The sequence below is a fragment of the Mesorhizobium sp. M8A.F.Ca.ET.181.01.1.1 genome (assembly GCF_004792025.1).
Taxonomy (GTDB): domain Bacteria; phylum Pseudomonadota; class Alphaproteobacteria; order Rhizobiales; family Rhizobiaceae; genus Mesorhizobium.
The window spans coordinates 442,078-498,334 of the sequence record NZ_SRTV01000005.1; the positions used below are offsets into that span (position 1 = coordinate 442,078).

Sequence of the window (56,257 nt, forward strand, 5' to 3'; positions counted from 1 at the left end):
GGGCGCAGGTTTGAAGACAGTCGCATTCGGGCTTTTCGGCGGCGAACGGTTACCTCAGCGAATTATCCGCGGCGGAACAGCGCCTCGGCCGCCGACTTGGTGTTGTCCTTGGTCTTGAGTTCGGCCTCCAGCCGGGCGATCTCGTCGCGCAGGATGCCGATGCGCTCGGACAGTTCACCGACGGAAAGCAGCGACAGGTCTTGCCCGATCTCGTGCGGGCGTGCCTTCTTCTTGGGTTCGTCGTCGAAGATCGCCATCGTCGCTCCTCCTACGCCAGACCAGATTGGCCATTTGCCTGATTTGGCAATCAGCATACATAGGGCAGGGGCATCGATGCAAACAGCCGGTAAAAGCCGGCTAGGAAAGACGGGAAACTTCATGGCGAGCGGACAGAAAATTCCGGCACGGATGACGGCGATCGCGATTTCGGAGCCGGGCGGTCCCCGGGTGCTGAAGCCGGAAACGCGCGACGTGCCGCTGCCCGGCCCCGGAGAAATCCTGATCAAGGTCCATGCCGCAGGCGTCAACCGGCCCGACGTCCAGCAACGCAAGGGTGCCTATCCGCCACCCCCCGGCGCATCGGACCTCCCCGGCCTCGAAGCATCGGGTGAGGTGGCGGCCCTTGGCGACGAGATATCGCGCTGGCGCATCGGCGACCGGGTCTGCGCACTCACGCCCGGCGGCGCCTACGCCGAATATGTAAGGGTTCACGCAGGCAGCGTTTTGCCGCTGCCGGCGGGCTTCACCCATACCGAAGCGGCGGCGGTGCCGGAGAACTACTTCACCGTCTGGCACAATGTCTTCGAGCGCGGCGGACTGAAGAAGGGTGAGACGCTGCTCGTCCATGGCGGCTCGTCCGGCATCGGCACCACGGCGATCCAACTCGCCTCGGCCTTCGGCGCCTATGTCATCACCACCGCTGGATCGAAGGAGAAATGCGACGCGTGCCTGAAGATTGGCGCCGACCGCGCGATCAATTACCGCGAGCAGGATTTCGTCGCCGCGGTCAAGGAGGCGACCGAAGGCCGAGGCGCCAACGTCATCCTCGACATGGTCGGCGGCGACTATGTCCAGCGCAACTACGAGGCCGCCGCGATCGAGGGCCGCATCGTGCAGATCGCCGTCCAGGCAGGTGCTGTGGCGAGCGCCGACTTTTCCAAGATCATGGTCAAGCGGCTGACCCATACGGGTTCGACGCTGAGGCCCCGCACCGTGGAATTCAAGGCAGCGATCGCGGCCGCGTTGGAGGCGCAGGTGTGGCCGCTGCTGGGCACGCGCAAGGTGGCGCCGGTCATGGACATGATCTACCCGCTCACCGATGCCTGGCGCGCGCATGAGCGGATGGAGGAAGGGGATCATATCGGCAAGATCGTGCTCGACGTAGGCTAGGCCCGTATCCCCTAAATCTCGACACCGTCCCCGGGCGCCCGCCTTGCCTGCAAGATGAACAGAATCTTAATGGTGCAATGCAGCATTTGCATCATTGCTATGCAAAATCAGCCGTTCAAGTCCTCATCGATGATCACTATTTGAGCATCATCGAAACGAACCCAATTCAGGAGGACTACCATGAACCCGATCCGCGCTTTCCGTAACTGGCGCATGTACAACGAGACCGTTCGCGAATTGAACCGCCTCAACGCACGTCAGCTCAGCGACCTCGGCATCAACCGCGCCGACATCGAAAGGATCGCCCGTCAGGCGATCTGATTGCAAGCGCGACCTCGCCGGAAGGCAGGGTCGCAATGTAGAGCCGACGCAGACGCCTTGTTCGTCGCCGGTTCCGAACCCGCTGGACCCTGTCCGGCGGGTTTTGTCTTTTGGGGTGCCAGTCGGCGTGAGCCGCCGTCACCCGTGTCAAGCACCAGGCGGCTTGACCTCTGTTTTCAGCATGGCATCTTGACGGATGGGGACCGGTTGCCGCGTGAGCGCGTGGCTGGCAGGGCAGGCATCGACGAAGGCTTCCACGCCCATGTTGGATGATCTTACCGACAAGATCTACGAGGCTGCTTTCGTTCCGGACCTGTGGCCGGAGGTGCTGGATGGCATAAATAGAGCCTCCGCCTCAGTGGGCGGCGCCGTGTTCCTGTTTGCCGATGAGCAGCCGGTGCGCGGAAGGACGGTCCCGCTGCTGCAGGACTTGCTGAATGAATTCCTCCTGGGCGATACGCTGCAGTTCTCCACGGCGGTCTCGCGCATGTGCGCGGTGCAGCCGGCCAGTTTCGTCGATGTCGAGAGTTTCCTGACAGCCGAGGAAATCGAGAACGATCCCATCCGGGTCCGCCTGCGCGCGCTTGGGATTGGCGCGCATACCTGCACCGCCATCCCGATGCCGAGCGGCGAACTGGCCATCTTCGTCTTCCAGCGAAGGCTTGGCGAGGGCCGCTACGACGCCGGCAGCTTCGACATTCTCGACGGTTTGCGGCCGGCCATGGCGCGCGCCAGCTTGATCGCCGCGCGGCTTGGCCTGGAGCGGGCCAAGGGAACCGTTGCCGCCATGACGGCCATGGGGCTGCCGGCGGCCATCCTCTCATCGAGGGGGCATGTGCTCGCCGCCAATCTGCTGTTCGAGAGCATGGGCTCGATCTTCCTGCCGGTCGCCTTTGGCGGCATGGCAATCGTCGATGCGGATGCCAATCGCCTGTTTCAGCAGGCCGTCGTCGCCGCACGCGGGGCCGCCGAACCCTCGGTCCGGTCCATCCCGGTTTCGGCCGCCGCCGACAGGTCGCCACTGATCCTTCATGTCCTGCCGCTGCGCCGTTCCGCCCACGAGATATTCTCGGGCGCCGACATCCTGGTCGCGGCGACGGCGGTGAACGCCAGTTCCATGGTGCCATCGCCAACGCTGCTTGCCGGACTGTTCGACCTGACGCCAGCCGAGGCGCGCCTGGCCTCGGCACTTTCGCAAGGGCGAACACTGGCGGAGGCGGCGGCAAGTGCCAACATCACCGTGAAGACCGGGCGAACCTACCTCGAACGGATATTCGCCAAGACAGGAACACGCCAACAGAGCCAGCTTGTCGCTCTGCTCAAGGGCACGGAGCCGTTCCGGTAACCGCCGGTTCGCGGTTTTCTGCGGGCTTTTCCAAAAACATTGCGAAGCGGGCAGGGAACGGCTATACAGGCCCCGAATTTCCCATTTTGGTGGCTCTAAACCACCGCCCGCGCGGGAACGCGGGCGAACGAGAAGGATTTTTGCGATGGCCAATACGCTGCTGATGCCCAAGGCGACCGCCGTCTGGCTGGTCGACAACACCGCGCTTTCCTTCGAGCAGATCGCGCAGTTCTGCGGGCTGCATCCGCTCGAGGTCAAGGCGATCGCCGACGGCGAATCGGCGCAAGGCATCAAGGGCATGGATCCGATCATGACCGGCCAGCTGACCCGCGACGAGATCGCGCGCGCCGAGAAGGACCCGAACCAGCGCCTGAAACTTTCCGACCCCAAGGTGCGGGTGCCGGAATCCAAGCGCAAGGGTCCGCGCTACACGCCGCTGTCGAAGCGCCAGGATCGGCCGAACGCCATTCTGTGGCTGGTGCGCAACCATCCCGAACTCAAGGACGCGCAGATTTCGCGCCTTGTCGGCACCACCAAGTCGACGATCGAGCAGATCCGCGAACGCAAGCACTGGAACTCGGCCAATCTGCAGCCAATGGACCCGGTGACGCTGGGTCTCGCCTCGCAGATCGACCTCGACATGGAGGTCAACCGCGCCTCGCGTGGCCGCGAACAGGCGCAGCCGGTCGGCGACACGCTGTTGCCGGCGGCATTGACCGAGCGGCTGGTGCCGGCGCCGGAGAAGCCGAAGGACGAGGACGCGGAGCTCGACGCCAACGCCGTCTTCGCCAAGCTGTCAGCGCTGAAGTCGAAGGACACCGATAAGGACGACGAGGAATAGGCTTTTCGCCAATTCGACAAAAAAGCCCGCTTCGAGCGGGCTTTTTTGTGCGGTCGGGCAAATCTCAGCTTCGCGCCGCGCGGTCGGGCGCCATGCCATAGTCCTCGCTGCGCTCCACCGCCCGGTAGAAATCGGCGAGCTGCTTGCCGCGTTCCGGCTTGAAGATGCGGCCGGCGATGACCACCGAGGCGATGCGGTCGATGCGGAAAGCGCGAAAATCATCACGCATCTCGCACCAGGCGACCAGCGTCCAAACCTTGCCCCAGAACCATAGGCCGAGCGGCCTGATATCGCGCGCGGTACCGCGACCGGCTTCGTCCGAGTAGTCGATGGTCAGCACCTGGCGTTTTTCGACCGCGCGCTCGATCAGGTCGATCGCCTCGCGGGCGGCGTCGCTGACCACCCACATCGGCGTGTGGATCTCGGTGCGGGCGATGCGATCCTTTTCGGCATCGGGCAGTACGGCACCGATCTTGACCAGCGCCTCGTCGGCGGCGCGCGCCATGGCAGCGCCGCCAAAGGCGCGCACCATGCGGGCGCCGGCAACCAGCGCCACGATCTCGTCACGCGTGAACATCAGCGGCGGAAGGTCGAAACCCTCCCTCATCATGTAGCCAACGCCAGCCTCGCCGTCGATCGGCACCCCAGTCGACTGCAGGTCGGCTATGTCGCGATAGATGGTTCGCTCGGAAACCTCGAGCCATGTGCCGAGCTTCTGTGCGGTGACCAGGCGGCCGCCACGCAGATGCTGCACGATCTGAAAGAGCCTGTCGGCGCGGCGCATCGTTTGCTTCCCCAGTGTCTTTCCCATGCATGCCGTGGCTCCCGGACCGGGTCCACTTCCACATGACATGCATTACGGTTTCAGCCCTTCGCGCTTACGCTGCGCGGCAACGAATTCCGCGCCGAAGGACAGTTTCCTCGTTGTCGGCGTCCTCGAATCAAGCACGCGCCAGAAGGGAGCGATGTCGCGGAGCGTCATGCCGCGCTCGAAATCCTCCTTAGCTGCCTCGGCGACCGTGCGCAGATGATAGCCTATGGTGACCGGGCATGTCACTTCGGCGCCGTGCTCAATGGCGAGCGCGGTGCGCAACGCGCGAACGTCCATCTCGACACCTTCAGGAATCGAGCGGATGAAATCATGGACCTGGCGCGCGGTTGGCACCAGCATGGGCTGGCCCTCGACGACGTCTCCCATCGTGCGCGGCGTTGGTTTCACGCCGTTGATGCCAGGCGTGTTCAGCCTGTCGTTCCAGCTTTTCATCGATCGTCCTCTCGGCCGGCCATGCGCATCAGTCACCATCGCACGCGCCTCCTGACAGCATACTGTCAGGAGGCTTCAGCATACTCCTTGGCGAACAGCGTCCGCATCTGCGCGAGATCGCTGCCTTTTTCGGGATAGAGCGTCCGCAGAAAGGCGAGAGCGAAGGTGCCGGGCGCCGAGCCCGGCGCGGAGACGATCCTGCCGTCGGCCACGGCGTGCGGCACGTCCTGATAATTGCCGTCGCCGGCATAGCCGGCTTCGTGGCGGTTGATCCAGTCACGGCCATTGCTGGTATGCCTGGCCTTCTCGAACATGCCGGCTCGGGCCAGCGCCAGCGTCCCGGCGCAAATGCCGCCAACGACACCGCCGCGCGCCGCGACGGCCGTCAGCAGTTCGGAAGCATCCGGCGGCGCCTTGCCCGCCCACTGGTCGGAACCGATGACGGCCACGGCATCGAGATCGATATTGTCATCGGCGTCCGCCGAACGGTCCGGTGTCAGGCGAAAACCGCTGATTCCGGTCACCGGCTTGCCTCCCGGCGTCAGCGACACGGCGCGAGCGCCGAACCACTCGACCGCCGAGGCCGCCAGCAACCCATATTCCCAGTCGGCAAAGCCCTCGATGAAAAGGAAGCCGATTGTCTTGTTCTCGGGCATGAGCTCGCTCCATCCCTCGCGCCGGACCTGATATCTGGGTGCTGACGTGTCAGCCTCCAACCGCTGGCTTGAAAATTCTGCTCAATTGCCGTGATGGCGACGCTCGGCATACATGTCGGGCCAGCCGATATCCTTGCGAATGTCGGCGGGCAGCGCGTTCATGAACCGCTGCGTGCGGATCTCGTTGCGCATCGTGCGGATCTTGCCGACATAGTGCTGCATGCCACGCAGAATGGTAAAACCGTTCATGACCAATCTCCTCTCTCTAACTGGAGGCAGTATCGCATACCCCTCCTGACAGCAGTCTGTCAGGAGGATGGCAGGTCGTATCGCGACAGTTCCGTTCTCGTCATGGCAGGTCCTGCGGGTGCGGGTCGTTCACCAAGATCAGCCAATCTGGCCGTATTGTTCATCGCCTGGCGACAAACTGTCGGGACAGGCGGCCTTAAGCGGGACGACCGGAGTTCTGATATGAAAGGAGAAAATTCTTCCCCAAAAACAGGGAGACGACCATGAGCATGCAACTGACAGGAATTCACCATCTGACCGCCATCACCGCCAATGCGCCCGGCAATCTGCACTTTTACACAAAGGTGCTGGGCCTGCGGCTCGTCAAGAAAACGGTGAACCAGGACGATACCTCGGCTTACCATCTCTTTTATGCCGACGGCGAGGCAACACCGGGTACGGACCTGACCTTCTTCGACTGGCCGGTCGGCCGCGAACGGCGTGGCACGCACAGCATCGCGCGGACCAGCCTCAGGGTCGGCAGCCAGGAGAGCCTTGCCTGGTGGAAGCAGCACCTTGCCAGCGAAGGTATCGTGACAGGAGAGATCGCTGATATCGGTGGCTACAAGTCGCTGGATTTCGAAGACCCCGAAGGCCAGCGCCTGCGGCTCGTCAGCGATGACGGAAAGGGCGGCAGCCATCCCTGGGCGCAAAGCACGGTGCCGGCCGGACATCAGATCCGCGGGCTCGGGCCAATCGTCATCAGTGTTCCCGATATCACCAACACCGAGGCGGTGCTGACCAGGGTGATGAACATGCGCAAGGTACGCGACTATGCCTCGCCGGACGGCGAGGGCCAGGTCCGCGTCTTCGAAATGGGCGCGGGCGGGCCGGCGGCGGAGCTTCATGTCGCCGTGCAGCCCGGGCTGGCGCCCGCAAGGCAAGGCGCCGGTGCGGTTCACCACGTCGCCTTCAGGGCGCCCGACCAGGAGACGCTCCATCAATGGACGGCGCGTCTTGCCGAATTCCGTCTGCCGTCGAGCGGCGAGGTCGAGCGTTACTACTTCCGCTCGCTCTATTTCCGTGAGTCGAACGGCATCCTGTTCGAGATCGCCACCGACGGGCCGGGGTTCACCGCCGACGAGCCGCTGGAAACGCTCGGCGAAAGCCTTGCCCTGCCGCCGTTCCTGGAGGCAAAACGCGCTTCGATCGAGGCTGGCCTCAAGCCGCTGAAGTAGATCGTTGCGCGGTTAGGTGCGGGCGCCGCGTTCCGGTTCTGGATCGCGGCGTCTTTCTTTCCCGGAGACCGAGCGAAACCGCTTTGACAGGTGACGGCGTTGCTGGTCAAAGGCGGCATGACGAAACTCCTCGCCCTTGTCATCGTCGGGTTCATGGTGATCCAGCTCATCAAGCCGCTCGGTTGGCCCGGGCTCAGGCGACGCGGCGATTTCTGGAAATTGGCGCTTCTTGCCATGGCGGCGATTTCGCTGGCGGCCGTGCTCGGGCATTTGACCTAAGCTGTCGCGCCGCCTGGCCATAGATATTCAGTCGCCAAGCACAGGGCCGACGAGATGTTCCGCCCAGGCCCGGTAGCCGGCCTCCGAGGCATGGAACCCGTCGGAGGCAAAACCGGCTTCAGGGTTGGTGATCGGCAGGCGCGGCGCTGGCACCGCGCCGCGTTCCAGGCAGAGGCGTTCGCCCATCCGGTTCATCGCGGTGGCGCGGACCTCGAGGATCTTGCCGAGCAGCGACGGCATGGCCGGCGCGCGCGTGAACTCCAGCACCGGCGACCATACCACGCGCGCCTCCGGCCATTTGGCGCGCAGCGCGTAGAGCAGGCCGCCGAACTCCTTCTTGAAGCGCGGCACGGAATGAAAATTCTTGGTGTCGTTGGTGCCGATGGCGAGCATGATATGCGTCCACGGATCGGCCGACAAATTGGGCAGGACATGGTCGCGGATCTGGCCAGATGTCGCCGAATTGAAGCCGGCGGCACGCCAGCGCACAGCGCTGCCCGTGCGCTGCGCAATCAGCACGGCGAGCTGCGCGGCAAGGCCGTTTTCGGAATTGCCGATGCCGACCGACGCGGCGGAGGAATCGCCCAGGACCAGCAGCGACATCACCGGGGCCTGGCCCGAGATCTCGTGCATGACCGGGCCTTGCGCCGGCAGCATGCGCGAGGTGCGGCGGCGCACGCCCAACCCCTGCCAGACATAGACCGGGAAGGCGAGCCAGGTGAGGATGGTCGGGAAACGCATGGCAATACCGTGAAATGACGAGGCAGCCTTAGCGCATGTTTTGATCGGCGTGAACGGATCCCGCCTCATCGACCCATGCCCTTTGTTTTGGCGCAATTCCGGACGGGAAACCGTTTCACGCTTTTTCTGAAATTGCCCTAGGGGCAAGCGTCGTCCTGCCGCGACCTGTTTCCATAGTCGTCGTGCAACCGCACCCAGTCCATCGAAGTGCCATAGGGGCCGGTCTCGCCACGGCCTTTCGGCGCCATGTCGAGATATTGATAGGCGCCGATGAACTGCTCGCTGCCACGGGCGCGCGACATGAAGGTCAGGAAGATGTCACCGGCTTCCTCCCTGTAGAAGACAGTGGTGCCAGGCAGGTCCTTCGACGTCGATACCGGTGTCTCGAAATTATAGACGGCTTCGCCGGAGGCGATCTGCCTGTCGGTGAAGGAGACCTGCATGTCGAAGTTGAAATCCGAGGCATAGGAGGACACCCAGTCGAATTTCCATCCCATGCGCTGCTTGTAAGGCAGCAGCTCGGCGAGCGGCGCGCGCGCGATCACGACAAGCGACACGTCATGATGCCTGAGATGCTGGTTGGCGCCGTCGATGTGATCGGCGACGAAGGCACAGCTCTCGCAGTGATGCGTCGAGCCCGGCGCGAACACGAAGTGGTAGACGATCAGCTGGCTGCGGCCGGCGAAGAGATCGGCCAGTTTCTTTGGTCCGTGTTCCGTCTCGAAGACATAATCCTTCCGCACCTTCAGCCAGGGTAGCTGCCGCCGCTCGGCCGCAACGCGTTCGCGTAACCGCGTCAGTTCCTTCTCGCGGTTTAGATGTGCCTTGTGGGCCTCGAACCAGTCTTCGCGCGAAACGACCTTGTTGCGATGCATGAACTTCTCCCTGTCTGCACCCCAAGGACGTACGGGATGGGCGCGAGCCGACATCGCCGCTGCCAGGAATGCCCAGAGGAAATAAGAATGCGAATGCCTGGCCCCAAGGCCGGCGCGCCAAAACAAAAAACCCGGGCACGTCGGCCCGGGTTTGAAGGGAAGGGATAGCAGGGGGTCTTCAGGCAGCCTGTTCCAGGCTCGCCTTCCATTTGCCGAGTGCGGCCAGATGGTTCATATGGGCGCGGTGGGTGAAGGCGGCCTGGCCGGCGGCGATGTTGGACGCCTTGCCGCTCCAGGCCTTCTGCGGCGCCGCCTGCAGCGCGCGGCCGTAGGAGAAGGTCAGCTTCCACGGGTGCGGACCGATGGCGTTGATGGCGTTGAGGTTGGCGGTCGCCTCCTCGTCCTCCTGGCCGCCGGAGAGGAAGGCGATGCCCGGTACCGCCGCCGGCACCGTCTCGCGGAACAGCTTTATGGTCTTTTCGGCGACTTGCTCGGGACTGTCCACGATGCCCGACTTCTTGCCCGACAGGACCATGTTCGGCTTCAGGATCGTGCCTTCAAGCACGACGCGGGCCGCGTGGAGTTCGTCGTAGAGCCTTGTCAGCGTCGCCTTGGAAACCTCGTAACAGGTGCCGATGTCGTGGGCGCCGTCCATCAGCACTTCAGGCTCGACGATCGGCACGATGCCGGCTTCCTGGCAAAGGGCGGCATAGCGGGCGAGCGCATGGGTGTTCGCGCCGATCGAGGTGGCCGAGGGGACGCCCCTGGCGGTGTCGATGTCGATCACCGCACGCCATTTGGCGAAGCGGGCGCCGAGCTTGTAATAGTCGGCAAGCCGTTCGCGCAGGCCGTCGAGGCCTTCGGTGACGGTGTCGCCGGGAAAGCCGGCCAGCGGCTTGGCGCCGGCATCGACCTTGATGCCGGGAATGGCGCCTGATGCCTTGATGATGTCGACCAGAGGCGTGCCGTCGGCGGCCTTCTGGCGGATGGTCTCGTCATAGAGGATGACGCCGGAAATGTACTTGGTCATCGCGTCCCTGGAGCGGAACATCATCTCGCGGTAGTCGCGGCGGCTGTCGGCGGTCGATTCGACGCCGATGACGTCGAAGCGCTTCTTGATGGTGCCGGAGCTTTCATCGGCGGCCAAGAGGCCCTTGCCGTTGGCCACGATCGCGGCGGCAATGTCTTCGAGACGTTCGCTCATCATGCTTCTCCTGAACCGGTTGATCTGCGCCTAGCAGAACACTACCGCCAAAGGAATGACGCCGGAAAGCTCGAATCGATTGAAAGTCGCCGGCGCCGCCGCCGGCTCCCTTCGAGTTGATCGAATTGCCGGGGAGCCGCCGAACGCTTCAGCGCTTCAGCACGTCGACGCCGGGCAACGGCTTGCCTTCCATCCACTCCAGGAAGGCGCCGCCGGCGGTCGAGACATAGGTGAAGTCGTCGGCGACACCGGCATGGTTGAGCGCCGCCACCGTATCGCCGCCGCCGGCGACCGAAACCAGCTTGCCGGCCTTTGTGCGCGCGGCCGCATGCTTGGCCGCCGCCACCGTGGCGTAATCGAACGGCTCGATCTCAAAGGCGCCGAGCGGGCCGTTCCACACCAGCGTCGCGGCGCGGTCGATCCACTCTCCGATCGTCGTCACGGTCTTGGCGCCGACGTCGAGGATCATTCCATCGGCTGGCACGTCGGAGATGGCGACGGTCTCGCAGGCGGCGCCCGCCTTGAATTCCTTGGCGACGACACCGTCGACCGGCAGGATGATGGCGCAGCCGGCTTCGGCGGCCTCGATCATGATCTGCTTGGCGGTCGGGGCCAGGTCATGCTCGCAAAGCGACTTGCCGACATCGGTGCCGCGCGCGGCGAGGAAGGTGTTGGCCATGCCGCCCCCGATAACCAGCGCGTCGACCTTCTTCACCAGGTTCATCAACAGGTCGATCTTGGTCGAGACCTTGGCGCCACCGACGATGGCGACGACCGGACGCACCGGATTGCCCAAGCCCTTCTCCAGCGCCTCAAGTTCGGCCTGCATGGTGCGGCCGGCAAAGGATGGCAGCAGGCGCGCCAGCCCTTCCGTCGAGGCGTGCGCCCGGTGGGCCGCCGAAAAGGCGTCGTTGACGAAGATGTCGCCATTGGCGGCGAGCCGTTCGGCAAAGGCGGGATCGTTCTTCTCCTCGGCCTTGTAGAAGCGGGTGTTTTCGAGCAGCAGCACGTCGCCCTTGTCCATGGCGGCGACAGCGCTGCCCGCCGTGTCGCCGACGCAATCGGAGGCGAAGCCGACGGGGCGGCCGAGCACCTGCGCGGTGGCCCTGGCGATCGGCTCCAGCGAGAATTCGGCCGAGGGGCCATCCTTGGGCCGGCCGAAATGGGCGAGCAGGATGACCTTGGCACCCTTGCCGGACAATTCGGCGATGGTCGGCGCGATGCGCTCGATGCGGGTGGCGTCGGTGACCTTGCCGTCGGCGACGGGAACGTTGAGGTCGACGCGCACCAGCACGCGCTTGCCGCTTATGTTGCCGATGTCGTCCAGTGTCTTGAAGGCAGCCATGCCGGTCCCTTTCGTCTGAAAATCGCCGGGACCATACCCCGCATCGGCGGCGATGCAAGGCTTAGGCCGAGGTCGGATGCGAAATTTTGAGACCGGCGCGGACATAGTCCGTGAACACCACTCCGGCGTATGTGGGGGCGGTGCAAACGGTCGCCCGAGTCAGCGTTCGACCGATGCCTTCTCGACCGGCGGCTCAGGGGTGTCATCCGCTTGTGCCGCCACCTGCGCCTCGGCCGGCTTGCGCCAGTTGCGGATAAAGGCGCTCAGACGGTCGCCCATCTCGCCGGCGCTGAGGAAGACCGGCACGCGCGCAACCGGCGCGGTCGGCTCGAAGGAGAGGCCCAGACCCGTGATCCTGCCCTTGTCGTCGACATCCCTGACGATCAGTTCGATCGGGCCGAGCAGCACGCGGTCGGCATATTCGGCATGGCCGCCGAGCCGCGCCGTGACCAGCGCGCCGACGGTCTGTTTCTGCTCGGCCTCGGTGAGACCGGGCGCATAGGCGGCTTCCAGTTCGGCTGCGGAACGCGCCGGATCGACGGCGAAGGCACCGAAGAAATCGGCATCCTCCGGGTCGACCACGGCGCGGCTGGCAAACAGCTTGTCGAGCAGGCGCGGATAGCGGTCGGGCACGAAGATGTAGACCTGATCGCCGGCGGCGAGCCGGCCCATGTCCTGGAAACGCATCGAACGGCCGTCACGCAGCACCAGCGAGGGCCGGGCCCAGCGCGGGATGCGCTCGCCGCGCGCCACCGGGCTGCCCGGCGCCACGCGATAGGCAAGGAGCTCGTGATGCGCGGAGCCAGGCAGTTCCAGTTCGACCTTGTCCAGCGGTCCGAGCCGCGCCGGCACGATCAGACCGAGGCGACGCGCCAGCGGGCCGACCGTCCAGCCCTGGATGACCAGCGACACCAGAACGATGATGAAGGCGGCGTTGAAGATGCTGCGGCCGTTCTCCAGCCCGCCGAGCAGCGGTGTGATGGCGAGCAGGATCGAGACGGCGCCGCGCAGGCCGACCCAGGAGACGAAGGCGACTTCGGGACGCGGCAGGCGGAATGGGATCAGGCAGAGCCACACGGCGACAGGTCTGGCAATGAACATCAGGAACAGGCCAAGCGCTATCGCAGGCACCATGATCGCCGGAAATTGCGAAGGCGTGGCGAACAGGCCGAGGATGAGAAACATGATGATCTGCGCCAGCCACGACATGCCGTCCTGGAAGCGCTTCAGGATGGTGACGGCGCGGATGTCGGAATTGCCTGCGATGAGCCCGGCGATATAGACCGCCAGGAAGCCCGAGCCGCCAATCGCGCCGGCGGCCGCGAAGACCATCAGCGACAGGGTCAGCACGAAGATCGGCAGCAGGCCATGGTCGAGGTTGAGCCGATCGACCAGGCGTACGATGGCGAGGCCGCCAAGCACGCCGACGATGGCGCCGAGGCCCATGTTGACGAGGAAGCCGAGGATCAGGTTGGTGACCAGGACATTGGCTTCGGGATTGGCGTGGGCGGCGATGATCTCGACCAGCGTGATGGTCAGGAAGATGGCGATCGGATCGTTGGTGCCCGATTCCACCTCGAGCGTGGAGCGCACGCGCTCGCGCAGATTGATCTCGCCGGCGCGCAGCAGGAAGAACACCGCCGCCGCGTCGGTCGAGGCGACGGCGGCACCGAGCAGGAAGGATTCCAGCCAGCTGAGATCGAGCAGATAGTAGGCGGCGGCGCCGAACAGGCCGGTGGTGAGAAGCACGCCGAAGGTCGCCAGCGACAGGGCCGGTCCTGCCGCCTGCCGCAATGCGTTGAGCGGCGTGCCGAAACCGGAATCGAACAGAATGACGGCGAGCGCCAGTGAGCCGGCAAAATAGGCGATACGGGCGTTGTCGAACTGGATGCCGAGGCCGTCGGTTCCGGTGGCGAGCCCGATGCACAGAAACAGGAGCAGGAGGGGGGCGCCGAAGCGGAAGGCGATCAGGCTCGAAAACGCGGCGGCGACAACAAGCGCCGTGCCGACCAGCGTAACGAGATAGATCGCATGCTCCATCCGTGATTTGCCCCTCGAATTCCTCTGCTTGCTGGCTTTACGGGAGAGTGGGGCGAAGGCGTGACCAGTGCAAGGCGGGAGGGTGGTTTTTTGCCCCGCGCCGCCGATTTTCGCGTTGCTGCTCCGGCAAACGAAAACGCCCGGACGAAGCCGGGCGTTTCGAGTGTCGGAAAGCGGATCTTCGATCAGGCGATGGTCTTGCCGAAAGCCACGGCGGTGTCGCCCATGCGGTTGGAGAAGCCCCATTCATTGTCGTACCACGACAGCACCGAAACGAAGTTGCCGTCCATCACCTTGGTCTGGTCGAGCGCCATGATCGAGGAGCGCGGATCGTGGTTGAAGTCGATCGACACGTTCGGGTGATGGGTAACGCCGAGGATGCCCTTCAGCTTGCCGTTGGAGGCGGCGATGACCGCTTCGTTGATTTCCTGGACCGTGGTCGCGCGCTTGGCGATGAACTTGAAGTCGACGACCGAGACATTCGGCGTCGGCACGCGGATCGAGATCCCGTCGAGCTTGCCCTTGAGATCGGGCAGCACGAGGCCGATCGCCTTGGCGGCACCGGTCGAGGTCGGGATCTGCGACAGGGCGGCGGCGCGGGCGCGGTAGAGATCCTTGTGCATGGTGTCCAGCGTCGGCTGGTCGCCCGTGTAGGAATGGATCGTCGTCATCATGCCCTTTTCGATGCCGACCGTCTCGTGCAGGACGGCCGCAAGCGGCGCCAGGCAGTTGGTGGTGCAGGACGCGTTCGAGATGACGATGTGGTCCTTGGTCAGCTTGTCGTGGTTGATGCCGTAGACGACGGTGAGGTCGGCGCCGTCGGCGGGAGCCGAGACCAGCACGCGCTTGGCGCCGGCGGTCAGGTGCGCGGCGGCCTTGTCGCGGGCGGTGAAGATGCCGGTGCATTCGAGCGCAATGTCGACGCCGAGTTCCTTCCACGGCAACTGTGTCGGGTCCTTGATCGCCGTGACCTTGAACTTCTCCTTGCCGACGGTGATCTGGTCGCCGTCGACCGACACTTCATGGGGGAAGCGGCCGTGCACGCTGTCAAAGCGCAGCAGGTGGGCATTGGTCTCGACCGGGCCGAGATCATTGACGGCGACGACCTCGATGTCCTTGCGGCCGGACTCATGGATGGCGCGCAGGATGTTGCGGCCGATGCGGCCAAATCCGTTGATGGCAACTCTGACGGTCATTGTTCTCTCCCTGGGAGCTGGAAGGCGATTGGTCCGCAGCTTCATAGCGGCGGACGGGCGAAGAATCCAGCCGCAGCGGGCCAGATTTAAATCGATTAGGTTAGGCCAGTTCGGCGAAACCGCTTTTCACGCGATCTCGCCGGATTTTGTTTGGTGCATGTCGTTCCCAACGCCGCGATGCAATTTTGGGCGACCTGCCCGGGCCTCAATTGCCGTGAAGGCGGGCTTCAGCGGCCTTGGCGGCCGCATCGGCGGTGATGCCGAAATGCGGATAGAGCTGCTCGATGGTGCCGGAGGCGCCGAAGCCGGTCATGCCGATGAAGATGCCATCGGAGCCGATGAGATGGTCCCAGCCCTGGCGGATGCCGGCCTCGATCGCCATCTTGATCGGCGCGTCGCCGATCGTCTTCTTGCGATAGGCGTCGCTCTGCTTGTCGAACAGTTCGAAGCAAGGCACCGAGACGACGCGGGTCGGGTGGCCATGCTTTTCCAGAAGGTCGCGGGCGCCGAGCGCGATCTCAACCTCGGAGCCGGAGGCGAAGATCGTCACCGCGGCTTCACCGCTGGCGGCGGCGAGTTCATAGGCGCCCTGGCTGCTCAGGTTCTTTTCGGTGAACTCGGTGCGCACGGTCGGCAGGTTCTGCCGGGTCAGCGCCAGGGTCGACGGCGTCTTTTCGGATTCGAGCGCGATCTGCCAGCATTCGGCGGTTTCCACGGCGTCGGCCGGACGGAACACATTGTGGTTCGGGATGGCGCGCAGGGCCGCCAGGTGCTCGACCGGCTGGTGGGTCGGGCCGTCTTCGCCCAGACCAATGGAATCATGGGTCATGACGAAGATCGAGCGAATGCCCATAAGCGAGGCAAGCCGCATCGAGGGGCGGGCATAGTCGGAGAAGCACATGAAGGTGCCGCCATAGGCGATGAGACCGCCATGCAGCGTCAAGCCGTTGATCGCGGCAGCCATGCCATGCTCGCGGATGCCGTAGTGGACATAGCGCTGGCCGTAGTCGTCCGGCGTGATGTTCTTGGTCTGGCTGGTCTTGGTGTTGTTGGAGCCGGTCAGATCCGCCGAGCCGCCGATGGTCTCCGGCACCGCGCCATTGATCACTTCGAGCGCCATTTCCGACGATTTGCGGGTGGCGACCTTCGGCTTGTCGGCCGAGAGCTTCTTCTTGTAGTCGGCGATGACGGCGTCGAAATTGCCTGGCAGCTTGCCGGCGAGGCGGCGCTCGAACTCGGCCTTCAGCTTCGGATCGGTCTTGGCCAGGCGGCCTTCCCAGTCGGTGCGCGGCTTGGCGCCGGCCTTGCCGGCGGTGCGCCAGGCGTCGAGGATGTCGGCCGGAATCTCGAAGGGCGGCGAGTCCCAGTTGAAGAACTTGCGCGCGCCCGCGATCTCGTCGGCGCCGAGCGGTGAACCGTGCGCCTTGTTGGTGCCGGCCTTGGTCGGGGCGCCGAAGCCGATGGTCGTCTTGCAGGCGATCATCGTCGGCTTGTCGGAATGGCGGGCAGCTTCGATGGCATAGGCGATCGCTTCCGGATCGGTGCCGTCGATATGGCTGGCGTTCCAGCCGGAGGCCTGGAAGCGGGCGACCTGGTCGGTGTTGTCGGCGAGCGATACCGGGCCATCGATCGAGATGTTGTTGTTGTCCCAGAAGACGATCAGCTTGTTGAGCTTGAGGTGACCGGCAAGCGCGATGGCTTCCTGGGACACACCTTCCATCAGGCAGCCGTCGCCGGCCAGCACATAGGTGTAGTGGTCGACGAGGTCATTGCCGAAGGCGGCGTTCATGATGCGCTCGCCGAGCGCGAAGCCGACCGAGTTGGCGAGGCCCTGGCCGAGCGGGCCGGTCGTGGTCTCGATGCCGGTCGCGTGGCCGTATTCGGGATGGCCCGCCGTTTTCGAACCCAACTGGCGGAAGTGCTTGATCTGGTCGATGGTCATGTCTTCGTAGCCTGTCAGATGCAGCAACGAGTAGAGCAGCATCGAGCCATGGCCGGCCGACAGGATGAAGCGGTCACGGTCGGCCCAGTGCGGGGCCTTGGGGTCGTATTTCAGGAAGCGCGTGAACAGCACCGTGGCGATGTCGGCGCAACCCATGGGCAGGCCGGGATGGCCCGAATTCGCCTTCTCGACGGCGTCCATGGAGAGAAAACGGATCGCATTGGCCATCCGGTCATGTTGTTCACGCGACGTCATGGTTCCTCCGAGGTGGGGGTTTGAGGGCTTGGGAGAGCCCTTGAAAAGGGTGCGCGACACATAGCAGGCGCGGGCTTTTAGTCAACAAATCGGGTGCAGATTTGCCGGTCTTGTGATGCCGTCGGCGGGCCTACATTAGCGTTAGCGGGGGACAGTCGCGAGAGCTTTGTTGACGTTGCCTTCACCCGGTGCCTAATGTTTCTGACATAACGCGTTCTGAACGCGAACGATTCGGTGATGGGCAGGGCACAGGACGAAGGCCATGACCGGGGAAACCACGCTCAAGGAAGTAATCGCCAGGCTGAGCAAGGCCATCGAGGGGCTGGAAAATGCCGTCGCGGCCAAGCTCGAGCATGAACGAGACTATTCGGAAGCCGAGGCCGAAGTGCAGCGGATGAATGCCGATCGCTCCCGGCTGGCGCAGGAGCTCGACAATTCCGAAGCGCGCGCCGAACGGCTGGAAGACGCCAACAAGGAAGTCTCGCGACGGCTGGTGACCGCGATGGAAACCATCCGCGCCGTGTTGGACAGATAGGAGCTGGCCCGATGGCACAGGTCACGGTTTCAATCGACGGCAAGCAGTACCGCATGGCCTGCGACGAGGGCCAGGAAGAGCATCTGATCGATCTTGCCGAACGCTTCGATCGTTACGTCTCGCATCTGAAGGATTCCTTTGGCGAGATCGGCGACCAGCGGCTGACCGTGATGGCCGGCATCATGGTGATGGACGAGCTTTCCGAACTGCAGAAGCGCGTCAAGGGCATGGAGAGCGAAGTGCTGACCTTGCGCAAGACGCGCGACGAGGCGCTGACCAAGGCCGACAAGAGTGACAGCGTGCTGACCAGCGCGCTTGGCGCCCTGGCGCAGCGGATGGAAGATCTGGCGACGTCGCTGGCGATCACCAAGGCCTGAGGCGCGCCTCGCCGATCCCTGGCGTTTGTCTCATGCCCGATGTCGCGCCTTATTTTTCGCGCCCGATCCGCGGACACGGAAAAATTTTTGCCCGCCGGCTGAATAGCCGTCATCTCCAGCGTTTAATCAGTCACGCTGCGGTGCTACGATCGAGCGCCGGCACCGGCCGGCGAAAAGAATACCGGCTACATTTCACAAGGGGTAGGGATAGGTCATGAGTCTTCGTATCAACGACATCGCGCCGGACTTCACCGCAGAAACCACGCAGGGAGCCATCAAATTCCATGATTGGATCGGCGACGGCTGGGCGATCCTGTTCAGCCATCCGAAGAATTTCACGCCGGTCTGCACGACCGAGCTTGGCACGATGGCGGGTCTCGAGGGCGAGTTCAAGAAGCGCAACGTCAAGATCATCGGCATTTCGGTCGACCCTGTCGAAAGCCACGGCAAATGGCAGGACGACATCAAGACGGCCACCGGCCATTCGGTGCACTATCCGCTGATCGGCGACAAGGACCTCAAGGTCGCCAAGCTCTATGACATGCTGCCAGGCGGCGCCGGCGAGACCTCGGAAGGCCGCACGCCCGCCGACAACGCCACCGTGCGCTCGGTCTACGTCATTGGACCGGACAAGAAGATCAAGCTGGTGCTGACCTATCCGATGACGACAGGGCGCAACTTCGACGAGATCCTGCGCGCGGTCGATTCCATGCAGCTCACAGCCAAGCACCAGGTGGCGACGCCGGCGAACTGGAAGCAGGGCGAGGACGTCATCATCACCGCCGCCGTTTCCAACGAGGATGCGATCAAGCGCTTCGGCGCCTACGAGACCATCCTGCCTTATCTCAGGAAGACCAAACAGCCTTCCGCCTGAAGCCAAAGCGTCGCAACCGTTTTTGGTTTTCCGCTTCTGCGAGCCAAGTCATGCTTGACTGGCCCGCGGGAGCGGACAACCATGCCCGCAATGGGTTCCGGTGGAGAAAATCGTTCCTGCCGGCCGTGGGGTGAGGGAGCCGGACGTGGATGTAGCTTTGGCCAGGCCTTTGGTCAGCGGCTTCTATGACAAGCCGACCGGGGCCATTCAGTATGTCGTCACAGACCCGGCGACGAAGCGATGTGCCATCATCGATCCGATCCTGGATTTCGACGAGAGATCCGGCGCAACCGGTACGAGGAGCGCGGATGCCCTGCTCGGTTTCGTCGGGGAGAACGGGCTGGAGCTCGAATGGATCCTCGACACCCACCCGCACGCCGACCATATCTCGGCGGCGCATTACCTCAAACAGAAGACCGGAGCGCCGATGGCGATCGGCGACAGGATCGTCGACGTCCAGGCCCTGTGGAAGGTCATCTACAACTGGCCCGATTTTCGCGCCGACGGCACGCAGTGGGACAGGTTGTTCGCCGAGGGCGAGACGTTCCGGATCGGAACCCTTCCGGTCAAGGTGCTGTTCTCGCCAGGACATACGCTGGCGTCGATCACCTATGTGGTGGGGGATGCGGCCTTCGTGCATGACACGATGTTCATGCCCGACAGCGGCACGGCGAGGGCGGATTTCCCCGGCGGCAGCGCCGCACGGCTCTGGCGCTCGATCCAGGACATCCTGGCGTTGCCCGACGAGACGCGTGTCTTCGTCGGCCATGACTATCAGCCCGGTGGCCGCGAGCCCTTGTGGGAAAGCACCGTGGCGATACAGAAATCCACCAACACCCATCTTGTCGCCGCGCGCACCGAGGCCGAGTTCGTGGCGCTACGCGAGGCGCGCGACCGCACATTGCCGATGCCGCGGCTGATCCTGCATGCGCTGCAGGTCAACATGAATGGCGGCCGGCTGCCGGAACCGGAAGCCAATGGCCGGCGGTACCTCAAATTTCCACTGGACGGGTTGTGAGGGTCGGTCCCTTCTCCCCGTTAGTATACGGGAGAAGGTGGCGGCAGCCGGATGAGGGGCGGCGCCGACGTTTGGCGATGATGTTTGGCAGTTGCTGCGCCGGTGGCAATCGCGCAATCTCGGTGCCGCCCCTCATTGTCCTGCCGGACATTTCTCCCCGTAGAGTGACGGGGAGAAAGGGCTGTGTCGTCGGCTTCGCCAAACAAAAAAGCGGCGCCAGTTTCCTGACGCCGCCTTGATATTCCTGGCTGATCCCGGCTTTAAGCCGCCGGCTGTGCCTCGATGGTACGCAGCGCCTGCATCTGGCGCTTGGCGGCGGCCTTGACGGCATCCTGCACCTTCTCGAAGGCGCGCACCTCGATCTGGCGAACGCGCTCGCGGCTGATATCGAACTCGGCCGACAGTTCTTCCAGAGTGAGCGGCTCCTCGGCGAGGCGACGCGCCTCGAAGATGCGCCGCTCGCGATCGTTGAGCACGGCCAGAGCGCCCGACAGCATGCCGCGCCGGTTTTCCAGCTCGTCCTGCTCGATCAGCATCTCTTCCTGGCTTTCGTGGTCGTCGACCAGCCAGTCCTGCCATTCGCCGGACTCGCCTTCCGTCGCCCGGATCGGCGCGTTGAGGGACGCGTCGCCGGACAGGCGGCGGTTCATCGACACCACTTCGGCCTCGGAAACGTTCAGCCTCGTAGCGATCTCGGCGATCTGGTCGGGCTTGAGGTCGCCGTCGTCCAGCGCCTGGATCTTGCCCTTCACCTTGCGGAGATTGAAGAACAGACGCTTCTGGTTGGCGGTCGTGCCCATCTTGACGAGGCTCCACGAGCGCAGGATGTACTCCTGGATCGAGGCCTTGATCCACCACATGGCGTAGGTGGCGAGACGGAAACCACGCTCGGGTTCGAATTTCTTGACGGCCTGCATCAGGCCGACATTGCCTTCCGAGATCACCTCGCCGATCGGCAGACCGTAGCCGCGATAGCCCATGGCGATCTTGGCGACGAGCCGCAAATGGCTGGTGACGAGCTTGTGCGCGGCCGTGGTGTCTTCATGCTCGGCGTAACGCTTCGCGAGCATGTACTCTTCCTGCGGCTGCAGCATGGGAAAGCGGCGGATTTCTTCCAGATAGCGGCTGAGGCCGCCTTCGCCGGAAACGATACTGGGTAATGACTGGGCCATGATAGCGCCCCCTCTCTATTGGAGTGATGCCCCCGAAACGCGGCGGGCATGTGACGCGAGCACCAAAAGGCTCGCCCGCGACATCAGAACTTATACAGGAACAAAACCAGAAAAGACAGGCATTTGTTCAACACGAAACAGTGTGTCACGTTGAAGTGAACAATGCCACTCAGGTTTTTTGAGGCAGGTTCAGAGTTTGCGAAAGTTGCCGACGAGTTCCTCCATGTCCCCCGGTATCGGCGCCTCGAACCTCATCGTTAGATGGGTAGTGGGATGCCGAAATGCAAGGAGCCAGGCATGCAAAGCTTGCCGGGAAAATGCCTTGACCTGACTTTTCAGGGGCTCCGGCAGTCGGTTGGCCTTGGTACGGAACGCCAGGCCGTAATCGGGGTCGCCGATAACGGGGTGGCCGATATGGGCCATGTGAACGCGGATCTGATGGGTGCGGCCGGTTTCCAACCGACATTCGACGAGGCTTGCGGTGGCGAATTCCCGCTGGTCATCGCCGAAACGCTCCTGCACGGCAAAGCGGGTGACGGCGTGGCGCGCGTCGTCGCGGCCTTCCGGCACGACAGCGCGGCGCACTCGGTCGGCGGCGCGGCCAAGCGGCGCGTCGATCGTTCCAGTCGGCCTCTGGGGTATGCCCCAGACCAGAGCCAGGTAGGCGCGTTCGAGGTCGCCCGTCAGGCCGTGGTCGGCGAAGGCCTCCGACAGCGCCTTGTGGGCACGGTCGGTCTTGGCGACCACCATGACGCCGCTGGTCTCCTTGTCGAGGCGATGGACGATGCCCGGCCGGCGTACCCCGCCAATGCCAGACAGGCTGTCGCCGCAATGGTGGATCAGCGCATTGACCAGCGTGCCGGTCCAGTTGCCGGCGCCGGGGTGCACGACCAGCCCCGCAGGCTTGTTGATGACGATCAATTCGTCGTCCTCGTAGAGCACGTCGAGCGCGATGTTCTCGCCCTGTGGCTGCGCCGGTTCCGGTTCCGGCATGGCCACCGAAACATTTTCGCCTGCGCTCATCTTGCGCCTGGTTTCGTCGACCGGCTTGCCGTCGATGACGACGGCGCCTTGCCTGATCAGCATCTGCACGCGACTGCGTGACATGTCCGGGCCGAGGGCCGCCGCCAGCCACTGGTCCAGGCGTTGGCCGGCCGCATCCGCGCCGGCGACCAGCAAGGTGGGCGCGGCCCCCATCAACAGGTCCTCTATCAATTCGGGGGCCTCTTCGCTATGAGCGCTCATCGAAAAACCATTCCGGAATATTTGCCATGGCCCGGCCCGATGCCGATGAAGAACAGGAAAAGCCGCTTGACCCCGAGGTCGACAAGCTGCGCGGCAAGCTCATCCGCTTCATGGCCATCAATCTCGGCCTGCTCTTTCTGGCTCTTATGGTGGTGATCGCGGCGATTGTCTACAAATCACGCAAGGCGCCGCCGGCCAACCCGGCGCTGTCCGGCGACGTCCAGACGCCGGCGGGCGAGCCGGCCAGCGCCGATATCGTCCTGCCGGTGGGCGCCAAGGTGGTCAGTCAGTCGCTGTCGGGCGATCGTCTTTCGATCGATGCAGAACTCGCGGACGGGAGCCGTGCGATCTTCGTCTATGATATAGCAGAGCGCCGCCTGATCGGCCGTTTTGCAATCCGCAACAAATAGGCAGGCAAAGACGGTGGCCGGATACTCCGAACATCGCCGTGTCGCGACCGTGGCGCTGGTTGTCGCAGACTATGACGAAGCGATCGCCTGGTATGTCGGCCGGCTGGGCTTTCTGCTGCTCGAGGACGTCGATCTCGGCGACGGCAAACGCTGGGTGATCGTCGCGCCGGCAAACGGGCAGGGCGCCAGGCTGCTGCTTGCCGAGGCATCCGACGAGGCGCAGAGGAAAAGCATCGGCAACCAGACCGGCGGCCGGGTTTTTCTCTTCCTCGAAACCGTCGATTTTGCCGGCGATCATGCCGCGATGTTGGAGAAGGGCATCGAATTCCGCGAAGCGCCCCGTTTTGAGCCCTATGGAACGGTGGCGGTTTTCGCCGATCTCCACGGCAATCTGTGGGATCTGATCCAGCCGAAACGCTAGCTTGCGGGCTGTTTTTCGTCCGCTGCCGCAAAGCCGCCGAACCCCAGTTGCTTTTTGCCAGCCGCCAGCCTATATCGCCCCTTCTTGAGCGCGCCCATCGTCTAGCGGTCAGGACACCGCCCTCTCACGGCGGGAACAGGGGTTCGATTCCCCTTGGGCGTACCAAGCAACGGCGCGGTCGTTGATCTCCAGACAATCCAACAACACCGGCCAGTACCGGCATGGGCTCAGCATGCCTCGAAAGAGCGCGCAAATGCCGCGAGAGCCGGGGACGTCGTGTGCCCGGATCCACCCAATTTAAGTCAGGCCGCGGCGCTTGAAAGCGCTGCGATCTCTGATACTTGCGGGGCGGGGTAGCTTTCGCGGCAACGCGGATTTCGGGTCGGGTAGAGTTTGGAATGACTTCCGTGACGATGATATGCACGCACTGCCATGGCGGCGGCAAGGTTTTCGATTGCTCCAGATGGCGTGCGTCAAAAGGGCATTGCTGCCCGCAAGGGACGCATCAAAGTGGTTGTCCCGGAAAGACCATGGTGTGCGCGCAGTGCGCGGGTCTCGGGACGGTGCCAGAAGCCGAATTCAGGGCGGTCGCATAGGCCGTCCTGCCGCAAGAGGATGGCTTCGCGGCTCAGCGATTCCCGACTGGGCGCGTGGGACGACAGGCGCGTTAAGGTTTGGTTTACCAATAGCCTGTCTATTGGAGTCAATTCGCTTTCGGCCCGCGACCACGGATGTACTGGCGCAACTGCCGAGGTGAAAAGGAAAGGTCGGCTCAGTGCCGGCCTTTTTGTTTTCGGCTATTGGCTCACATTGGCCATGCTCTGTCCGAACAACTTTTTGGCAAGGGATATTGCCATTGCCGGTGTTGGCTCTACCATCGATCCCGCCGGTCCCGTGCGGATTGCCGGCTGGTCGTGACGATGAGGGCTTGCGATGAAGGGTGTTGCCGAACTGGTCATTGCGGGTGTGATGTCGACAGGGATCGTCTGTCCGTCGAATGCCGCAACACTCAACAACATGGACGATGTCGGAGCCGCGATCCAGTCATGCTGGACGCCGCCCGCCGATGCCGGGAATTCGACTGTAACCCTGAGCTTCAGTTTCAAGCGCGACGGCACTCTGATCGGTCCGCCGCGGCCAACCGCGGCCAAGGTGGCCGGGGACGAGAAGGCGCGCAAGTCGTTCATTGATGCGGCCGTCGCCGCGGTCAAGAATTGCACGCCGCTGAATTTTTCACCTGATCTGGCGCAAGGCATTGGCGGCAACGTCTTCACGTTGCAATTCGTTTCACCCAAGAAATAGCTCTCAAGACAATTGCTGCCGAGCCTTTTTCCCCAGCCGGCAGATCAATGGCTCAGGCGCCGCAGTTCGGCATGCCGTGCCAGGTCCGGTGTCTCGAAGACATAGTCGCACCAGGCCGATTCCGGAATCTGCCCTGCGAGATAGCACTCCAGCAACAGGTTTTGCTCGGCATTGAGCGGCCGTGGGGCACGGTCGTGATCCAGCCCGAGAGAGTGAAAAAGGTTTCTTGTCAGTTCCGATACCGTGAAGTGGATCGACATCTGCGTTCTCCTTCGCCCTTCAACGCAGCAGCACGGGCAAAGGTTTCAAGGCCAGCCACCGGTAACGCCTGATTGATCGCATCGGCTAGAGGGATCGCTCAATGCCCCCGGTTGGAGGCCGAGATGCTGGTCTTGAGTTGCTGGGGATCACTTCCCCGGCGTCCTGATCCGTGAGTGTGCCGGCCGTCAGCCCGACGACGCGGTCAGCCTTTAGGCGGATATCGATCCGGACGACAGGTCCGATTTCAAATCACCGGTTACCGCAACGTGCTTTCATTCCAGATGACATGCCCGTCGTCGTCCCAAAGCTGGTGGGCGCGCGGGAACAGGGTTCGATTTACTTTGGGTGGACCAACTGCTCGGTCGTTGCTCCGCAAATCATCGAACCGTCGACGCACGCGATCATTTCGTTGCGAATGGTCGCAAGCGCAGTCTGCTTTGGTGCCCCTCCGGACAGGGGGCCCCCGATGGGTATACACCGCGGAAATATGATTTCTGCCATTTGTCCTGGGCAGGTCTTGATGCCGGATCGGCCAGCGCGGCGTTGAAGTTGTCCCGGCTTTCCGACCAATGCTTGAACTCGCCTTGGAGCTCCGGATTTTCAGCAAGGTTGCGTAGCTCCGGCGTCACGCTGTCGAGACCGCCACGCGCGAGCGGGAACAAATGGCAAAAAGGTTCGCCGGTTTCAAAATGTACCCTCTGGTTCGGGCGCGTGAACTTCCAGTTCATGGTGAAAGTGTAGGGTGACCAATCAGTCTCGATGATCCCCGACAGTGCCGCGATGCCGTCTTTCGGACGATTGAGCGGGCCGGTCACGAACAGATTGGTTCCAGGGTCCGTCCGGAAAAGACAAGGGACGTGGAATGTGAGCGTTCCGTTGCCAAAATGGGTGACCGCTGGTGGAACAGTTCCAGGTTTTGGCTTTATTCGGATAGCGTCGACGCTGCCGCGGCCGTCCCAGATGGCCGAAAAGGCAGTCGCGCACAAAATTTCCCAGCCATGAGCATTGGCTATGTTCAGCGGCAGGCATCGGTAGGCAAACCGCTCGTCGGTATTGTCCATCCAGTCCCGTTCGGGCGGTGCAGGCCGGATGCGCAACTCATGTCCCTCGGCGACGTAGGCGATAAGCTGATTCATGAGATGGAGGCTCTGTTGTTGCCTGAACGAGTTTCGCTCTTGACCGCCCTCGATGGCAACAGGATTCGCCATCGCCTGGGACGCACCAGCCTGGTGCAAGGTCGCGCTCGCCACGAGGCGCGGCCCAGGTACTCACATCGGCACGTTACCATCTCACCTTCAGTCCGATCTGGCCGCCGAACGTCTGCTGATGGGTGCTGTCGATATCGAACGAATAGCTGACGTCGCCGAATGCTGAAACGTTATTACTGACGTCGAAGGCCGCGCCACCATTCAGCTCGAGCCAGGTTCCGCTGGTGTCAAGCACAAGCGGGGTGGTGTTGAAGGTAACGACCGACTCCGCCGAAAAGCCGTGCCAAAGGTTGATGCCGGCATGTGCCAGCACCTTTCCCATGCTGTGTTCCAGGCGTGCCCCGATTCGCCCGGTCATTGCGTCGAACGGGTCGTGGCCGATGGCGGAGAATGGATCCCGGCTGTCATCGAAGTGGATGCGCTGCCATATCAGCTGCGCTTGCGGCTCAATCGCCCAGTCTTGGGCAAACATGTAGGGCAGGCCCGTCTCGGCCGAGGCGGCGAAGCTGTTGCCCTGAACATCGCTGCCGATTCCGCGATTCGATTCGGAGGTGCCGTCAAGCCAGGCGTACTTGGCCACGACATCGACATACCAGCCGCTAGGTGCTGTGTGGGTCCAGTAACCGGCGATGCTGTTTTCGGTCAGATCGAGACTTCCGGCGGGCAACTCCAGGCCGCCCAGCACGTTGCCGCTGATGTCGCCGGACGCTTCGGCATGCGTGTAGAACAACCCGAAACGGTCGACATGGCCGTTGTCGTGTTCGACGCCTGCGATATCGCTGCCAATCTGCAGGCCCCAATAATTGCCGTTGAATTCCGGTCCAATTTTGAAGTCGGCGATGCTGAGCGTTGCGTCGGCGCCAAGATCGCTTTGAGCACCGAACACGCGGCCCCAAACGGCGGGCGGCGGGCTGCCATCCGCCGGCATGTCCGAGCCCTGCGAGTCGGGGGCTGAATATATCAAGGCGCCATCACCGATCAGAAGCGACTGGTCGCCGCGTCTTTGATGGAAAGTGCCGAGCGTCATCAGCCCCATTCGCTGTGCAACGAGCGGCGCGATCACATGCCCCGGAACCTCCGGACGAACGTTCGGGATCGGCGGTGGTGGTGGTGGCGGCGGCGGTGGTGGCGGCGGTGGTGGCGGCGGCGGTGGCGGCGGCGGTGGCGGCGGTGGCGGCGGCGGCGGTGGCGGCGGTGGCGGTGGTGGCGGTGGTGGCGGCGGTGGCGGCGACACTGTGTTGCGCAGGAACCAGTCGTTATCCGTGGCCGCTGATGGCGTCACGCCGCCGCGAAACAGATTGTATTCGAATACACCGGCGGCGACGGGGCCGCCGAGCGCAAACGCGCCGGCAGTGGTGGTGGCGCCGTTGGTCGCATCGACAACCTGGATGCCGTTGCCGGTCGTCAGGGCGCCAGGCCCGTCAACATTCGTCACAAGAATGCTGGTCGAGCCACGCCCCGCGCCATTCTCGATAACAAGCCGATCGGAGGGAGAATTGTCGGTGCCAAGGAAGGTGTTGAGCAAAAGACGACCATCCTGGCCGACGTAGTTGCCGTGGATCGTGAACGTGTCATGCAGGGAGGTTCCGGTGCCGGGCGCCGGCGAATCATTCGTTAGGTCGATGGCCCCGGCATTGTTCACCGTGACCAGCTGCGACGAATCGAACGGCACGACCCCATAACCGAACGAATTGCCCGCCAGGACCGAACTGGTGGAATCGATAGAGAGCGTCCCAGTTCCTGTTTGCGTGTCGCCGAGCGTCAGAACGCCCGTCGTAAAGATGAACCTCAGCTGCGACCGGTTGGTGAGCCTGAAGTCTTCCCAGTTGACAATATTCGTGGGTTGGTCGCCCTGCTGAGCACCCTGGTCGTTGGTGGTATGGTCCCAGGTAAGCGTGTCGGTCCCCAAGCCGCCGTCGATGATCTTGCCGGCGGTCAGGTTGTTTTGCGTGAGACGGACAAAAAGGGCAGTGTCATCGCCATCGCCCATCTGCACGGTCGCTGCGACATTGCCGACGATCCACCTGAAGTTGTCGTTACCCGAGCCCATGTCGACGGAAGTCTGAACATCTCCCGCGGCCAGATCCAGTACATCATCTCCGGCGCCGAGGCTGATCGAGCCGGCGAAGAACCCTAGGTTGATCACGGCATCGTTGGAATTGCCCGTGCTGGTGACGCCGTTCTGAACCTGACCGTCGGCAAAGTTGATGATGTTGTTGACACCCGACCCCGCAAGAAAGACGCCCCCGTCGATCAGGCCATGGTTGTTTAGCTGGAAGGTGCCGTTGTCGGTCGCGCGAACGGCATTGTCCAGCACGCCTGCGTTGTTCAAGGTGAAACTGGTGTTGCCTATAGCGATCACATCGGCGTTGGCCGTGCCTAGATTGTTGAACGTGCTTGTGCCCGGTCCCTCAATCGTGACGGGAGCGTTGAAAACCGCCGTGGAATCGGCATTGACCGTGACCGACAACCCCGCGGACGTGAAGCCGCTATTGATTTGCCCCCTGCATTCAATAATCAGGGTACCGGGAGGCGCTTCCACGCAGGCGGCAAAAGCCCGCAGATCGCTCAGGCAAAGAAGCGAGGCGGACGCAACAGACTGAAGAAGCATGTTGCGAACCGTCAGAGGGTTTCGGCAACCTCGCTTGGCTGCGCGCTGATCGGGAAATCGGGCCGAGGTCCTCTCGGATCCGTTGGCCGCGTTCATGCGCTCGGCGGGATGAGTTCGAACGGCTTTCAAATAGGCAATTCTGGACGTGCGAAACCGCTCAGCCATAGGTCAATCCATAACAGCCGCGCACCCCGGTACAGACGTTGGTTTGCATCGTCAGGATTGTCAATCTCATGAAATTGTCGAGAATGATTACTGGAATTGACGTGTCATATGTGCAACATTGGCCTCTGGTCGTATATGATCTCAGATCAAGCAAAGATTACGACGAAGCACTGCCGCCCGAGAGACCACGTTAATCTTCCTCGCATTTTATCGCGCCGGAACTGCCTGGTGGCCAGACATCCAGCTTTGCCGACGGGGTTCGCAATGCTCCTGAGTCCATGATTTAGCTCAGGCCGCGAGACTTAAAGCGCAACAATCGCTGTTAGTTGCGGTGCGGGGTGGCATCTCCGGCGGCGCGGATTTTGGGTCGGGCGAATTGGAATGACCTTAATCGGGACGCGATGTGGCCGCTTTCGCGTTGCGATCGCCCCTGCCATCATTTGAATCGCCCCTGCCATCATTTGAAAGGATCCTACAAATCCAGAAGCCGTGGGCGGCTGCCCTGATTGACCGGGTGCACCGCTTCCGGCGTGGCGTGGCCTATTGGCAGGACGATTTGCGCCAGATCTTTGTTTTTATGCATGTCGTCTTCCCAAAACGAGGTCACTTTTGGGCGACATGCACTAGTCGCAGACCATGCGAACCCTTTGGCCGGGTGCGCTCACGTTCCTGCATGCCAATTGTTTTTCGGAGTCCGATGACTGCGGAGGCGGCGGTGATACCTTGGTCTGATACCGCCTGTGCACGGCAGGCTTGGCTCTGCGGTCGGAAACCCGCCCGGGTTGCTGGGGCGGTCCCGGAAAGGCGCCAGTGCCGACCTGAGGCTGGTAGTCGATATTGGGCGGCGGCCGGTCCCAGATCCGCCTGGCGTCGAGCGGTCGTGGGATAATGACCGTGCCGTCATAGCTGCGCGAGCAGCCGCCGCCGAAAAGCAGCGCCACGCCCAGCAAGAAAGGCCCTATCCGTCCATACATTAGCACCACCCCTGCGCATGCTTATAGCGCGGCCTTGCTCCACGCCACAACCGGACGGAATAACGCAGCAGGAACAGGCCGGTTGCGCCGTTAAGGTTAGCGGATCGTTAATGCTTCTGCGGCACATTCCGCCGACGAACCGCGGAGGGAGGGTTCGGCCTTGATTTTCGGGGTGGGGACAGCATGGCGGAAGTGGACGAAGCAATCGGCGCGCGCGGCAAGCGCGACCCCGGCAAGGCCGCCGCGCATGGCGGCGACGGATCATCCGGCGTCGACATGGATGGCGCCGACGTGCTGCGCCAACTCGTCGAAGCGGGCTCGGACTGGATTTGGGAAACCGATGCGGAACTGCGCTTTTCCTGGCTTTCACAAGGCTACCAGGCGGCGACGGGTATCGATCCGGCTGACGTGCTCGGCCGGTTCCGCTTCGATTTTCTCAATCAGGTCCTGAAGGGCAACCGCAGCGCGGCAGGCCATCTGGAGGATTTGCAGGCGCACCGGCCGTTCCGCGACTTCGTCTACGAACTGAAGGGCGGCCGCCCCGACTGCCGCTGGGTGCTGACTTCAGGCTTCCCGCGTTTCGACGGCGACGGAAAATTTGCCGGCTATCGCGGCATGGGCCGCAACGTCACCGCGCTGGCCAGCGCCTTCGAGGGCATGGAACCGCCGGTTGGCGGCGAGCCTGTCCAGCATCTTGCCGATCTCGAGCGGACGATGGACGCCATGCATATGGGCGTCGTGCTTCTGGACGCCAGGCTCGACACACTGATCGTCAACAAGGCCTATCGCGATCTCTCCAGGATTCCGGATGGGACCGTGACCGTCGGCGCGCCTTTCAGTCTGTTGATGGAACTCAACCGCCGCAACGGCATCTATGGCGACATCGACGAGAAGCAATGGCAGCGCTACCTCGCCACCCGCGTCGAGGAGATCAGGGCCGGTACCGTTGCGCCTCGGGAGTTTGCCCACGCCGACGGGCGGACCATGATGTTCTCCGTCACGGCTCTGTCGGGAGGCAAACGCCTGTTGACCTACTATGAGGTCACCGAGGTCAAGCGGAGTGACGCCGAGATCGAGAATGCCAACGCCAAGATCGCCGAGACTTTCGCCAATCTGCGCACCATGGTCGATCAGATGCCGATCGGTGTTCTCGTCCTCGACGCCGACATGCGTGCCGAGGTCATCAACCGCGCCTTTTACGATTTCTGGCAGATCGACGCCCGGCGCGCCGAGACCGGCTGCAGCTTCCGCGAGCTGATGGACGCGAGCCGCGACATCGACCCGTATGGTTCGGACGACGCGACATGGCAGCGGCATGTGGCCGAGCGCGAGGCTGAAATCAGGGCCGGCATAGCCGGATCGCGGCAGTTCCCGCGCAATGACGGCCGGACGCTGATCTCGTCGATGGCGCCGCTGGCCGGCGGCAAGCGGTTCATTTCCTATGTCGATGTCACCGACATGAAGGATCGCGAGGCCGAACTCGCCGAAGCGCTGGAAAAGGCGCGGCTGGCGGAAGCGGTGATCAACGGCGTCAAGGATCCGATCTTCGTCAAGGACGACAATCTGCGCTTCGTCTTCGTCAACGAGGCCTTCGCGGCGCTGTTCAAGCAGGCGCCGCAAGCCATGCTTGGCAGGCCGGGAGGCGATTTCCTCGGGCCGGACCAGGTCGCGCTGTTCGAAAGCAGCGAACGCGAGGTGCTGGCCAGCGGACAGCAATACGAAGTGGAAGAAAGCTTCGAGGCCGGCGGCGCCGGCCGTTCGCGCATCGTCAGGAAGAATCGCGTCCGCGTGGCCAGCGGCCGCGACTATGTCGCCGGCTTTCTCTTCGACATTTCCGACATGAAGCGGCGCGAGACCGAAGCCGAAGATGCGCGCAAGCATCTCGCCAACGTGCTGGAATCACTGCCGGCCGGCGTTATCATCTACGACCGGGACGACAAGTTCGTCTTCGCCAACCACAGGCTGCAGGATACGCTGCCGGCGTTGAAACCCTTCTGGCACCCCGGCCGCACCTTCCGCGAAGCGCTGGAGTTCGGCCATTCGGTCGGTTATTTCCGTTCGAGCGGCGATCCTGGGATCGACAGCCTGTACGAAGTCGATTCCGAACGCTGGCTCGACGGCATCCTGGCGCGTTACCGGCTGCCCAATTCTTCTTATGAGCGCCTCAATGCGGATGGACGCTGGTACCAGGTCTATGACATGCGCACCGGCGACGGCACGTTCATCGGCGTGCGCGTCGACATCACCGACCTGAAGAGCCGCGAGGCCGCGCTCCGTGACTCGATGCGCCAGATCGATCTCTTCCGCCACGTCATGGACGAGTTGCCGGTGGCCGCCTTCATCAAGGCGCAGGACCTGAGCATCGAATTCGTCAACAAGGCCTGGTGCGCGCTCACCGGCCTCACCAAGGACGATGTCATCGGCCGGACCGACCGCCAGCTGTTCAGCGGCGAGGAAGCGGAGGGCTTCAGCCAGGACGACGCCGATGTCGTGACGAACGGCAATGTGCGCGAAGTCGAGGAGCCCGTTACCCATCGTGACGGTAGGGTGCGGCAGTTGATGACGCGCAAGAGCCGCCTGGTGGCCACCGACGGATCGGTGCATCTGGTGGGCTCCAGCACCGATATCACCGACGTCAAGGCACGCGAGCAAGCCCTGGAAGAGAGCATGCGCGAGAACGAGGTGTTCCGCAGCCTGATCGACAACGTACCGGTGTCGATCTACGCCAAGCGCTCCGACCTCCGGCAATTCTATGTCAACAAGGGCTGGTGCGACCTCACCGGCTTCAGCAAGCAGGAGGCGATCGGCAAGACCGACGTCGAGATATTCGGGCCGGATGGCGAGGCCTTCGTGGCCAGCGATCTCGCCGTGCTGCGTACCGGCGAGACCCAGGAGATCGAGGAGACGGTTCGCCTTCCCGACGGCAGCGTCAGGCATCAGTTTGCCCGCAAGGGCGCAATGATCGCCTCCGACGGTTCGCTCTACCTGATCGGTTCCACCACCGACATTACGGAGCTCAAGCAACGCGAAGCGGAGCTCAGCGAGGCACGCCAGCGCGCCGTGCTCGCCGACCGCGCCAAGTCGGAATTCCTCGCCAATATGAGCCACGAAATCCGCACGCCGATGAATGGCGTGCTGGGCATGGCTGAACTCCTGGCCAAATCCAATCTCGATCTGAAGCAGAAGACCTTCACCGACATCATCGTCAAATCGGGCAACGCGCTCCTGACCATCATCAACGACATCCTGGATTTCTCCAAGATCGATGCCGGCCAGCTGGTGCTCGATCCGGCGCCCTTCAATCTCGCCGAGGCGATCGAGGACGTGGCGACGCTGGTGTCGACGCGGGCCAAGGAAAAGGACCTCGAGCTCATCGTGCGTATCGAGCCGCGGCTCGAAAGGCTGTTCATCGGCGATGTCGGCCGCATCCGGCAAATCGTCACCAACCTGCTCGGCAACGCGGTGAAGTTCACCGATGAAGGCCATGTGCTGGTCGACGTGACCGGAGAACGGGTTCCGACGGGAACCAGGCTGACGATCTCGGTCACCGACACCGGCATCGGCATCCCCGAGGAAAAGCTGAAACTGGTGTTCGAGAAATTCAGCCAGGTCGACACGTCGTCGACGAGGCGCCACGAAGGCACCGGCCTTGGCCTTGCCATCACCTCGCGGCTGGTCGACCTGATGGGCGGCGACATCGGCGTCGAGAGCGCCGAGGGCAAGGGATCGACATTCTGGTTCACGGTGACGCTGCCCGGGGCCGGGCAGCAGAACGGGCAGCGCATCACGCCGGTGGACGTGACCGGCGCACGCGTGCTGATCGTCGACGACAATGCCGTCAACCGCGCCATCCTGACCGAGCAGATGACCTCCTGGACGTTCGATTCCTGCGCTGCCGAAAGCGGCGCCGAAGGCCTCAAGGTGCTGATCGCCGCGGCAGCTTATGGCGTGGCGGTCGACTGCGTGGTGCTCGACTACCAGATGCCCGAGATGACCGGCGCCGAAATGGCGCGCATCGTGCGCAATACCGAGGGCCTCGCGGACACGCCGATCATCATGCTGACCTCGGTCGACCAGTCGCTTGCCAACACCAGCTACCGCGATCTTGGCATCGACGCGCAATTGATCAAGCCGGCACGCTCCTCGGCGCTCCTGGAGACGCTGGTCGCGACCATCCAGCGCCATCGCCACACCACCAGCGGCCACGCCGTTCAGCCGCCAGCGGGCGAGGTGCTCGAGGTTGCCCTGCGGTCGTCTCTGGCGGTAGCCGAGCAGCGCGCGCAGCTGCAGCCGCCACCGGTTCGTCCCAGGCCGCCTGCCACGGTCGGCGGGCACAGGCTGGATATCCTCGTGGCCGAGGACAATGAGGTGAACCAGATGGTCTTCACCCAGATCCTCGGCGAGACCGGATATGGTTTCGAGATCGTCGGCAATGGCCGCAAGGCGCTCGACGCTTTCGGCACGCTCAACCCGTGCATGATCCTGATGGATGTCTCGATGCCGGAGATGAGCGGTCTCGAAGCGACGGCCGCGATCCGCCTGCTGGAGCAGGAAACCGGCACGCATGTGCCGATCGTCGGCGTCACCGCGCATGCGCTCAAGGGCGACCGCGAACGCTGCCTGGAGGCGGGCATGGACGACTATCTGCCCAAGCCGATCAGCCCCAGGGCCTTGCTTGAGAAGGTCGAGCGCTGGGTTGGCGCCGGCCGTCAGGTCCACCGCAACGCGGGATAGCACCCCCGTCGCCCGGATTTCAGGATCCGGCGAGGCAAATCAAGGGAATCAGCAGGGGATTTGCCGCTACCCCTGCGTGCAGTGACTATGGTGCGATCGCGCCATATCAAAGGCTGCCTCCAGCCGGAACAATAGCAAAATCGAATTCCGCTCTTCTCGGTTACGGGCGGGAGCAGCGACCGCCTGCAAGAAACAGCGTCACCTACCCCAACGGACCTGTTTTTGGCGATGGCCCGGCCATGACACGCTCTGGCTGCGAGCAACGCGCTCCCGTCCGGATTTTATTCACGTGGGAAAGCTCGGTCGAATCCTGGGTGATTCCAGCCGCCGGACGGCTCAAGCCCCTGATTCCGGCGGTAAACCCGGACCGGGCCGCGAGCGCCGGGCATCAGCGCCTTTCCCGGTGCGGGCGACGCGTTACCGGGCTGACACGAAACTGTCATGCGACTGTTATAATCGAAGGCTATTGGCCTCAGCGGGCGCCGGAGGAAATGGCGCCGAGAGACCATCTTCCGAACAGGAGCAGGCCACATGAGACATTTCATCCGCTCGGCGGCCGTTGCGATTGCAATGGCTGCGGCGTCCACCCTCACCCTTTCCGCAGCAATGGCAGCTGACCTTTCCGGCGCCGGCTCGACCTTCATCTATCCGGTGTTCGCCAAATGGGCCGACACCTACAAGAAGGACACCGGCATCGGCCTCAACTATCAGTCGATCGGCTCGGGCGGCGGCATCAAGCAGGTCATCGCCAAGACCGTGACCTTCGGCGCCACCGACAAGCCGATGTCCGACGCCGATCTGGAAAAGAACGGCCTCGTGCAGTTCCCGATGGTGATGGGCGGCATCGTGCCGATCGTCAACCTCACGGGCATCAAGCCGGGCGAACTCGTCCTCGACGGCAAGACGCTGGCCCAGATCTATCTCGGCGCCATCACCACCTGGGATGACGCCGCGATCAAGGCGCTGAACCCCTCGCTCACCCTGCCGTCGACCGCGATCGCCGTCGTGCATCGTTCGGACGGCTCGGGCACCACCTTCAACTTCACCGACTACCTCGTGAAGCTCTCGCCCGACTGGAAGGACAAGGTTGGTTCGGACACGGCTGTCGAATGGCCGACCGGCGTCGGCGCCAAGGGCAGCGAAGGCGTTGCCAACACCGTCAAGCAGACCGACGGCGGCATCGGCTACGTCGAATATGCCTATGCCAAGCAGAACAAGCTGTCCTACTCCAAGATGCTGAATGCAGCCGGCAAGGTCGTCGAGCCGTCGCTCGAGTCCTTCGGCGCCGCCGCTTCGAATGCCGACTTCAAGACTGCCAAGAACTTCAACGTCATCATCACCAACGAGCCCGGCGACGCCACCTGGCCGATCGCCGCCTCGACCTGGGTGCTGATCCACAAGGCTCCGGACGATGCCGCCGCCACCGGCGAAGCGCTGAAGTTCTTTGCCTGGGCCTATAAGGACGGCAAGGAAACCGCCAAGGCGCTCGACTACGTGTCGATCCCCGACAGCGTCGTCGACCTGATCAAGGCTTCGTGGAAGGCCGACATCCAGGCCGGCGGCAAGCCGGTCTACGCTGGCGAGTAACATCACCCGAAGGAGCGCCGCTTTGCGCGGCGCTCCTTTTTCTCAACACAAAGAGTCGAGCTTGACATGAGTGCTGTCCAGGAAGCCTTGCCAGCCATCAAGGGCTCGCGCGATGCGATCGTCAGACGTTTCGCGCTGACGGACACGATCTTCCATGCGGCGACCCGTGCCGCCGCGATCCTGGTTCTGGTCCTGCTTGGCGGCGTCGCCATCTCGTTGTTTGCCGGTTCCTGGCAAGCGCTCTCGACCTTCGGCTTCTCCTTTCTGACCACGGAAAGCTGGAACCCGGTGACCGAGAAATTCGGTGCGCTGGCGCCCATCTACGGCACCATCATCACATCCGCCATCGCCATCCTGATTGCCGTGCCGCTCGGCATTGGCATCGCGATCTTTCTCACCGAACTTTGCCCGCGCGCATTGCGGCGCCCGATTGGCATGGCGGTCGAACTGCTCGCCGGCATCCCCTCGATCATCTACGGCATCTGGGGCCTGTTCGTGCTGGCACCGTTCCTGCAGACGACGGTGCAACCCTTTATCATCTGGCTGTTCCATGGTGTTCCCGGGCTCAACAATCTGTTTGCCGGCCCGCCCTATGGTATCGGCCTGCTCACCTCGGCGATGATCCTCGCCATCATGATCCTGCCTTTCATCACCTCGATCACCAAGGACGTGTTCGACACGGTGCCGTCGGTGCTGAAAGAGTCGGCCTACGGCATCGGTTGCACGACCTGGGAAGTGACGCGGCGCGTGGTCATTCCCTATACCCGGATCGGTATCATGGGCGGCGTCATGCTCGCCCTTGGCCGTGCGCTCGGCGAAACGATGGCCGTCACTTTCGTCATCGGCAACGCGCACCGCATCTCGACTTCGCTGTTCGCGCCCGCCACGACGATCTCGGCGACCATCGCCAACGAATTCACCGAAGCCGTTGGCGATCTCTACACCTCCTCGCTGGTGGCGCTCGGCCTGATCCTGTTCGTCATCACCTTCCTCATCCTTGCCATCGCACGCTACATGCTGATGCGCATCGACGCCCGTACGGGAGCCTGACCGATGTCCACAGCCGCATCGCTTCACCAAAGCCGCAAGCGCAGGAATGGCGTGATGATGACGCTGTGCGTCGTCGCCGCCGGCATTGGCCTCGCCTGGCTGGCGCTTATCCTCGGCGCGCTGCTCTACAAGGGCCTGTCCGGCGTCTCGCTGGCCGTGTTCACCGAAATGACGCCTCCGCCCGGCGACGCCGGCGGCCTGCTCAATGCCATCTACGGCAGCGTGGTGATGACGATCATCGCCGTGATCGTCGGCACGCCGATCGGCGTGCTCGCCGGTACCTACATGGCCGAATACGGCCGCTTCTCCAAGCTCACCACCATCGTGCGCTTCATCAACGATATCCTGTTGTCGGCGCCATCGATCATCATCGGCCTGTTCGTCTACGAGCTGATGGTGCGGCCGATGGGACATTTCTCCGCCATTGCCGGCGCCGTTGCGCTGGCCATCCTGGTCATTCCGGTCGTGGTGCGCACCACCGAGGACATGCTCAACCTGGTGCCGAACGCGCTGCGTGAAGCCGGCACCGCGATCGGCGCGCCGCGCTGGGTGGTCATCAAATCTGTCGCTTACCGCGCCGCGCTCTCCGGCATCGTCACCGGCATATTGCTCGCCATCGCCCGCATCTCCGGCGAGACGGCGCCGCTGCTCTTCACCGCGCTCAACAACCAGTTCTGGTCGAGCAATCTCAACGCGCCGATGGCCAGCCTGCCTGTCACCATCTTCCAGTTCGCTCTCAGCCCCTATGAGGAATGGCAGCAACTGGCATGGACCGGCGCACTCATAATCACCCTGACGGTTCTCGGCCTGAGCATTTTCGCCCGCAGCCTTACCGGACGCAGAGAGGACAGATGAAACCGATGTTGTCCACCGAGTTGAACACGCCCGAAGTGGCCGTGGATAAGGCCAAGATCGAGGTCAAGAACCTCAACTTCTACTACGGCCAGTCGAAGGCGTTGAAGGATATCAGCCTGTCGCTGCCCGAGCGCAGCGTCACCGCCTTCATCGGCCCGTCGGGCTGCGGGAAGTCGACGCTGCTGCGCGTCTTCAACCGCATCTACGAGCTCTACCCGAAGCAGAGCGCCGACGGCCAGGTGCTGCTCGACGGCCAGAACATCCTCGACCGCTCGCAGGATCTCAATCTCCTGCGCACCAAGATCGGCATGGTGTTCCAGAAGCCGACGCCGTTCCCGATGTCGATCTACGAGAACATCGCTTTCGGCGTCCGTCTCTACGAGAAGATCAGCAAGTCCGAGATGGACGGCCGTGTCGAACAGGCGCTGAAGCGCGCGGCATTGTGGACCGAGGTCAAGGACAAGCTCAACGCTAGCGGCCTCAGCCTGTCGGGCGGCCAGCAGCAGCGTCTTTGCATCGCCCGCACCGTGGCGGTGAAGCCGGAAGTCATCCTGCTCGACGAACCAGCCTCGGCGCTCGACCCGCTGTCGACCGCCAAGATCGAGGAACTGATCGACGAGCTGCAGGCCGACTACACGATCGTCATCGTCACCCACAACATGCAGCAGGCGGCGCGCGTGTCGCGCCAGACGGCGTTCATGTATCTGGGCGAACTGGTCGAATTCGACAAGACCGAGAAGATCTTCACGTCGCCTCGTGAGAAGCGCACGCAGGACTACATCACCGGCCGCTTCGGCTGATATCACGCATACGAGGACGAGGATCATGGCCGAACACACAGTCGCAGCCTTCGATGAGGATCTCGGACAGATCAGCAGGCTGATCAGCGACATGGGCGATCTCGCCGGCACGATGGTCGGCGGCGCCACCAAGGCTCTGCTGAATTCCGACAACGCGCTGGCACAGCGCGTCGTCTCCGACGACGCCATCATGGATGCGCGCCAGCGCGAACTCGACGACCGCGCCATCACCCTGATCGCCAAGCGCCAGCCGATGGCCGACGATCTGCGTCATGTCGTCGGCTCGATCCGCATGGCGGGCGACCTCGAGCGCATCGGCGACCTTGCCAAGAACATCGCCAAGCGTGTCGGTTCCGTCGGCCTCACCGCGACGCCGCGCGACCTGTCGCACTCGATCGACTCCATGGCGCAGCTGGTGCTGATCCAGGTGCAGGGCGTGGTCGAGGAATATGCGGCCGGCGATGCCGCCGCCCTCGCCAAGCTCAGGAATGACGACGAACGCATCGACGTCAAATACACCTCGGTGTTCCGCGAACTGCTGACCTACATGATGGAGGATCCGCGCAACATCACGGCTTGCACGCATCTCTTGTTCTGCGCCAAGAATCTCGAGCGCATCGGCGACCATGTGACCAACATCGCCGAGAATGCGTATTATGTGCTGACCGGAACGCAACTGCCCGCCAATCGTCCGAAGCAGGACGAGACGGCGATGTCGGCGCCGGCGGCTTGACGATAGGATGATCTGCCAATGATCGCGCCACGCATCATGGTGGTGGAGGACGAGGAGCCGCTCGGCGTGCTCCTCCGCTACAATCTGGAATCGGAAGGCTACCAGGTCGAGGTGGTGACGCGCGGCGACGAAGCCGAGATCCGCCTCCAGGAGAATGTGCCCGACCTCCTGGTGCTCGACTGGATGGTGCCGGCTGTTTCCGGCATCGAACTCTGTCGGCGCCTGCGAATGCGGCCCGAGACCGAGAGGTTGCCGATCATCATGCTCACGGCGCGCGGTGAGGAGAGCGACCGCGTGCGTGGCCTTTCGACCGGCGCCGACGACTATCTGGTCAAGCCGTTCTCGACGCCGGAATTCATGGCCCGGGTCAAGGCGCTGCTGCGTCGCGCCAAGCCGGAAGTGCTGTCCAGCGTGCTCAAGGTCGGCGACATCGTGCTCGACCGTGAATCGCACCGGGTCTATCGCAAGAAGAGCGAAATCCGGCTCGGACCGACCGAGTTCCGGCTGCTCGAATTCATGATGCGCCATCCCGGCCGGGTGTTCTCGCGCAGCCAGTTGCTCGACAATGTCTGGGGCGAGACGATCTATATCGACGAGCGCACGGTGGACGTACATGTCGGCCGGCTGCGCAAAGCGGTCAACAATGGCCGCATGCCCGACGTCATCCGCACCATCCGCGGCGCGGGCTACGCGATCAGGGAAGACTAGGTCGAGGGCGGCTACGCCCCTGACTTCGTCATCCAGGAGCGAAGCGACGCGGCGCAGACCCGAGGATCCATGCCGGGACCTCGACGCGTCGCCGCAGTGCAGAATTCTGCGCCGTTGCACTCTACGATCGAGGTCACGGCATGGATCCCAGGGTCTCCGCGACGCCGCTTCGCGGCTGCTCCGCCCAGGGATGACGACCTTGAGGGCGCTCGGCCAACCTCCAGCATTGGTGGTGATTCACCGGAGCGTTCGCTCAGGCCACGCTCTTCCCAGCACTGCCTCTCGCCTGCACGCCCGGCGCGAAAATCTCCTGGTCGACGAAGGTCAAGGCGCGCATGGCGCAGCCTTCGCGAATGAGCGGCAGTTCGTTCGGCTCGGTGTCGAAGGAAATCGATTCCGAATGCTGGCCGCCGGCGGTCTGGGCGATGGCCTCGCGCAAGGCCGGCTCGATCAGATCGAAGGCGGCGGCACTGACACCGACCATGGCGACCGGCGCCGGGTCGATCAGCGCGAACAGGCTGCCCAGCCCATAGCCCAGCGCCTCGCCCGCCTTGCGATAGGCTTCGCGCTCCGGTCCGTCTTTCTCCCTTGCCGTCGCGGCGAGTGTCCGCATCTGCGCGTCGCTGACATCGGCGACCGGTTCGGCGTCCTCGCCAAGCTGCCTGGCATTACGCCAGATGGCATAGTTGCCGGCATAGGCCTCGACGCAGCCGCGCCGCCCGCAACGGCAGAGCGCGCCGCCCGGGCGATGGATCATGTGGCCGAATTCGCCGCCCGATGAATGGGTGCCGGTGAACAGTTCGCCCTTGAGCACCAGGCCCATGCCGATGCCGTGCGAGAGCAGGATGGCGATGAAGTCGTCGCGGTAGCGTTGAGGGTCGCGCCAGCGCAACGCCACCGCCATCATGTTGCAGTCGTTCTCCATGGTGGCGGGGATGCCGAATTCGGCTTCGAGTATGTCGGCGAAGGCAATGTCCGTCTGCGGCGTGATCGGCGACCACAGCATGGCACGCGCCTTGGTGTCGGTGATGCCCTGGATCGCCAGCGCGATGCGGGCAACACTGCGGATATCGAGATCGGGGTCCTCGATGCGGCGGCGCACTATTGCCGTGCATTCGCCGATCAGCGCCTCGCGCGACATGGTCAGCGTGTCCAGCCGGCGCTGCTCCTCGGCGACCACCTGGCCGGCATAATCGATGACGGCGACGGATAGGAAATTCAGCGACAGCACCACGGTCATCACAGCCGCGGCCTCGGGGTTGAGGCCGAGGCCAACCTGCGGCCGGCCGCGTTTGAGCGAGCCGGCCTCGTTCGGCTTGCCTTCGGTCAGGATACCTTCGCCGATCAGGTCGGCGGATATCGCCGATATGGTCGAGTGGCTGAGGCCAGTGGTGGCGGCGATCTCGGTGCGCGAGGGCTGACCATCCCGGCGCACGGCTGCAATCACCATTGCGCGGTTGCGCCGGCGCAGATCGTCGTGGCGGATTCCCACCGACATGCTTTCCCTCCCGGTTGCCGCGGTTCTTGATCCCCCTCGAATACCTCCGGCAACAGGGTCAAACACTGGCAGAAGCGGCCGGTGCTGTCATTTATTTATTGCGAGGCTCGAAAAAAAATTTCTGGCACCTCAAAATCCATCAGAATCGATGTTGACAGTGTTCTGGCGATGGACCAGTGTTTTTTCGAGGCTCGAAAAAATAGAGCCTTTGTGCCGGCCTTCGGGCCAGTTTGGTCGCGCCATACGCGGCGCAGGGAGGATATCATGAAGAGATTCACAGCCGCCATCCTGGCGGGTGTCGCCATGTCGCTGACACTGGTGTCGGTCGCGCAGGCGAAGGACAAGGTCATCGGCGTTTCCTGGTCCAACTTCCAGGAAGAGCGCTGGAAGACCGACGAGGCCGCCATGAAGAAGGCGATCGAGGCCGCGGGCGACAAGTACATTTCCGCCGATGCGCAGTCCAATCCCGGCAAGCAGCTGACCGATGTCGAGAGCCTGATTTCGCAGGGCGCCAATTCGCTGATCATCCTGGCGCAGGATGCCTCGGCCATCGGTCCGGCGGTGCAGAAAGCGCTCGACGAGGGCATTCCGGTCGTCGGCTATGACCGCCTGATCGAAAACAAGGACGTCTTCTACCTGACCTTCGACAACAAGGAAGTCGGCCGCATGCAGGCCCGCGAAGTGTTCAAGGTGAAGCCTGAAGGCAACTACGTCTTCATCAAGGGCTCGGGTGCCGACCCGAATGCCGACTTCCTGTTCTCGGGCTCGATGGAAGTGCTGAAGGAAGCCATCGACTCGGGCAAGATCAAGAATGTCGGCGAGGCCTATACGGACGGCTGGCTGCCCGCCAACGCCCAGAAGAACATGGAGCAGTTCCTCACCGCCAATGACAACAAGGTCGACGCGGTGGTCGCGGCCAATGACGGCACCGCCGGCGGCGTCGTCGCGGCGCTGACGGCGCAGGGGCTCGCCGGCACCGTGCCGGTCTCTGGCCAGGACGGCGACCACGCCGCGCTCAACCGCATCGCGCTCGGCACCCAGACCGTGTCGGTGTGGAAGGACGCGCGTGAACTCGGCAAGAACGCCGCCGAGATCGCCTCGCAGCTCGCCGACGGCAAGAAGATGACCGACATCGCCGGCGTGAAGGACTTCACGACGCCTGGCGGCAACACCGTCAAGTCGCTGTTCCTGACCCCGGTCGCCATCACCAAGGATAATCTCAACCTCGTCATCGACGCCGGCTGGATCAAGAAGGACGAAGTCTGCGCAGGCGTCGCCGCCGGCAGCGTTGCGGCCTGCAACTGAGTTTGACCGCTTGAAGAAATGAAGGCGCCGCGGCCCAAAGCCGCGGCGTTTTCTCAAAAAGATTTGTGTTTCCGCATCACGCGGATAGCTTCTAGGCTGGCTTCGGCATCCGCGTAGACGGCCAGCCGGTTGGAGGAAATCATGACCGATACGACGTCCAACCCGCAGGCCGATACCGCGCGCGCCTCGGAACTCGGCGCGGTCGCCCGGTTCCTGAAGGCGACCGAGATCGACACCCGCATGCTCGGCATGATCGGCGCCCTGCTGCTGATCTGGGTCGCGCTGCATGTGATTTCGAGCCTGCGTCTCGGCGTCAATCCGCTCGATTTCGACAGCCGCACGTTTCTCACGCCGCGCAATCTGTGGAACCTGTCGGTGCAGACGTCCGCGGTCGCCATCATGGCTTGTGGCATGGTGCTGGTCATCGTCATGCGCAACATCGACCTGTCCGTCGGTTCCGCCGAGGGCCTGATCGGCATGGTCATGGGTTTTGCGCAGGTACATTTCCTGGTTCGGTTCGTGGGGCTTGAACTCGGCAACCCATGGATCTGGGTCCTGGCTCTGGTCATCGGCCTGGCGCTCGGCCTTTTGATCGGCGCCTTCCAGGGCTTCGTCATTGCCTATCTCGAAGTGCCGGCCTTCATCGTCACGCTGGGCGGCCTGCTGGTCTGGCGCGGCGCCGCCTGGTGGGTCACGTCAGGCCAGACGGTGGCACCGCTCGACGCCACCTTCCAGCTGATGGGCGGCGGCCCGGCCGGATCGATCGGCGCCACCTGGAGCTGGGTCGTGGGCATCGTCGCCTGCCTGGCCGTCGTGTTCGCGCTGTTCAACGGGCGCGTGCAGCGCAAGCGCTTCCGCTTCCCGCTACGGCCGGTCTGGGCCGAGACGCTGCTCGGCGCCGTCACCTGCGCCGTCATCATGGGCGCGGTCTGGCTGGCCAACTCCTATCCATGGCCGATCGGCATCGTGAACCGCTACGCGGCCGCCAACAACATCACCGTACCCGAGGGCGGCCTGTTCATCGCCCACGGCATCGCGATACCGGTGCTGATGGCGGTCGCCGTCGGCCTGGTCATGACCTTCATCACCAACCGCACCCGTTTCGGCCGTTATGTCTTTGCCATCGGCGGCAATCCGGAAGCGGCCAATCTCGCCGGCATCAACACGCGCTGGATCACCATGAAGGTGTTCATGATCATGGGCGTGCTGGCCACGATCGCAGCCGCCATTTCGTCGGCCCGGCAGAACTCCTCCACCAATGTGCTTGGCACATTGGACGAGCTGCTCGTCATTGCCGCGGCCGTCATCGGCGGCACGTCGCTTGCCGGCGGCTCGGGAACGATCATCGGCGCCATGCTCGGCGCATTGCTGATGCAGTCGCTGCAGTCGGGCATGGTGCTGCTCGGCGTCGACTCGCCGCTGCAGAGCATCGTCGTCGGCGCCGTGCTGGTCATCGCGGTGTGGCTCGATACCGTCTATCGCAAGCGGGTTTAGGGATACGATCATGGCTGACAAAACCGCTCCCGCAACTGCCCCCGCAACCGCCCCCATGGGCACGCCGCTGGTCGACATGCGCAACATCTCGATCGCCTTCGGCGGCATCCGTGCCGTCGACGACGCGTCGATCGACCTTTTCCCGGGCGAGGTCGTAGCGCTGCTCGGCCACAACGGCGCCGGCAAGTCGACGCTGATCAAGATCCTGTCCGGTGCCTACAAGCGCGATGCCGGCCAGATCTTCGTCAATGGCGAGGAGGCAGCGATCTCCAACCCGCGCGACGCCAAGAAATACGGCATCGAGACGATCTACCAGACGCTGGCCCTGGCCGACAATGTCGATGCCGCCGCCAATCTGTTCCTCGGCCGCGAGCTGATGACCGCCTGGGGCACGCTCGACGACGTCGCCATGGAGGCCGAGGCGCGCAAGGTGATGGGGCGGCTCAATCCCCGCTTCCAGCGCTTCAAGGAGCCGGTGATCAAACTGTCAGGCGGACAGCGGCAGTCGGTGGCGATCGCACGCGCCATCCTGTTCAACGCCCGCATCCTGATCATGGACGAGCCGACGGCGGCACTCGGCCCCCAGGAAACGGCACAGGTCGGCGAACTGGTCAGGCAGCTCAAGTCCGACGGCATCGGCATTTTCCTGATCAGCCACGACATCCACGACGTGTTCGAGCTCGCCGACCGGGTTTGCGTGATGAAGAACGGCCAGGTGGTCGGCACGGCACGCACCACGGACGTCACCCAGGACGAAGTGCTGGGCATGATCATCCTGGGCAAATGTCCTCCAGGTGCCATACCGGGGCGGGGGCGCTGAGGATCGCCGCCTGAGGCCGGCCGCAGGCCGGCCAGGCCGCTCGGGCACGCCCCGTTGCCGTTCACGTGATATGCCAGTGATCACGATGGCTTGGCCTAACCATTGTGTTGGCCCGGCGACTTGCCCATAAAGGTCCTGTTTTGCTCATGGACCGCATCATCCGTTGAAGAAGCTTTTTCCAATCGTCGCGTTCATAGCCGTTGCATTGATCAGCATGACCATGGCGGGGTTCGCTTATTTCGCGACGCAGGAGGCCGCCCGCATTAAGTTCGAAGGGGCGGCCGATGACGCCCTCAACCGGATCGAGAGCCGCATCGACCTGCATCTGTCGCTGTTGCGCTCGACACAGGCCCTGTTCGATGCGCGCAACGGCGATATTTCCCAGAGCGAGTTCAAGGCCTTCTTCAAGGCGCTGGATATCGACAGCAATTTTGCCGGCCTGCGCGGCATCGGCTTCCTGCGGCTGGTCAAGACGGGCGACGAAGCCGCAGTGGAGCGCGACATCCTCCGCGATTTCGGCGCCAGCCATCCGGTCTATCCGGATACGACGCAGCCCTGGCGCACGCCGATAGCCCTTTTCGAGCCGCTGGATCCGTCCAACCAGGCCAGCATCGGCTATGACATGTTCAGCGAGCCGGTGCGGCGCGTGGCGATCGAAAAGGCGATGGCCGACGACCAGCAGCATGCAAGCGGGCTGGTGCAGCTCGGCCAGGGCACGGGCGTCGCGCAGACCTTCACCGGGTTCCTGGCCTTCGTGCGGCTCAATGTAGAAACGGCGCCGGAGGTCATCAACGCATCGCGATCCTCGACCGCCGGCTTTCTCTATGCCGCCTTCCGGGCCCGGGACCTGTTCCAGATCGCGCTGAGCCGTGCGCCGCTGCTGCCGGTCAACACAGAGATTTACGACGGAGCGGTGAACGGCGACAATCTGTTGTTCCGCTCGGAGACGCCACCGGTTTCATCCCTGGGAGACCGGCTGCTGGTCACCCGCAAGATGACCGTGGCGGGGCGCCCTTGGACCGTTTTGTTCAGGCCGACCAGCGCCTTCTCGCAACCCTCGTCGCGCGCCATCCCCGTCATGCTGGGAATGTTCGGCCTGCTCCTGGCCGGTGCCATCGCTCTGGTGGCGCGCTACCAGGAGCGGGCCTATGACGCGGTATCGGCCTTGCATGAGACAATGGAAAAGAGCCTGCTCGAAAAGGACCTGATGCTGCAGGAGATGAAGCATCGCATCAAGAACTCGATCACCAGGGTGCTGGCGATCGCGCGGCAGACGGCGTCGCGGGCCACCGACGTCAATGAGTTCTCCGCTTCCTTCTCGGCCAGGCTGCAGGCGATGGCCGCCTCGCAGGATATGCTGACGCGCTCGCGCTGGCAGAAAGCCGACCTTGCCGATCTGCTGCGAATCGAGCTCGGCCAGGTGTTCGGCAAGGAACTGCCGGAGGGGCTCCTGTCAGGCCCGGAGGTGCTGCTCGACGAAACCACGACGCAGGCGCTTGGCCTGACCTTTCATGAACTCGCCACCAATGCGCTGAAATATGGTGAAGCCGGCAATTCCGCCAATTCCTCCAAGGGAGATTGGGCGCTGAAGGTGGACTGGTCGCTGGAAGGGCGTGGGCGCGAGCGGATGCTGGCGCTGAACTGGCGGGAAGTCGGGAAAAACAGGATCGAGGCGCCGGCCGTGACCGGATTCGGCACCAAACTGATCGACCTCAACGTCACGCGCGAATTGCGCGGCACGATCAAGCGCGATTTCCAGGCTGACGGCCTGAAGGTGGAAATCAGAATTCCGTTGGTCGGCTGAAATCCTGCCGGTCGCCAGAGCGGCGGATCGACACCCCAAGAAAATCCGGAGGCCCGACATGGCCCCCGGATATGTATTCCATTAGAGCGGTTCAGCGTTTCATGGAATCGCCGAACAGCTCCTGGAAATGCTCCGATCGCTGAATTAGTTGCAGCGGGCCTGATAGGTCGTGCCGTTATGACGGCGATACACGCAATAGCCGTTGCGCAGGTTGCGAACCAGCAGGCCGGTCCCGGCACCGACCGCCGCGCCGATCAGCGCGCCCTTGCCGCCGCCGACCAACCCGCCTACGCCCGCGCCGATCAGGCCGCCGCCCACGACGTCCTGTTCGGTCGTGGTGCAGCCGCTGACAGCGACCACCGCAACCATGGCAATAAGTATTTTCCGCATAGAGTCACTCCTCACTTGTGTCCACACTTTAGTAAGCTCCAACCGCCATCTAGCACGAAACGACGGCCTTTGCTGCTGCAATTTATTGTTGGCCAAGGTGGTCTTTTTCTGGGCGGATCGTGTTCGATGCCATGACGAGGTTGGAAATCGCCAACGAAGCGTCAAGGCTACCGTCTGGCCGCACCTTCCAGACAATTTGATCGTAGTCGTCCTCCAGCGTGGGGTCGACCGCGAGGCATTTGGCGACGATATGCTGCGCCTGTCCCTGTACGTCGCCCATCGCGAAGGGGCGCTCAGCGGTGCATTCGTCGGCAGTTGCAAAAACACTGACTGGGACCTGCAATTCCCGACATTCGGCCATCGAGTTCGAGCAACCGATCACCAGTAACAACGCGGCTATGTGTTCCATGACAGATGTTCCTCTGGCCGCAATAACGGCCAACATCGTCAAAAAGTTCCTGTCCTTCCAAGGGAGTTACGCGATACTTGGATGACAACAGGGCAGGACCTAAGTCAGGTCGACTGCCAGACAACGGCCAGCAACATTGTCACGGTCAAGGCAAGAAGGAGCCCCTTCGCCAAACCCTTATCTGCTCGAGGGTGTTTCTACGGAGGATTCGGCTTCCAGAAATTCGCCCATCGAAATACGTGCGGCTTGTTCCAGTCTGTTCATGTCGGCGACTGTCAAGACATCCTCCGGTATCGCGCTGCAAGCCTGCAAACAATGTCCGACGGCGGGGCAGGTTCCGGCGGTATCCGGGAAAACAGCATCCGCCCTCATGGTGAATAGCCGGTTAAGAATCGCTGCTTGCCGAGGCTCTCACTGCGTCTCGAAATTGCTGTGCGGAACGACAAGGCGATATTCGAGGTGGCCGCCGCCGATATTGAGGTCCGCGGTTCCGTTCAGGGATGCTGGCACCACCCGCTCCAAGGCGACGCTGCCGAATCGCTTTTGACCGCCGCGATCGTTGTCGGTCCCTATCGTTTCGGCCCATGTCAAAGACAGGGCTAACTCCCCCGTGGCGGCGGCGTCGAGGTTGGCGGTGACCTCGACGAAACCGTCAGGCCGGGACAGGGCGCCATAGCTGACGGAGTTGACGGCGAGTTCGTGCATCGCCAGGCCGATATGCAGCGCGGCGTTGGGATTGAGGTAGGGATTGGCGCCACGGAAGCGCAGGCTGTGCGATGGGTTCGCTCCGTAGCGGCCGACCTGGCTCGCCACCAGCTCATGAAGGGCTGCCCCTCGCCAGTTGGAGGATGTCACCAGATCCTGGGAGGACGCCAGCGACTGCAGCCGGCCGCGGAAGCGCGTCAGGAAGTCGCCGACGCCGTCGGAATAACGACCGGTCTGGGTCGCGATGCTCTGGATGATCGCCAGCAGGTTTTTCGAGCGGTGGCTGACTTCACGCAGCAGCGTCGTCAATGTCTGTTCGCGCCGCTTCTGCTCGGTCGTCTCGACCATGGTGGTGACGACGCCTTGTACATCGCCATCGTCGCCTCGGTCGGCATCGACCCAAATCTGAAACCAGCGGACGCCATTCTCGACCGGAACACTGATTTCAAGGCGCTGAGGATCGCCGGTCGCGACCACATCGTGCTTGGCGGCGCCGATGCGATCGGCCTGCGCCGTCTGCAGGATGCCGTTCCCGTCGGCATCGTCGGAAGCCCAGGGCGCGCGCATGTTGCGGGCCCATACGGTCTTCATCTCGCGATCCTGGTAAAGGACGGAAATGCCGGCATTGTGCAGCGCGTGGAGAAGAGCCCGACCAAGCTGCATGCCACTTTCGGCCGGATGCATGGCGATGACTTCATCGCTCCGTGCGCCTTCCGTTTTATCTGAAGTCCTGGAGCGCATCGATCAAATCTGTCCACCCAACTCAGGCTGAACGGCTCACTGTCGAATGGGTTCCCCTAAAAGCGGTCCGCCGGACGGTGTCCATTGAAGGACCCCGCCCGGCGGTGGCTGGAAACCGTTTGAGGGGTGCGGCTTCCAGTGTTCACCTGATGAGCCGTCAGGCTCATGCCCTCTTGAACAGGCCGGCCAGAAGCGAAATGACCAGGAAAGCGAGGAAGATAAAGAACAATATCTGCGCGATTCCGGCGGATGTGCCGGCGATGCCGCCGAAACCAAGCGCGCCGGCAATAATCGCCACGACGAGAAATACGAGCGCCCAGTACAGCATGGTTCATCTCCTTCGAATGATGCGATAAAAACGTGGGTGGATGCGGTTTGTTCCACCATTCGCCGAAAAAGACGGGGCTTGCAAATCGTTCCGGGCAGCGCCGGCTGGAAATTCCCCGGTAGCCGATCCGGCTTGTCAAAAAAGGCCGCCGGATGGGTCGCATCCGGCGGCCTTTTTTTGATCTTGTCCGGCTTCCGGAGGCCGCGATCTATGCGGCAGCCTTGGCCTGCCGATCGAAGAACAGCGCCTGGCTGATCAGCGCCTTCACCATGTCGGGATTGAACGGCTTGGTCACGAGGAAGGCGGGTTCGGGGCGCTCTCCGGTCAGGAGACGCTCGGGAAAGGCGGTGATGAATATCACCGGCACCGATGTCGAGGAGAGGATTTCGTTCACGGCCTCGATGCCTGAGCTGCCGTCGGCGAGCTGAATATCGGCCAGCACCATCTTCGGTCGGGTCTTGCCGAACATCGTCACCGCTTCGGCATGGGTACGCGCCGTTCCTACCACCCGATGACCGAGGCTCTCGACCATCTCCTCTATGTCCATGGCAATCAGCGGTTCATCCTCGATGATCAGCACGTCGGTCGCCACCTGGCGTGAAATCTCGTTGCTTGCCTGGGCAAGCAACTCGGAGAATTGCTGTTCGCCGACATCGAGGATTTCGGCCGCCTCGTCCTCGCTGAAACCTTCGACGGCAACCAGCAGGAAGGCTTGGCGCGGAAGCGGCGCGATGGCATTGAGATTGGCGGCCGCGCGCTGTTCCCACGCCGATTGTGCCTGCTCCTGCGGGACACGGATGGCAACCGATGTGAAGAGCTTGGCGAAAACCTTGTACAAGGCGATCCGGTCACTCGATGCCTCGGGGAAGATCTCGATGTCGGCGATGATGGCTTCGAGCATCGCGGCGACCAGCGCGTCGCCGCTCTCTTGCGATCCCGAGACGGCACGCGAAAAGCGGCGCAGGAACGGCAGGTGCGGTGCGATGGTGGCGGATAAACTCATGGTAAGACGTCTCCCTCAGATGACGCGAGTGCACGGATTGCAGGTCAAGCTTGTTGCAAGCCCCGCTAATACAACGCGGGTTTTCCGAAAAAGTTCCGGCCTATATGGAACGAATAGACGGAAACGGCGTTTGATACCGGGATGGGCAACCCAGACGAGGGTGTCGCTTGCCTTGTGTTGTGTTGTTATGGGCGGCTTGGGCGCTGGGACTATAAGGGCGAAATGAAGGATATGACGAAAGATATTTTGGCTGGCGCCGCGGGCAGGCGCCGGAACGGTGCCGGCGACCCGCTGGGGCCGAACTCCGAAATCGGACGCAAACTCAAACAATATTACGACGAGCTGGTCTCCGACAATGTGCCGGATCGCTTCGCCCAGTTGCTCAGCCAACTGGAACAAGCCGAACCCGCACAGAAGAAGGACTAGATCATGGCCGCGGTCTCCCAAGGCTTCAAGACCGATCTGCTTGGGGCAATCCCGAGCTTGCGGGCCTTTGCCGTGTCGCTGACGCAGAATGCCGACAAGGCCGATGACCTCGTTCAGGAAACGCTGGTCAAGGCCTGGGACAAGCATGAGAGCTTCCAGCCTGGCACCAATCTCAAGGCATGGCTTTTCACGATCCTGCGCAACGAATTCTATTCGCAGATGCGCAAGCGCGGCCGCGAGGTGCAGGACAGCGACGGCATCATGACGGCCCGGCTTGCGGTGCATCCGGCACAGCACGGCCAGCTCGACCTCAAGGATTTTCGCGGCGCCCTCGAGCAATTGCCGGAGGACCAGCGCGAAGCCATCATCCTGATCGGCGCATCGGGATTCTCCTACGAGGAGGCCGCCGAAATCTGCGGTTGCGCGGTCGGAACGATCAAGAGCCGCGTCAGCAGGGCTCGTACACGCCTTCAGGAAATCCTGAAAATCTCCGGCGAGGACGAGTATGGTCCCGATGCGATCTCCGCCCAGGTCACGGGCACGGCGGCACATTGAAATACGGCTGCATCACGGCAATTCGAGTGCCGTCGCGTCAGTCTTAGCCGGGGGAGCCGCGACCGTAGGCTAGCGCCACCGCTTCAACGAGGTCTTCGCCTGAATAGGGCTTGGTGACCAGCCTCACCCCGGGAAAGGAGGCCTTGATCTCGTCCGCATCGGAGTAGCCGGACGCAAACACGAACGGGACGCCGGTCTCCCGCAGGCCCGCGGCGAATTCGAGCGTCGAAGCGCCGCCCAGCATCAGATCGACAATGGCCGCGTCGAAATGCGTCGCGACCTTACGGCCGTCGATCTCGGCCAGGTCGCGGGCAACCACCACCTCGCCCGCACCGTGGTCACGGCAGAGTTGCTCGACATCCATGGCTATGAGGAATTCATCCTCCAAGACAAGAATGCGCAATCCGTCAAGTAATTGGGGCACAGGCAATCGCTCCTTGAAACGCCGGGATTCATGATCGCAATTTGGTGTCTTGTCATTTAAAAAAGACATGCGCCGGCGACGAAACAGCGATCTCGGGCAAGCGCGTGAAACTGGCCTGCCGACGGCAGACTTTCGCAACGGGGGATCGAAATGCCAAGCCAGATCGGGCGCTCTTCTTCAAGCCGGCAATATCCTTGCGAGCAGTGCCCATTACGGCCCTTGCCGGTGTTCCGGGAGTTCGAGAAACCGGAGCTGGCCTTCATCAGTAAATTCAAGAAGGGCGAGCTCACGGTCGACAAGGGTGCCACTGTTCTCGTGGAAGGAAGCCACAGCGCCCACCTCTACACCGTGCTGTCCGGCTGGGCGTTCCGCTACAAGCTGTTGCAGGACGGCCGCCGACAGATCCTCAATTACCTCATGCCTGGCGATCTCATCGGCCTGCAAGGCAGCGTCATGGGGGAGATGCAGCATTCCGTCGAGGCCCTGTCGCCGATGCTGCTTTGCGTGTTCGAACGCGATAACCTGCATGAACTCTACCGCAACCATCCCGGTCTCGCCTACGACATCACCTGGATCGCGTCGCGCGAAGAGCGCATGCTGGACGAGAACCTGCTCAGTCTCGGCCGCCGCAGCGCGATCGAGCGTGCCGCCTATCTTATCGCCTTCATCGCCAGCCGAGCCAAGGTCGTCGGACTGAACGGCAAGCAAACCATCCAGATTCCGATCACGCAGCAGCACATCGCCGATACGCTTGGCCTGTCGCTGGTTCACACCAACAAGACGATCCGCAAGCTGATGGATCGCCAGCTGATCGTCTGGCGCGACGGCGGGTGCGGGGTCGTCGACAATGAAGGGCTGAAGCAGCTCGCCGGCTGGGAGGGGCTGGGCGAGGGCCGCCGGCCATTGATCTGACACCGCACTTCTTGCCAGGGCGGCGGATCGGGTGCGCATGACCGGGTTTTCGGCTAGTTTGTCCGGGCATCGGAACTTTGGGACGCACGGCGCGTTTGAAATCGAGCAATCACAAGGAGTTAAGCAATGGCAACCGCCGCAAGCAAGACCGCCAACGAAGCGCGGACGAATCCGGATCTCGAAGCCGACATCAGGCAGTTGAAAGCCGATATCGACAAGCTCACCAAACAGCTGGCCAAGACCGGCGAACACGGCTACGGCACGGCGCGCCGGGCGGCGGCCGAAGGCGTCGAACAGCTGCGCGCCCAAGGTGAGGCCGCCTTCGACAGCCTGCGCGGCAACGCCAGGGATCTTGAGGCGCAGATGGTGGCAAGCGTACGCGAAAAGCCGGTGACGTCTCTTGCAATCGCCGCTGGCGTCGGCTTCCTGTTCGCACTGCTGGCGCGTCGCTAGTCCGCCGAGATGGGACTGCTGGCTTCCCTGCTCTCGGCTTTCGCCTCGGGTGAAACAATGGCCGCCGTGCGGCGCGCGCGCACGGCGGCCGTCGTCTACGCGTTTGCAGCGTTGGCGGCATTCTGCGGCCTCGGCTTCCTGGTCGGGGCAGCTTATATCTGGACGTCGGTGCGGTATGGATCGCTAGCTGCCGCGATTGGTTTCGGTGTCGGCTTCCTGGTGATCGCGGGCCTTGTTCTTCTGATCCACCGGCTGATGGCGGGCGCCCGGGTCCGCCGCGAGGCAAGGCGGCGCAAAGCCGACATGAAGGCGATCGGCATTACGGCCGCGCTCGCCGTGCTGCCGACATTGCTGAAGGGAAAAGGCGGACTAGGGGTTATTCTTGGTCCGGCCGTGGCACTGGCGGCCTATGCCATCTACCGCGAGAACGTGAAGCCGGACACCGATCATCCGGATGATGCCGGCGAGGGGTAGTATGTCGGGCATCTGGACTGCCTCGTCTCACTCCGACAGATCCTCCAGCGGCATCGATATTTCGGCGAAGACCCCGTCCGGCCGGAATTCATGGGTCACTTCGCTCGAAATGACCTTGGCCAGACTGCGCCGGATGAGGATCGAGCCAAAGCCGTGCCGCTCGGGTGGGGCAACTTCAGGACCGCCGCTTTCGCGCCAGGTGAAAACGAGGCGCCGGTCGCCTTTCCTGCCTTGCGCCTTCCAGCCGAGATCAACCTTGCCCGATGCAACAGACAGCGATCCATATTGCAGCGCGTTGCTGGCCAGTTCGTGCAGGATCAGCCCGAGCCCGACGGCCTGATCAGGCGACAGCAACAGATCGGCGCCGGAGATCGTCAAGCGTGGCTGGTCGGCGGTGTCGAAGGGCTTGATCTCGATCTGGACGAGTTCACGGATGCCGATGCCGCGCCATTCGCGGTCGGACAGCAGACCATGGGCAATACCCAGGGCCTGAAGCCGCGCGCGGAAGGCCTCGAGGAATTCGCTCGGCTGGCGGGCATGGCGCACGGTCTGCGTCGCCAGCGCCTGGACCGTTGCCAGCGTGTTCTTGACACGGTGGTTGAGTTCTCTGAGCAGCAGCCGTTGCCGTTCGTCGCCAAGCTTGCGTTCCGAGATGTCGTAGTTGACGCCGAAAATCAGCGTCGGCTTGCCGTCGCCATCGCGCTCGATGACACTGCCGCGCGTGGCCACCCATCGCGGTGGATGAAAGCCTTTCACCCGGTATTCGCCGAAATAGTCGTCGCTGCCGGTCAAGGCGTCGCGAAAGCGGGTTTCGGTTTGATAGACGTCGCGCGGGTCGATGGCGGTCAGGATGTCGCGCGCCCGCAAACGCGTCGAGCGCGGCAGGTTGAACAGTTCGGACAGCCTGACGTCGCACTCGATCATGTCCGTGCGGATGTCCCATGCCCAGCTGGCGAGCGACGCCGCGTCGAGGGCGATGGCGCGCCGCTTTTCCTCGCGCGCGAGTGCGGCCTCGGCGATCGCGCCGCTGCGGGTTGCATCCTTCAGGGTGAACAGGCTGCCGGCGAGACCGGCGAGCATCGTCAACTGGTCCAGTGTGGCGCTGGATGGAAAGACATGGGGTTTGCGATCCATCACGCACAGCGTGCCGATCCTGGCGCCGGCCACGAGCATCGGTGCGCCTGCGTAGAAGCGCACATGATGCTCGCCTGTGACCAGCGGGTTGTTCTTGAAGCGGGGATCCGCCGTCGCATCAGTCACCACCATGGGGCCGTCACCGGCGGCGATGGCGTGGGCGCAGAAGGAAATTCTGGTCGCCGTTTCCGTTTCGTCGAGGCCAAAGCATGACTTGAACCATTGCCGCTCGAGATCGACAAGCGTGACCAGCGCTATCGGTGCCTGCATTACGGCCGCGGCGAGGTTGCTGATGCGGTTGAAATCCACGTCGATCGTCGAATCGATCACCTCCAGCCCACGCAGCACGGCGAGCCGGTCTTCGTCCTTCACCGCGCGCGCGACCTCGGCTGGCAGACCCAGCGCTGCTTCCGCCTTGCTGCTCACCCAAGTCCCCAATGCCCAGTCCCGACTTCCGCCGTCCTGTTGGTCTCTTCGCCGGCACTGGTCCGGCTTGCTTGGAACCATCCTAGCGAGGAACCGTTACCCGACCATGTTTTGCCGGCCGCGTCAGCCGGCGCAAATCGAGACAAGGGCCGATCATGACCAAGATCATTCCCGAAAACAAAGCGCGTCAGGGACGGTGGGGCTGGCATGTCTTGTATATCCTGATCGCCGCGCTGCTCCTGAGCTTCGCGGCCTGGGGTGCCGCTGAAATCTATGGCCGGGCGGCCAAGACACCGGCGACCGAGCAAGGAAGCGCGCCGGGCGGCTAGTTTTTTGGCTTTCGTCGTTCGAGACCGCATCAGGCAGCCTTTGCCTCGGCGATGCTGGACGGCACCAGGACGTTGAGCGCTCCGGGATGGATTTCGATCGTCGTCTCACGATCGAGCCTGACCAGTTCGCCATCCATCACGGCCCGGAACTTTCTGCCGCCGGAATGGATTTTCAGCACCGTACGGTCGGCTTGGTGAATTTCGACATGCTCGTTGTCGCGCCACTTGCCGCGCGCAATGTCGAACAAGAACTTGAGCAGTTCGGCGCGTTGCTGCGCCACCGTCACATAGATGCCGAGCACGCCGCCGGCAGGGTTGTCGGCATAAGGCAGATGGCCTTCGCCGAACAGATTGTTGGTGACGCCGATGCCTGATATGCGCGCCGTCACCTCGGCGTCGCCGATGCCGAGCGTGACGTTCATCGCCGG

At 63.1% G+C, this 56,257-nt stretch carries 56 protein-coding genes, 1 tRNA gene and 1 pseudogene (1 of these 58 cut by a window edge); 32 read left to right on the forward strand and 26 right to left on the reverse strand.

From position 1 onward, the window contains the following. Positions 1-62: 62 nt before the first annotated feature. Entirely contained in the window at positions 63-257 is a 195-nt protein-coding gene (locus EN824_RS20685; RefSeq protein ID WP_027141877.1) for a DUF1192 domain-containing protein, read from the reverse strand. Positions 258-378: 121 nt separating this feature from the next. Here EN824_RS20685 and EN824_RS20690 point away from each other — a divergent pair, with 121 nt between their 5' ends. The 4 genes from EN824_RS20690 (at position 379) to EN824_RS20705 (ending at position 3,896) form a co-directional block, all read left to right on the forward strand. Beyond that, positions 379-1,389, forward strand: coding sequence for an NAD(P)H-quinone oxidoreductase (locus EN824_RS20690; protein ID WP_127278220.1), 1,011 nt, complete (start codon positions 379-381; stop codon positions 1,387-1,389). Positions 1,390-1,569: 180 nt separating this feature from the next. Further along, a complete protein-coding gene (locus EN824_RS20695; protein WP_064987068.1) occupies positions 1,570-1,710 on the forward strand; it encodes a DUF1127 domain-containing protein in 141 nt (46 codons plus the stop codon). 262 nt (positions 1,711-1,972) lie between these two features. Further along, positions 1,973-3,055 (forward strand): helix-turn-helix transcriptional regulator, encoded by a 1,083-nt coding sequence (locus tag EN824_RS20700; RefSeq protein ID WP_127278221.1) that lies wholly within the window; start codon positions 1,973-1,975, stop codon positions 3,053-3,055. Positions 3,056-3,200: 145 nt separating this feature from the next. Next, on the forward strand, positions 3,201-3,896 hold the full coding sequence (locus EN824_RS20705; RefSeq protein WP_127278222.1) for a DUF1013 domain-containing protein: 696 nt from the start codon (positions 3,201-3,203) through the stop codon (positions 3,894-3,896). A gap of 64 nt (positions 3,897-3,960) precedes the next feature. Here the strand turns inward: EN824_RS20705 and EN824_RS20710 are convergent, their stop codons facing one another. The 4 genes from EN824_RS20710 to EN824_RS20725 form a co-directional block, all read right to left on the reverse strand. After that, on the reverse strand, positions 3,961-4,680 hold the full coding sequence (locus EN824_RS20710) for a YafY family protein (RefSeq protein WP_013529238.1): 720 nt from the start codon (positions 4,678-4,680) through the stop codon (positions 3,961-3,963). Positions 4,681-4,752: 72 nt separating this feature from the next. Then, on the reverse strand, positions 4,753-5,160 hold the full coding sequence (locus EN824_RS20715) for a hypothetical protein (protein WP_127278673.1): 408 nt from the start codon (positions 5,158-5,160) through the stop codon (positions 4,753-4,755). A 65-nt stretch (positions 5,161-5,225) separates the two neighbouring features. Next, entirely contained in the window at positions 5,226-5,816 is a 591-nt protein-coding gene (locus EN824_RS20720) for a DJ-1/PfpI family protein (RefSeq protein ID WP_127278672.1), read from the reverse strand. A gap of 81 nt (positions 5,817-5,897) precedes the next feature. Then, a complete protein-coding gene (locus EN824_RS20725) occupies positions 5,898-6,065 on the reverse strand; it encodes a hypothetical protein (RefSeq protein WP_015315361.1) in 168 nt (55 codons plus the stop codon). Positions 6,066-6,328: 263 nt separating this feature from the next. On the opposite strand from EN824_RS20725, the gene EN824_RS20730 reads away from it, so the two are divergent. Both EN824_RS20730 and EN824_RS20735 read left to right on the forward strand, forming a co-directional pair. Further along, the gene (locus tag EN824_RS20730) at positions 6,329-7,282 is read left to right on the forward strand and encodes a ring-cleaving dioxygenase (protein WP_127278671.1); all 954 of its coding nucleotides are present in this window, start codon (positions 6,329-6,331) and stop codon (positions 7,280-7,282) included. A gap of 117 nt (positions 7,283-7,399) precedes the next feature. Beyond that, positions 7,400-7,561 (forward strand): hypothetical protein, encoded by a 162-nt coding sequence (locus tag EN824_RS20735; protein ID WP_015315363.1) that lies wholly within the window; start codon positions 7,400-7,402, stop codon positions 7,559-7,561. A 27-nt stretch (positions 7,562-7,588) separates the two neighbouring features. Here the strand turns inward: EN824_RS20735 and EN824_RS20740 are convergent, their stop codons facing one another. The 7 genes from EN824_RS20740 to tkt all read right to left on the reverse strand — a co-directional run bounded on the left by EN824_RS20740 (position 7,589) and on the right by tkt (position 17,159). Beyond that, positions 7,589-8,302, reverse strand: coding sequence for an SGNH/GDSL hydrolase family protein (locus tag EN824_RS20740; protein WP_127278670.1), 714 nt, complete (start codon positions 8,300-8,302; stop codon positions 7,589-7,591). A gap of 137 nt (positions 8,303-8,439) precedes the next feature. Then, entirely contained in the window at positions 8,440-9,177 is a 738-nt protein-coding gene (locus EN824_RS20745) for a thioredoxin family protein (protein WP_127278669.1), read from the reverse strand. 178 nt (positions 9,178-9,355) lie between these two features. Then, positions 9,356-10,381, reverse strand: coding sequence for a class I fructose-bisphosphate aldolase (locus EN824_RS20750; protein WP_127278668.1), 1,026 nt, complete (start codon positions 10,379-10,381; stop codon positions 9,356-9,358). A gap of 148 nt (positions 10,382-10,529) precedes the next feature. Further along, positions 10,530-11,726: a phosphoglycerate kinase gene (locus EN824_RS20755; RefSeq protein ID WP_135882137.1), complete on the reverse strand. Its 1,197-nt coding sequence runs from the start codon at positions 11,724-11,726 to the stop codon at positions 10,530-10,532. A gap of 159 nt (positions 11,727-11,885) precedes the next feature. Further along, on the reverse strand, positions 11,886-13,766 hold the full coding sequence (locus EN824_RS20760) for a potassium/proton antiporter (RefSeq protein WP_127278666.1): 1,881 nt from the start codon (positions 13,764-13,766) through the stop codon (positions 11,886-11,888). Between the two features lie 185 nt (positions 13,767-13,951). Beyond that, positions 13,952-14,962, reverse strand: coding sequence for a type I glyceraldehyde-3-phosphate dehydrogenase (gene gap, locus EN824_RS20765; RefSeq protein ID WP_127277839.1), 1,011 nt, complete (start codon positions 14,960-14,962; stop codon positions 13,952-13,954). Positions 14,963-15,167: 205 nt separating this feature from the next. Beyond that, positions 15,168-17,159 (reverse strand): transketolase, encoded by a 1,992-nt coding sequence (gene tkt / locus EN824_RS20770; RefSeq protein WP_127277838.1) that lies wholly within the window; start codon positions 17,157-17,159, stop codon positions 15,168-15,170. Between the two features lie 262 nt (positions 17,160-17,421). On the opposite strand from tkt, the gene EN824_RS20775 reads away from it, so the two are divergent. From EN824_RS20775 to EN824_RS20790, 4 genes are all read left to right on the forward strand, one after another. Continuing rightward, positions 17,422-17,694, forward strand: a complete 273-nt coding sequence (locus tag EN824_RS20775; RefSeq protein WP_015315371.1) for a DUF4164 domain-containing protein — start codon at positions 17,422-17,424, stop codon at positions 17,692-17,694. An 11-nt stretch (positions 17,695-17,705) separates the two neighbouring features. Next, positions 17,706-18,071 (forward strand): cell division protein ZapA, encoded by a 366-nt coding sequence (locus EN824_RS20780; protein WP_127277837.1) that lies wholly within the window; start codon positions 17,706-17,708, stop codon positions 18,069-18,071. 214 nt (positions 18,072-18,285) lie between these two features. Continuing rightward, positions 18,286-18,945 carry a peroxiredoxin gene (locus tag EN824_RS20785; RefSeq protein ID WP_015315373.1) on the forward strand — a complete coding sequence of 220 codons (660 nt, stop codon included), beginning with the start codon at positions 18,286-18,288 and terminating at the stop codon, positions 18,943-18,945. Between the two features lie 145 nt (positions 18,946-19,090). Continuing rightward, the gene (locus EN824_RS20790; RefSeq protein ID WP_127277836.1) at positions 19,091-19,963 is read left to right on the forward strand and encodes an MBL fold metallo-hydrolase; all 873 of its coding nucleotides are present in this window, start codon (positions 19,091-19,093) and stop codon (positions 19,961-19,963) included. 260 nt (positions 19,964-20,223) lie between these two features. Here EN824_RS20790 and rpoH read toward each other — a convergent pair whose 3' ends face one another. Continuing rightward, positions 20,224-21,135 (reverse strand): RNA polymerase sigma factor RpoH, encoded by a 912-nt coding sequence (rpoH, locus tag EN824_RS20795; RefSeq protein ID WP_015315375.1) that lies wholly within the window; start codon positions 21,133-21,135, stop codon positions 20,224-20,226. A gap of 189 nt (positions 21,136-21,324) precedes the next feature. Further along, positions 21,325-22,380 carry an RluA family pseudouridine synthase gene (locus EN824_RS20800; protein WP_135932639.1) on the reverse strand — a complete coding sequence of 352 codons (1,056 nt, stop codon included), beginning with the start codon at positions 22,378-22,380 and terminating at the stop codon, positions 21,325-21,327. Positions 22,381-22,406: 26 nt separating this feature from the next. Here EN824_RS20800 and EN824_RS20805 point away from each other — a divergent pair, with 26 nt between their 5' ends. From EN824_RS20805 to EN824_RS20825, 5 genes are all read left to right on the forward strand, one after another. Continuing rightward, a complete protein-coding gene (locus EN824_RS20805) occupies positions 22,407-22,790 on the forward strand; it encodes a fimbrial protein (RefSeq protein ID WP_127277834.1) in 384 nt (127 codons plus the stop codon). Positions 22,791-22,803: 13 nt separating this feature from the next. Continuing rightward, a complete protein-coding gene (locus EN824_RS20810; RefSeq protein ID WP_127277833.1) occupies positions 22,804-23,211 on the forward strand; it encodes a VOC family protein in 408 nt (135 codons plus the stop codon). Positions 23,212-23,301: 90 nt separating this feature from the next. Next, positions 23,302-23,376: transfer RNA gene (locus EN824_RS20815), tRNA-Glu, on the forward strand. A 450-nt stretch (positions 23,377-23,826) separates the two neighbouring features. Further along, positions 23,827-24,129 (forward strand): hypothetical protein, encoded by a 303-nt coding sequence (locus tag EN824_RS20820; protein WP_135932640.1) that lies wholly within the window; start codon positions 23,827-23,829, stop codon positions 24,127-24,129. Between the two features lie 15 nt (positions 24,130-24,144). After that, positions 24,145-24,513, forward strand: a complete 369-nt coding sequence (locus tag EN824_RS20825) for a cell envelope integrity protein TolA (protein WP_127277831.1) — start codon at positions 24,145-24,147, stop codon at positions 24,511-24,513. 44 nt (positions 24,514-24,557) lie between these two features. On the opposite strand, the gene EN824_RS20830 is transcribed toward EN824_RS20825, so the two are convergent. The 3 genes from EN824_RS20830 to EN824_RS20840 form a co-directional block, all read right to left on the reverse strand. Then, positions 24,558-24,773 (reverse strand): hypothetical protein, encoded by a 216-nt coding sequence (locus EN824_RS20830; RefSeq protein ID WP_127277830.1) that lies wholly within the window; start codon positions 24,771-24,773, stop codon positions 24,558-24,560. 402 nt (positions 24,774-25,175) lie between these two features. After that, positions 25,176-26,024 (reverse strand): DUF6065 family protein, encoded by an 849-nt coding sequence (locus EN824_RS20835; RefSeq protein ID WP_245464328.1) that lies wholly within the window; start codon positions 26,022-26,024, stop codon positions 25,176-25,178. A gap of 31 nt (positions 26,025-26,055) precedes the next feature. Further along, on the reverse strand, positions 26,056-28,758 hold the full coding sequence (locus tag EN824_RS20840) for an autotransporter outer membrane beta-barrel domain-containing protein (RefSeq protein ID WP_135932641.1): 2,703 nt from the start codon (positions 28,756-28,758) through the stop codon (positions 26,056-26,058). 1,157 nt (positions 28,759-29,915) lie between these two features. Between EN824_RS20840 and EN824_RS20850 the strand changes: the two genes are divergently transcribed. The 7 genes from EN824_RS20850 (at position 29,916) to phoB (ending at position 40,199) form a co-directional block, all read left to right on the forward strand. Then, positions 29,916-34,466 carry a PAS domain-containing protein gene (locus EN824_RS20850; protein ID WP_189522202.1) on the forward strand — a complete coding sequence of 1,517 codons (4,551 nt, stop codon included), beginning with the start codon at positions 29,916-29,918 and terminating at the stop codon, positions 34,464-34,466. 531 nt (positions 34,467-34,997) lie between these two features. Further along, positions 34,998-36,053, forward strand: coding sequence for a phosphate ABC transporter substrate-binding protein PstS (pstS, locus tag EN824_RS20855; RefSeq protein WP_127277560.1), 1,056 nt, complete (start codon positions 34,998-35,000; stop codon positions 36,051-36,053). Between the two features lie 66 nt (positions 36,054-36,119). Continuing rightward, positions 36,120-37,103, forward strand: a complete 984-nt coding sequence (gene pstC, locus EN824_RS20860) for a phosphate ABC transporter permease subunit PstC (RefSeq protein WP_127872064.1) — start codon at positions 36,120-36,122, stop codon at positions 37,101-37,103. Between the two features lie 3 nt (positions 37,104-37,106). Then, on the forward strand, positions 37,107-37,958 hold the full coding sequence (gene pstA, locus EN824_RS20865) for a phosphate ABC transporter permease PstA (protein ID WP_127277556.1): 852 nt from the start codon (positions 37,107-37,109) through the stop codon (positions 37,956-37,958). Next, on the forward strand, positions 37,955-38,758 hold the full coding sequence (gene pstB / locus EN824_RS20870; protein WP_127277554.1) for a phosphate ABC transporter ATP-binding protein PstB: 804 nt from the start codon (positions 37,955-37,957) through the stop codon (positions 38,756-38,758). The genes pstA and pstB overlap by 4 nt, the downstream gene beginning before the upstream one ends. Positions 38,759-38,783: 25 nt before the next feature. Next, entirely contained in the window at positions 38,784-39,491 is a 708-nt protein-coding gene (phoU, locus tag EN824_RS20875) for a phosphate signaling complex protein PhoU (protein ID WP_127277552.1), read from the forward strand. Positions 39,492-39,509: 18 nt separating this feature from the next. Beyond that, the gene (gene phoB, locus EN824_RS20880) at positions 39,510-40,199 is read left to right on the forward strand and encodes a phosphate regulon transcriptional regulator PhoB (RefSeq protein WP_010911896.1); all 690 of its coding nucleotides are present in this window, start codon (positions 39,510-39,512) and stop codon (positions 40,197-40,199) included. A gap of 253 nt (positions 40,200-40,452) precedes the next feature. Here phoB and EN824_RS20885 read toward each other — a convergent pair whose 3' ends face one another. Beyond that, on the reverse strand, positions 40,453-41,697 hold the full coding sequence (locus EN824_RS20885; RefSeq protein ID WP_127277549.1) for an ROK family protein: 1,245 nt from the start codon (positions 41,695-41,697) through the stop codon (positions 40,453-40,455). Positions 41,698-41,961: 264 nt separating this feature from the next. Here EN824_RS20885 and xylF point away from each other — a divergent pair, with 264 nt between their 5' ends. The 4 genes and pseudogenes from xylF (at position 41,962) to EN824_RS20905 (ending at position 47,120) form a co-directional block, all read left to right on the forward strand. Next, entirely contained in the window at positions 41,962-43,002 is a 1,041-nt protein-coding gene (gene xylF, locus EN824_RS20890) for a D-xylose ABC transporter substrate-binding protein (RefSeq protein ID WP_127277547.1), read from the forward strand. A gap of 141 nt (positions 43,003-43,143) precedes the next feature. Continuing rightward, positions 43,144-44,496 (forward strand): sugar ABC transporter permease, encoded by a 1,353-nt coding sequence (locus EN824_RS20895; RefSeq protein WP_127277544.1) that lies wholly within the window; start codon positions 43,144-43,146, stop codon positions 44,494-44,496. A gap of 10 nt (positions 44,497-44,506) precedes the next feature. Then, a pseudogene (locus EN824_RS20900) lies at positions 44,507-45,330 on the forward strand (ATP-binding cassette domain-containing protein). A 149-nt stretch (positions 45,331-45,479) separates the two neighbouring features. Next, positions 45,480-47,120, forward strand: coding sequence for a CHASE domain-containing protein (locus tag EN824_RS20905; protein ID WP_135920075.1), 1,641 nt, complete (start codon positions 45,480-45,482; stop codon positions 47,118-47,120). 144 nt (positions 47,121-47,264) lie between these two features. Here EN824_RS20905 and EN824_RS20910 read toward each other — a convergent pair whose 3' ends face one another. From EN824_RS20910 to EN824_RS20930, 5 genes are all read right to left on the reverse strand, one after another. Then, positions 47,265-47,510: a YMGG-like glycine zipper-containing protein gene (locus tag EN824_RS20910; RefSeq protein ID WP_135920077.1), complete on the reverse strand. Its 246-nt coding sequence runs from the start codon at positions 47,508-47,510 to the stop codon at positions 47,265-47,267. A gap of 82 nt (positions 47,511-47,592) precedes the next feature. Further along, positions 47,593-47,919 (reverse strand): hypothetical protein, encoded by a 327-nt coding sequence (locus EN824_RS20915; RefSeq protein ID WP_135932643.1) that lies wholly within the window; start codon positions 47,917-47,919, stop codon positions 47,593-47,595. Between the two features lie 411 nt (positions 47,920-48,330). After that, complete coding sequence (locus EN824_RS20920; RefSeq protein ID WP_135929508.1) at positions 48,331-49,365, reverse strand: sensor histidine kinase; 1,035 nt, start codon at positions 49,363-49,365, stop codon at positions 48,331-48,333. A 163-nt stretch (positions 49,366-49,528) separates the two neighbouring features. Continuing rightward, a complete protein-coding gene (locus EN824_RS20925; protein ID WP_027031438.1) occupies positions 49,529-49,693 on the reverse strand; it encodes a DUF1328 domain-containing protein in 165 nt (54 codons plus the stop codon). Positions 49,694-49,901: 208 nt separating this feature from the next. Then, positions 49,902-50,696 (reverse strand): response regulator, encoded by a 795-nt coding sequence (locus tag EN824_RS20930; protein ID WP_135917187.1) that lies wholly within the window; start codon positions 50,694-50,696, stop codon positions 49,902-49,904. Between the two features lie 222 nt (positions 50,697-50,918). Here EN824_RS20930 and EN824_RS20935 point away from each other — a divergent pair, with 222 nt between their 5' ends. Continuing rightward, positions 50,919-51,122 (forward strand): NepR family anti-sigma factor, encoded by a 204-nt coding sequence (locus EN824_RS20935; RefSeq protein WP_127280183.1) that lies wholly within the window; start codon positions 50,919-50,921, stop codon positions 51,120-51,122. A gap of 3 nt (positions 51,123-51,125) precedes the next feature. Next, positions 51,126-51,677: an RNA polymerase sigma factor gene (locus EN824_RS20940; protein WP_010911883.1), complete on the forward strand. Its 552-nt coding sequence runs from the start codon at positions 51,126-51,128 to the stop codon at positions 51,675-51,677. A gap of 43 nt (positions 51,678-51,720) precedes the next feature. On the opposite strand, the gene EN824_RS20945 is transcribed toward EN824_RS20940, so the two are convergent. Next, on the reverse strand, positions 51,721-52,101 hold the full coding sequence (locus tag EN824_RS20945; RefSeq protein ID WP_245464483.1) for a response regulator: 381 nt from the start codon (positions 52,099-52,101) through the stop codon (positions 51,721-51,723). Between the two features lie 150 nt (positions 52,102-52,251). Here EN824_RS20945 and EN824_RS20950 point away from each other — a divergent pair, with 150 nt between their 5' ends. The 3 genes from EN824_RS20950 to EN824_RS20960 all read left to right on the forward strand — a co-directional run bounded on the left by EN824_RS20950 (position 52,252) and on the right by EN824_RS20960 (position 53,940). Further along, positions 52,252-53,013: a Crp/Fnr family transcriptional regulator gene (locus EN824_RS20950; RefSeq protein WP_127872060.1), complete on the forward strand. Its 762-nt coding sequence runs from the start codon at positions 52,252-52,254 to the stop codon at positions 53,011-53,013. Between the two features lie 126 nt (positions 53,014-53,139). Continuing rightward, complete coding sequence (locus EN824_RS20955; protein WP_127872059.1) at positions 53,140-53,466, forward strand: DUF883 family protein; 327 nt, start codon at positions 53,140-53,142, stop codon at positions 53,464-53,466. 9 nt (positions 53,467-53,475) lie between these two features. Further along, entirely contained in the window at positions 53,476-53,940 is a 465-nt protein-coding gene (locus tag EN824_RS20960) for a hypothetical protein (RefSeq protein WP_135882123.1), read from the forward strand. 27 nt (positions 53,941-53,967) lie between these two features. On the opposite strand, the gene EN824_RS20965 is transcribed toward EN824_RS20960, so the two are convergent. Next, positions 53,968-55,500, reverse strand: coding sequence for an HWE histidine kinase domain-containing protein (locus EN824_RS20965; RefSeq protein ID WP_127872057.1), 1,533 nt, complete (start codon positions 55,498-55,500; stop codon positions 53,968-53,970). Positions 55,501-55,655: 155 nt separating this feature from the next. Here EN824_RS20965 and EN824_RS35320 point away from each other — a divergent pair, with 155 nt between their 5' ends. Beyond that, positions 55,656-55,829, forward strand: a complete 174-nt coding sequence (locus tag EN824_RS35320) for a hypothetical protein (protein ID WP_189343577.1) — start codon at positions 55,656-55,658, stop codon at positions 55,827-55,829. Positions 55,830-55,858: 29 nt separating this feature from the next. Here the strand turns inward: EN824_RS35320 and EN824_RS20970 are convergent, their stop codons facing one another. Next, a protein-coding gene (locus EN824_RS20970; RefSeq protein WP_135932644.1) for a diacylglycerol kinase family protein crosses the window boundary here: on the reverse strand, positions 55,859-56,257 show its end. Its footprint extends 522 nt past the window's final position; only the last 399 of its 921 coding nucleotides appear in the window; the start codon falls outside the window, past its right edge; the stop codon is at positions 55,859-55,861.

Bases quoted from the DNA above. Each gene is read 5' to 3' on its own strand.
- EN824_RS20685 (WP_027141877.1), bottom strand. From the start codon at position 257: ATGGCGATCTTCGACGACGAACCCAAGAAGAAGGCACGCCCGCACGAG.
- EN824_RS20690 (WP_127278220.1), top strand. From the start codon at position 379: ATGGCGAGCGGACAGAAAATTCCGGCACGGATGACGGCGATCGCGATT.
- EN824_RS20695 (WP_064987068.1), top strand. From the start codon at position 1,570: ATGAACCCGATCCGCGCTTTCCGTAACTGGCGCATGTACAACGAGACC.
- EN824_RS20700 (WP_127278221.1), top strand. From the start codon at position 1,973: ATGTTGGATGATCTTACCGACAAGATCTACGAGGCTGCTTTCGTTCCG.
- EN824_RS20705 (WP_127278222.1), top strand. From the start codon at position 3,201: ATGGCCAATACGCTGCTGATGCCCAAGGCGACCGCCGTCTGGCTGGTC.
- EN824_RS20710 (WP_013529238.1), bottom strand. From the start codon at position 4,680: ATGCGCCGCGCCGACAGGCTCTTTCAGATCGTGCAGCATCTGCGTGGC.
- EN824_RS20715 (WP_127278673.1), bottom strand. From the start codon at position 5,160: ATGAAAAGCTGGAACGACAGGCTGAACACGCCTGGCATCAACGGCGTG.
- EN824_RS20720 (WP_127278672.1), bottom strand. From the start codon at position 5,816: ATGCCCGAGAACAAGACAATCGGCTTCCTTTTCATCGAGGGCTTTGCC.
- EN824_RS20725 (WP_015315361.1), bottom strand. From the start codon at position 6,065: ATGAACGGTTTTACCATTCTGCGTGGCATGCAGCACTATGTCGGCAAG.
- EN824_RS20730 (WP_127278671.1), top strand. From the start codon at position 6,329: ATGAGCATGCAACTGACAGGAATTCACCATCTGACCGCCATCACCGCC.
- EN824_RS20735 (WP_015315363.1), top strand. From the start codon at position 7,400: ATGACGAAACTCCTCGCCCTTGTCATCGTCGGGTTCATGGTGATCCAG.
- EN824_RS20740 (WP_127278670.1), bottom strand. From the start codon at position 8,302: ATGCGTTTCCCGACCATCCTCACCTGGCTCGCCTTCCCGGTCTATGTC.
- EN824_RS20745 (WP_127278669.1), bottom strand. From the start codon at position 9,177: ATGCATCGCAACAAGGTCGTTTCGCGCGAAGACTGGTTCGAGGCCCAC.
- EN824_RS20750 (WP_127278668.1), bottom strand. From the start codon at position 10,381: ATGAGCGAACGTCTCGAAGACATTGCCGCCGCGATCGTGGCCAACGGC.
- EN824_RS20755 (WP_135882137.1), bottom strand. From the start codon at position 11,726: ATGGCTGCCTTCAAGACACTGGACGACATCGGCAACATAAGCGGCAAG.
- EN824_RS20760 (WP_127278666.1), bottom strand. From the start codon at position 13,766: ATGGAGCATGCGATCTATCTCGTTACGCTGGTCGGCACGGCGCTTGTT.
- gap (WP_127277839.1), bottom strand. From the start codon at position 14,962: ATGACCGTCAGAGTTGCCATCAACGGATTTGGCCGCATCGGCCGCAAC.
- tkt (WP_127277838.1), bottom strand. From the start codon at position 17,159: ATGACGTCGCGTGAACAACATGACCGGATGGCCAATGCGATCCGTTTT.
- EN824_RS20775 (WP_015315371.1), top strand. From the start codon at position 17,422: ATGACCGGGGAAACCACGCTCAAGGAAGTAATCGCCAGGCTGAGCAAG.
- EN824_RS20780 (WP_127277837.1), top strand. From the start codon at position 17,706: ATGGCACAGGTCACGGTTTCAATCGACGGCAAGCAGTACCGCATGGCC.
- EN824_RS20785 (WP_015315373.1), top strand. From the start codon at position 18,286: ATGAGTCTTCGTATCAACGACATCGCGCCGGACTTCACCGCAGAAACC.
- rpoH (WP_015315375.1), bottom strand. From the start codon at position 21,135: ATGGCCCAGTCATTACCCAGTATCGTTTCCGGCGAAGGCGGCCTCAGC.
- EN824_RS20800 (WP_135932639.1), bottom strand. From the start codon at position 22,380: ATGAGCGCTCATAGCGAAGAGGCCCCCGAATTGATAGAGGACCTGTTG.
- EN824_RS20805 (WP_127277834.1), top strand. From the start codon at position 22,407: ATGGCCCGGCCCGATGCCGATGAAGAACAGGAAAAGCCGCTTGACCCC.
- EN824_RS20820 (WP_135932640.1), top strand. From the start codon at position 23,827: ATGGCTTCGCGGCTCAGCGATTCCCGACTGGGCGCGTGGGACGACAGG.
- EN824_RS20825 (WP_127277831.1), top strand. From the start codon at position 24,145: ATGAAGGGTGTTGCCGAACTGGTCATTGCGGGTGTGATGTCGACAGGG.
- EN824_RS20830 (WP_127277830.1), bottom strand. From the start codon at position 24,773: ATGTCGATCCACTTCACGGTATCGGAACTGACAAGAAACCTTTTTCAC.
- EN824_RS20840 (WP_135932641.1), bottom strand. From the start codon at position 28,758: ATGGCTGAGCGGTTTCGCACGTCCAGAATTGCCTATTTGAAAGCCGTT.
- EN824_RS20850 (WP_189522202.1), top strand. From the start codon at position 29,916: ATGGCGGAAGTGGACGAAGCAATCGGCGCGCGCGGCAAGCGCGACCCC.
- pstS (WP_127277560.1), top strand. From the start codon at position 34,998: ATGAGACATTTCATCCGCTCGGCGGCCGTTGCGATTGCAATGGCTGCG.
- pstC (WP_127872064.1), top strand. From the start codon at position 36,120: ATGAGTGCTGTCCAGGAAGCCTTGCCAGCCATCAAGGGCTCGCGCGAT.
- pstA (WP_127277556.1), top strand. From the start codon at position 37,107: ATGTCCACAGCCGCATCGCTTCACCAAAGCCGCAAGCGCAGGAATGGC.
- pstB (WP_127277554.1), top strand. From the start codon at position 37,955: ATGAAACCGATGTTGTCCACCGAGTTGAACACGCCCGAAGTGGCCGTG.
- phoU (WP_127277552.1), top strand. From the start codon at position 38,784: ATGGCCGAACACACAGTCGCAGCCTTCGATGAGGATCTCGGACAGATC.
- phoB (WP_010911896.1), top strand. From the start codon at position 39,510: ATGATCGCGCCACGCATCATGGTGGTGGAGGACGAGGAGCCGCTCGGC.
- EN824_RS20885 (WP_127277549.1), bottom strand. From the start codon at position 41,697: ATGTCGGTGGGAATCCGCCACGACGATCTGCGCCGGCGCAACCGCGCA.
- xylF (WP_127277547.1), top strand. From the start codon at position 41,962: ATGAAGAGATTCACAGCCGCCATCCTGGCGGGTGTCGCCATGTCGCTG.
- EN824_RS20895 (WP_127277544.1), top strand. From the start codon at position 43,144: ATGACCGATACGACGTCCAACCCGCAGGCCGATACCGCGCGCGCCTCG.
- EN824_RS20910 (WP_135920077.1), bottom strand. From the start codon at position 47,510: ATGCGGAAAATACTTATTGCCATGGTTGCGGTGGTCGCTGTCAGCGGC.
- EN824_RS20915 (WP_135932643.1), bottom strand. From the start codon at position 47,919: ATGGAACACATAGCCGCGTTGTTACTGGTGATCGGTTGCTCGAACTCG.
- EN824_RS20920 (WP_135929508.1), bottom strand. From the start codon at position 49,365: ATGCGCTCCAGGACTTCAGATAAAACGGAAGGCGCACGGAGCGATGAA.
- EN824_RS20925 (WP_027031438.1), bottom strand. From the start codon at position 49,693: ATGCTGTACTGGGCGCTCGTATTTCTCGTCGTGGCGATTATTGCCGGC.
- EN824_RS20930 (WP_135917187.1), bottom strand. From the start codon at position 50,696: ATGAGTTTATCCGCCACCATCGCACCGCACCTGCCGTTCCTGCGCCGC.
- EN824_RS20935 (WP_127280183.1), top strand. From the start codon at position 50,919: ATGAAGGATATGACGAAAGATATTTTGGCTGGCGCCGCGGGCAGGCGC.
- EN824_RS20940 (WP_010911883.1), top strand. From the start codon at position 51,126: ATGGCCGCGGTCTCCCAAGGCTTCAAGACCGATCTGCTTGGGGCAATC.
- EN824_RS20950 (WP_127872060.1), top strand. From the start codon at position 52,252: ATGCCAAGCCAGATCGGGCGCTCTTCTTCAAGCCGGCAATATCCTTGC.
- EN824_RS20955 (WP_127872059.1), top strand. From the start codon at position 53,140: ATGGCAACCGCCGCAAGCAAGACCGCCAACGAAGCGCGGACGAATCCG.
- EN824_RS20960 (WP_135882123.1), top strand. From the start codon at position 53,476: ATGGGACTGCTGGCTTCCCTGCTCTCGGCTTTCGCCTCGGGTGAAACA.
- EN824_RS35320 (WP_189343577.1), top strand. From the start codon at position 55,656: ATGACCAAGATCATTCCCGAAAACAAAGCGCGTCAGGGACGGTGGGGC.